The sequence below is a fragment of the Umezawaea beigongshangensis genome (assembly GCF_016464305.1).
Classification (GTDB): domain Bacteria; phylum Actinomycetota; class Actinomycetes; order Mycobacteriales; family Pseudonocardiaceae; genus Umezawaea_A; species Umezawaea_A beigongshangensis.
In genome coordinates this window covers 345701-395460 of sequence record NZ_JAEIOJ010000006.1, presented here as the reverse complement: position 1 = coordinate 395460, position 49760 = coordinate 345701, and the positions used below count along the sequence as shown (strand labels likewise).

Here is a 49760-nt window from a genome sequence, read left to right as displayed (position 1 = left end):
ACGTGCTCCATCAAGAACGCCGCCGCCGACGACATCAACGTCCCGAACGGATCGATCGCCATGCTCGCCGCATCCGCCGCCAGACCCACCAGACCGAGACCACCCTCGACCCAGCTGCCCTCCTTGAACCCGTTCCACGTGTCCATCGCCGACTCGGCGATCGAGATCCCCGACGCCCACCCGTTGTCCCCCGTACCGGCGTTCACCAGACCACCCGGCTCACCCGGCGCCTGCGCCACCAACGGATTGGCCTCAGTCACGATTCGCCCCCTCATGTGTCAGTCGGAAGAATGACACCGCCCAGGATGGTAGGTCCCCAGCTCACTCTCCGTTAGCTCTTTCGGCGTAGTCGCCCCACCTGCTCACCGAGAGCCAGGCCGGAAGCACGGTGACGCGGGTCACGATTCGCCATTGACACGGGTCAAGCGGGTGCACAAGCTTATGGAAGCGCTCTCACGGCGGTGTCCGGTCCTGCAACCGGCCCCCGCGAGCGTGCTCCCGCCGGGTGACGGCGTCAGCTGGCGGGGAAGTCGCCCTCCACCCTGTCCGAGGAGTCTTCGCATGCACAGACGAACCAGGTGGTCGAGCGCGATCACCGCACTGGCGGTGGCCGCGTCCGTCGCGGTCTCCGGTCCACCGGCTCAGGCGATCGGCCCCGACCTGCTGCCCCTCACGATCACCAACAACAGCGGCCGTTCGGAGCCGGTGCACCTCTACGTCCTGGGCACCGACATCCGGCCCGGTGGACGGCTCGGGTACGTCAACCAGGGAGGCGGCTTCACCCCCTGGTCCCCCGGTTCGAACCCGCCGGTGCCCGCTCCCGACGTCTCCATCGCCGGTCCCGCGAACGGCGGCAGCGTCACGGTGCGGGTGCCGCGCTTCATCTCCGGGCGCGTCTACATGTCGTTCGGCGAGAAGCTGAAGTTCTTCCTCACCCCGGACGGCCTGGTGCAGCCCGCGCCGTGGGCCGCGGGCGACCCCAACCGGAACATCCTGTTCGACTGGAGCGAGTTCACCTACAACGACTCCGGCCTGTGGCTCAACAGCTCGCAGGTGGACCAGTTCGCCGTGCCGCACGCGGTGACGGTCACCGGGGCGAGCGGCGCGACGAAGAAGACCGGTGAGCTGGTCTCGAACGGCCGCGAGAACGTGATCAACGCCCTGCGCAACCAGCCCGGTTGGGCGAACTCGATCCTGACCAGGTCCGACGGCACGGTGCTGCGGGTCCTCGCGCCGGGCAAGGCGGCCGACGCCGGGCTGTTCAGCCCCACCTACCTGGACCCCTACATCGCCCAGGCGTGGAACGCGTACACGAGCAAGACCCTCACCGTCGTGCCGTTCACCGACCAGCCGAACACCAGGTACTTCGGGCGCACCTCCGGCAACGTCATGAACTTCACCAACACCGCCGGTCAGCACGTCGCCTCGTTCACCAGGCCGTCCACCGCCAACGTGTGGGGCTGCGACGGCGCGCTCGCAGCGCCCAACGACCAGGTCGTCGGCCCCATCGCCCGCACCCTGTGCGCGGCGCTGCACCGCTCCACCCTCGGCACGATCGACACCCAGCCCGGCGGCGGGCCGGCCGACTTCTACCGGGGCGCGATCACCAACCACTACTCGCGGGTCATCCACCAGAACATGGTGGACGGGAAGGCGTACGGCTTCGCCTTCGACGACGTGCAGGCCCAGGAGTCGCTGGTGCACGACGGTGATCCGCGTGCCGCGGGGATCGTCCTGACCCCGTTCGGCGCCGGCGGGCCGGGCACCCCGCAGCCGACGACCAGCAGCATCGTCAGCGACTGGCACGGCAAGTGCGTCGACGTGCCCAACGGCAACTACGCGGACGGCCAGCGGCTGATCGTGCGGAACTGCACCGGTGCCGCGAACCAGAGGTTCGAGTTCACCGGCGGCACGCTGCGGTCGCAGAACAACAAGTGCGTGGACGTCGCGTGGGGCTCGACCGCGAACGGCGCGGCGGTCCAGCTCGCCACGTGCAGCGGCAATGCCGCCCAGCAGTTCGTGCTGAGCGGCGCGGGTGACCTGGTCAACCCGCAGGCGAACAAGTGCGTGGACATCGCGGACTGGAACCCGAACGACGACGCGGTCCTCCAGCTGTGGGACTGCGGGGGCACCGCGAACCAGAAGTGGCACCGCGGCTGAGCGCTGATCGGACGGTCGCCGCCCCGGCCCGCGCCGGGGCGGCGGTCAGCCGGAGCGCAGGTCCTCCGCGACGCGGCGGCGGGCGATCTCCTCGAACGCCGCCGCCCCGGTGACGTGTCGCCCGCCCTGGCCAGCAGCCGGAGGGTCGACGTCCTCGACGTCCTCGACGTGCACGAACGCCACGCCGGAACCGTCCCGGTTGCCGGAGCGCGGCGTGGGGCGAGTCCTCCGGTGCCCACCTCGCGCCCCTGCTCGGGCTCACCGGTGACGGTGAGCTGGAGGGCGACGTCGGCGTGCGGACGGCCGACCTCCTCACCGACCGGCTGGTCGGAGCTGCCCGGCGGGGGCGACGGGGCGTCGGCGGAACCGCACCAACGACGCGAGCCGTCCGGGGTGACGCCACGAAGGTGTGGTTCCACGTGCTGGTCGGGTCGGGTGTCCCGCTTGCCCGTCCGCGCACGTGCCACTTCACTCGGACACCTGCCGCGTCCCGGACCGCTCTCCCGCAGACAGGAACCCGAACCATGTCCGTCACCGACGAGCTGATCGCGAACAACGCCGCCTACGCCGCGCAGTTCTCCGGTCCGCTGCCCCTCCCGCCGTCCAAGCAGGTCGCCGTCGTGGCGTGCATGGACGCCCGCATCGACGTCTACCGCGTCCTGGGCCTCGGCGAGGGCGAGGCCCACGTCATCCGCAACGCCGGTGGTGTGATCACCGAGGACGAGATCCGCTCCCTCGCCATCAGCCAGCGCCTGCTCGGCACGCGGGAGGTCGTCCTGATCCACCACACCGACTGCGGGATGCTGACCTTCACCGACGAGGAGTTCACCCGGACCATCCAGGACGAGGTGGGCGTGAAGCCGTCCTGGGCGGTGGAGTCCTTCACCGACGTGGAGGAGGACGTGCGCCAGTCGGTCGAGCGCATCCGCATCAGCCCGTTCGTGCCGGTGAAGGACTCGATCCGCGGGTTCGTGTTCGACGTGGCGACCGGGAAGCTCGACGAGGTGCACCCGATCGCGCAACGGTGATCCCGGACCACCGCGGCGGTCCGGGATCAGACGCCGAGCGCTGCCCGGACCCGCCCGACGACCGCCTGCTCCGCCTCGCCGACCCGGCCGTCCGCCGAGGCGACCTCCTGGCACACGGCGACCACCGCGGCGGGGAAGGCCAGCGCCTCGGCCGGCGCCTTCGCCGCGAGGATGCGGGTGGACAGGCGCAGGGCGGTCAGCACGCCGTTCTCCACGTCGGCCGCGGAACCCTCCGGCAGCTCGGGCCGGTCGGCGGCGAGGACGTCGCGCAACTCCGGCGACAGGTGCGTCATCGCCCTGATCCCCGCGCGGCTCTCCTGGTCGAGCGCGCCGGGCTCCGCCGTGGACACCAGGACCATCGCGCCGAAGACGGCCGTGCGCAGCGTCCGGCCCTCCTCCTCCGTGAACTCAGTCATGGGACACACCCTAGATCGACCTGTCGCACGTTCTCGCGCACCTCGGCCGTTCGGGCATCCGCGACCGGCCGTCCGCACCGGGGCTCACGGCGCGGTGGGCGCCGCGCCGTGAGCCACCCTTCCCTCAGCCCTTGACCGAACCGGTGAGCCCACCGACGATGCGGCGCTCGGCGAGCACGAAGAAGGCCAGCGCCGGAATCATCGACAGGGCCGTGAAGGCGAGCACCAGCGCGGTGTCCTGGGAGTACTGCGACTGGAACGTGGCGACGCCGAGCGGCAGCGTGAAGTTCGTCGCGTCGTTGAACACCAGCAGCGGCAGCAGGTAGGCGTTCCAGCTGGTGACGAACGCCAGCACGCTCACCGTGATCAGCGCGGGCACGGACAGCGGCAGCAGGATGCGCCAGAAGAAGCCGAGCCTGCTCGCGCCGTCGAGCACGGCGGCGTCCTCCATCTCGATCGGGATCGCCCGCATGAAGGGACGCAGGATCACGATCGTCACCGGCAGGGAGAAGGCGGCCTGCGGCAGGGCCACCCCGAGCGGGTTCTCCAGCAGCCCCAGCTGCCTGAGCCACTGGTACAGCGGCAGCGCCGCCAGACCGACCGGGAACAGCAGACCCAGGGTGAACAGCGTGTAGAACGCCTCGCGGCCCCGGAAGTCGTAGCGCGACAACGCGAATCCCGCCGTCGAACCGAGACCGACGGCCAGCACCGTCGCGATCACGGCGATCAGCGCGCTGTTGCCCAGGAACTGCCAGAACGTCTCCGAGACCAGGATCGCCCGGTAGTTGTCCCACACCCACGGTCCGGGCAACCCGGCGGGCGCGGCGTTGATCTGGGCGGTGGTGCGGAAACCGCCCAGGGCCACGAACAGCAGCGGCACCACCGTGACCCCGACGATCAGCGCCGCCGCGAGGTAACCGGCCGGTGTGCCGAACCTGGACCTGCTGGACACGTGCACGGCCATGATCAGCCCACCATCCTGGTCACTGCGCCCTCGGTGTCGCGGCGCAACACGTAGCGCTGGTAGAGCAGGGCGAACAGGAAGCAGACGACGAAGACGACCACCGCCACCGCGCTGCCGTAGCCGAACTCGTAGCGCTTGAAGCCGTGGTCGACGAGGTAGGTCGCCATCGTCGTCGACGCGTTCGCCGGACCGCCGAGGGTCATGATCCACACCAGGTCGAACAGCTGGAGCGAGCCGATGACCGACAGGAAGATCCAGATCCGGATCGTCGGGCCGAGCAGGGGCAGCACCACGAGCCTGGTGGTCTGCCACGGCGAGGCCCCGTCGAGCGCGGCGGCCTCGCGCACCTCCACCGGCACCGCCTGGAGCCCGGCCAGCAGCAGGACGACGCCGAAGCCGATGTACTTCCAGGTGATCACCGCGAACAGCGTGTAGAGCACGACGTCGGGGTCGGCGAGCCACTGCTGCACCAGGTCGCCCAGCCCGGCCGCGACGAGCACCCGGTCCACGAACCCGCCCGGTTGCAGCATCAGCAGCCAGATGACGGCGGTGACGGCCTCGGAGAGCACGTAGGGCGCGAACACGACGGCCCGCAGGACGGCCCGGCCGCGCAGCCTCTGGTTCAGCAGCAGCGCGAGCCCGATGCTCAGCGGCAGCTGCACCACCAGCGACAGCACGACGATGATCACGTTGTGCCAGAAGGCGCTCTGGAACACCGGTCCGGACAGCGCGTCGGTGTAGTTCGTCAGGCCGACGAAGTCCTGGAGCGGACCGAAGCCGTTCCACCGGTAGAGGCTGTAGAACGCCGCGATGCCGATGGGCGCCAGCACGAACAGCGCGAACAGCACCAGTGCCGGCCCCAGCAGCAGGACGAGCTCCAGCCGCGTGCGCGTGCTCGTGCGGCGGGTGCGGGGCCTCGGCGGAGCCGGTGGGGCGGGCGGCGCGACCGGCCGCCCCACCGTCGTGGTCGTCTCGGTCATCACTTGCTTCCGGCCGCGGCCTGGTTCACGGCCTCGACGATGCTCTCGGGCGATCCCTGCCCGGCGAAGAGGTTCGCGACGGCCTCGTTGAGCGCGGCGCCCACGTTCGTCGGGAGCGCGCGGTCGAAGTACATCTGCACGTGCGGCGCGTTCCGGCCGTGCTCGAAGACGGTCTTCAGCGCGTCGCTCTTGAGCGCGGTGGCCGCGGCGGGGTTGACCGGCAGACCCGTTCCGCTCGCCGCGAGGGAGTGCTGCACCTCGTCGCTCACCAGGTACTCCAGGAAGTCGGAGCACGCCTTCGCCGCCCTGGTCGTGCAGGAGAAGCCGTCGCCGCCGCCGAGCACGGCGTTCGGAGCTCCCTTCCCGCCCTCGACCGACGGGAACGGGAACCAGCCGATCTTCGACTCCAGGTCGGGGTCCTCGGTCAGCGACGACATCGTGCCCGGCTCCCAGTCGCCCTGGAGCTCCATCGCGGCCTTGCCGTTCGCGACGAGACCGGCGGAGCTGCCCGCGCCCTGCTGCGCGGGAGTGCCGTTGAAGCCGTCCTGGAACGGTTCGGTCGCCAGGAACGCCTGGAGGTCCTCACCCGCCTCGCGCCAGCACGGGTCCTTGAGCTCGACGGCCTTCACCGACTGCTCGACCACCTCCGGGGAGCACCTGCGCACGGCGAAGTAGTTCCAGTAGAAGGCGTCGGGCCAGCGGTCCTTGCCCCCCACCGCGATCGGTGCGACCCCGGCGGCCTTCAGCTTGCTCACGGCCTCGTTCAACTCGTCCACCGTGGTCGGGGTCGCGGTGATCCCGGCCTGCTCGAACAGGTCCTTGCGGTACCAGAAGCCGACGACGTGCTGCGCGAACGGAACGCCGTACTGCTTGCCGTCGACCTGCCAGCCCTGGGCGAAGTCGCCGATGGTGGAGATCCAGCCCCTGGTGTTCTCGGTGATGTCGGCGAGCTTTCCCGAGGTGAGCTGCGAGGCGAGGTCACCTCCTCCCCACTGCTGGTAGACGTCCGGCGGGGTCGTCGACTGGAGCGCCAGCGGGATCTTCGTGGAGAAGTCCTCGTTCTGGATGGGCTGAGCGCTGATCGTCGCGTCCGGGTGGGCTTCGTGGTAGTCCACGGCCACCTGTTCCCAGACCGACTTGATGGGGTCCGTGGTGCCGTTGTGCCACCAGGTCAGCGTGACCGGCCCACCGGCTTCGGTGGGCTCCGTGCCCCCGCAGGCGGCGAGCACCAGCGCGGAGGCGACGACGAGCGTGGGGATGGTGCGGATCGAGCGCATGGGAAGTCCACTCCTGACAACGTCGGCCGAGTTGGACGGGCAGAGCAACGCACAGGCTGCGGGGGCAGTCTGGCCCGAGTGAAAATCTCGTGTCAATCGTTATCGATAACGTTTTACAACGGCTAGGCTGACGCCGTGCCGCCCAGTTCCCGCATCACCATTCGAGACGTGGCCGTGCAGGCCGGCGTCTCGATAGCCACGGTTTCCAAGGTGCTCAACCAGCGCTACGGGGTCGCCGCAGAGACGTCGGCCCGCGTGCGGGCGGTGATCGACGAGCTCGGGTACGAGGCGAGCCTCGTGGCTCAGAGCCTGCGCAACCACCGCACGAACGTCATCGGCATCCTGGTCGCGGACCTCGAACCGTTCAGCACCGAACTGCTCAAGGGCGCGGCGGACTCGATCCGCGGCAGCGGTTTCGAACTGGTCGTCTACTCGGCCGGGGGACGCACGGGCGACCAGGCGGGCTGGGAGAAGCGGTACCTCTCCCGGCTGAGCGGCACCCTGGTGGACGGCGCGGTCCTGGTCACCCCGGCCGTGGTCCTGGAGGCGCTGCACGGGACGCCGGTGGTGGCCGTCGATCCGCACACCGGGCCGACGGCGCTGCCGACCATCGACTCCGACAACCTGCGCGGCGCCCAGCTCGCCACCGAGCACCTGCTCGCGCTGGGCCACCGCCGCATCGCGCTGCTCACCGGCAGACCGGACCTCCAGTCCGCGCAGCTGCGCGAGACCGGCTACCGGCGCGCTCTGGCCGCGGCGGGCGTACCCGTGGACGAGGACCTGATCAGGGTCGGCTCCTACGACCCCGACATCTCGCGGCGGTCGGCGCGGGAGCTGCTCACCGGGCCCGACCGGCCCACGGCCGTGTTCGCGGCCAACGACCTCTCGGCGATCGCGACCGTGGAGACCGCGTCCGCGCTCGGGCTGCGGGTGCCGGACGACCTGTCGGTGGTGGGGTTCGACAACATCCCCGACTCGATGCTGTGCACTCCCCCGCTGACCACGGTGGACCAGCCGATCCGCGAGATGGGACGGCGTGCGATCACGCTGCTGATCGAGCTGATCAACGGGGGCGAGCCGGCGCGGACGCACCTGACCCTGGACACCAAGCTGGTCGTGCGCCAGTCGACCAGGGCGGTCGCCGTCCCCTCCTGACGCACCCGTTCGACCAGCTGGCGCGCTTCGAGACCGAGCCGCGCGCGAGGCGGTCGACGCGCACCCGCGCGCCGATCGCGAGTTGACCGTTCAGGCAGTGCGAGTCGGCCGTCGGAGCACGGCGAGGTGGTCGTTCGCGACGCGAACGCTCACCTCGCCGTGCCCGGACGCGCGACTCGCGGTCAGAGGGTGCGTTCCAGGCGGGTGGCCAGGATGCGGTTGAAGCGGGCCGGATCGGCCAGCTCGCCGCCCTCCGCGAGCAGGGCCATGCCGTGCAGCAGCTCGGCCGTGTCCGCCAGGCCGGCGCGGTCCTCGGTCTCGGCCAGGGCGGTGCGCAGCCTGGTCACCAGCGCGTGCTCCGGGTTGAGCTCCAGGATGCGCTTGACCTGCGGCAGCTCCTGCCCCATCGCCCGGTACATCTTCTCCAGGGTCGGGCTGAGGTCGTGGGTGTCGCCGACCACGCACGCGGGCGAGGTGGTGAGCCGCGTCGACAGGCGCACCTCCTTGACGGCGTCGCCGAGCGTCTCGCCCATCCAGGTCAGCAGCTCGGCGAACTCCTCCCGCTGCGCCTCCGACGCCTCGGCGTCGGAGTTGAGGTCGACCTGCCCCTTGGCGATCGACTGGAACTGCTTGCCGTCGAAGCCGGGGACCGAGTCGACCCACATCTCGTCCACCGGGTCGGTGAGCAGCAGCACCTCCAGGCCCTTGGCCCGGAACGCCTCCATGTGCGGGGAGTTCTCGATGGTCGCCCTGGACTCGCCCGTCATGTAGTAGACGTGCTCCTGCCCCTCCTTCATCCGCTCCACGTACTGCCGCAGCGTGGTGGGCTTCTCCGCGTCGTGGGTCGAGTCGAAGGAGGCGATGTCGAGGATCGCGTCGCGGTTCTCGAAGTCGTCGAGCAGACCCTCCTTGACCGCGCGGCCGAACTCGCTCCAGAAGGTCGAGTAGGCGTCGGGACGCTCGGTCATCATGGTCTTGACCGTTGACAGCACCTTCTTGACCAGCCTGCGGCGCATGAGCTGGATCTGCCGGTCCTGCTGGAGGATCTCGCGGGACACGTTCAGCGACAGGTCCTGCGCGTCGACCACGCCCTTGACGAAGCGCAGGTACTCCGGCATCAGCTCTTCGCAGTCGTCCATGATGAAGACGCGCTTGACGTAGAGCTGCACGCCGCGCTTGCGCTCCCGCATGAACAGGTCCAGCGGGGCCTTGGACGGCAGGAACAGCAGCGCCTGGTACTCGAAGGTCCCCTCCGCCTGCATGCGGATGGTCTCCAGCGGGTCGTTCCAGTCGTGGCTGACGTGCTTGTAGAACTCGGTGTACTCCTCGTCGGTGACCTCGCTGCGCGGACGCGCCCACAGCGCCTTGCGCGAGTTGATCGTCGTCGGCTCGGCGTCGTCCTCGCCCTCCGGCGCCATCCGCACGGGCCAGGTGATGAAGTCGGAGTACCGCTTGACGATCTGGGTGATCGTCGCCGTCGAGGTGTAGTCGTGCAGGTTCTCCTCGGCGTCCGCCGGCTTGAGGTGCAGCGTGACGCTCGTGCCCTGCGGGGCGTCGGCGACCGGCTCGATCGTGTAAGTGCCCTCGCCGGTGGACTCCCAGCGAACGCCCTCGGCCGCGCCGGCGCGGCGGGTCACGAGGGTGACCTTGTCGGCGACCATGAAGCTGGAGTAGAAGCCGACTCCGAACTGGCCGATGAGGTCCTGGGAGGCGGCCGCGTCCCGCGTCTCCTTCATCGTGCGCAGGAACTCGGCGGTGCCCGACTTCGCGATCGTGCCGATCAGCTTGACCACCTCGTCGCGGGTCATGCCGATGCCGTTGTCGCGGACGGTCAGCGTGCGCTGCTCCCGATCGACGTCCAGGGCGACGTGCAGGTCGGAGGTGTCGACCTCCAGCTCCTTGTCGCGGAACGCCTCCAGGCGCAGCTTGTCCAGCGCGTCGGAGGCGTTGGAGACCAGTTCCCGCAGGAACGTGTCCTTGTTCGAGTAGATCGAGTGGATCATCAGCTGGAGCAGCTGACGAGCCTCTGACTGGAACTCGAGCGTCTCGACGTGCGCGGTCACGGGCTTCCCTTCACGAGGTCCTCTGGCAGCCCCGCATCGTACCCAGTCGGCTCTTCCCGCGGGGAAAGCCGGGCCGCTCAGCCCGTCGCGCCCACCCCGGGCGCGTCGAGCACCGGTCCACCGGCGAGCCGCTGCACCCGCGGACCGCCGGAGTCGCGGTCGTGCTCGTCGCAGTGGCGATGACCGGGTGGCGTGCCGTTCCGCCGTCCGGTGGGCCGGTCGGCGGCGTCGCCCCCGGCACGCTCCTCCGTTCGGCTCGCACGCCGACGGGTGAACGGTGACGGGGTGCGGGAGCGGAGGCACCGGGATTCGCTCGAACGGCGGTGCTCCGAACCGACGACCCGCTCGACCATGTCCGAGCGGGTACCGGTGACGGCGGCGAGAGGACGCGGTTGTCACGAACTCGTTCAGCTCCCCCGGCCACCGGTACCCGCTCCACCGTCGAAGACCGCCCACCGCACCGGACTCGTGGCCGGAGGTGGGACCAGCCGCACACCGCGACGGCGGGCGATCCGTTCCTCGTCCACGAGGTGCTGACCCGCGGCGACCGCGCAGCGCTTCCGGAGAGCGCGGCGGGCCTGCTCCCGGCTCACCCGCGCCTCCCCGCACGCCGCCGGGCCGGGCGAGCAGCGTCGACGGCGGCCGGGCCGGTCAGACCGGACTGGTCCCGACCACGACCGTGGCGTCCAGCTCCTCGGAGGTGACCAGCCGCGGCACGAGACCGCCGCGGGCGAACGCCTCGGCGGTGCGCGGCGCCTGGCTCGCGCTCGTCTCGATCAGCAGGTGCCCGCCGGGCGCGAGCCAGTGCGGCGCGGCCGCGGTCACCCGGCGCTGGACGTCGAGCCCGTCCGCGCCGCCGTCGAGCGCGACCCGCGGCTCGTGCACCCGCGCCTCCGGCGGCATCAGCCCGATGGCGGCGGTGGGCACGTAGGGCGCGTTGGCCACCAGGACGTCGACCCGGCCCGCCAGTTCGACCGGCAGCGGCGCGCAGAGGTCGCCCTCGTGCACCCGGCCGCCGACGGCCTCGACGTTGCGCCGCGCGCACGCCACGGCGACCGGGTCGACGTCGGCGGCGTGCAGGTCGATCTCCGGCAGGAGCGTCGCGAGCGCGGTGCCCACCGCGCCCGAGCCGCAGCACAGGTCGACCACGACGGGACGCGGCGCGGCACCGGACGCGCTGAGCAGCGCGACGGCCTCCCGGACGAGGAGCTCCGTGCGGCGCCGGGGGACGAAGACACCGGGGTCCACGGCGATCCGCAGACCGCAGAAGCCGGCCCAGCCGAGCACGTGCTCCAGGGGGAGGCCCGCCACCCGGCGGTCGACCAGGACGGCGAGGTCGGCCGGTGTCCGGGCCGCGGCGACGAGCAGTTCGGCCTCGTCCTCGGCGAAGACGCAACCGGCGGCGCGGAGGGTGGAGACGACGGAAGAGGGTGACACGGGCATCGAGAAGCCTTTCGGGGGAACGCCGAGGGGCGCTCTCCCGGTCACCTACGGCGTGCGGACCGCAGGGCCGCGAGACGAGAGCACCCGACCTGGACGAGCGGTCACGAGTTCCCACCTCCCCGGGCGTGCGCGTCCGACGCTGTCGGCGGTCACGGTATCCGATCTCGCCGCACGGCCGTCCGGCGGCATCTCCGCACCTGATCGCACACTTTCCGGAACGATCGCGTCCACGAACGGAGGCGGAGAACGGGTGAGGACCGTCACTGCGAGGTGACCGTTGCTGACAGAATGCGTGCTGTGAGTTCTCACCCGTCGCTGTCCGAGGTCGTCCGCGCGCTCGACGACGTCGATCCGCACGACACGGCGGAGGTGCTGGCACTGCTGTGGGACGGGCTGTGCCGCTCGCGGCTGATCGGGCTGTTCCTGGCCGCGCAGGACCAGCGGCGCGCTCGTCTCCAGGCCAACGCGGAGGCGGTGGAGCACGCGATCGCGGTGGCCCTGCGCGGTTCCTCCGCGCTGGCGGGACGAGCGCTGGAGCTGCCCGGCCCCGGTTCCGGCGGAGAACCGCGGGAGCGGGGCGACGCCGCGGACGCGCTGCTCGCGCTGTTCGCCGACACCGCGCAGCGCGTGGCGCTGTCGGCCAGCGCGCACGCCGAGCAGTGGACCGACCACCGGGCCTGCGCCAACGCCTCGACGCTGGCCACCGAACTGCGCGAGGCGTGGTCGGGCAACCGCCCCTCCTACCGGCACGTGCCCGCGCGGAAGCGCTGAACCGGGGCCTCAGGAGGCGTCGATCAGCGGGCGCCGCGCGTGCAGCACGTCGGAGAACCCGTCGACCACCTCGTACAGCGGCCGCCGCGCCCCCTCGGCCAGCTCGACGGCGTCCCCCACCGCGACGATGTGCGAGTCGAGCACGAACCAGCCCTGCACGACGTGGTGCGCGCCGAGGGCGGACAGCACCGGCCGCAGGGCGTAGTCGACCGCCAGCACGTGGGCCGGGCTGCCGCCGGTCACGACGGGCAGCACGGCCTTGCCCGCCAGGGCGAACTGCGGCAGCAGGTCGAGCAGGCTCTTGAGCAGGCCGCTGTAGGCGGCCTTGTAGACCGGGGACGCCACGACCACGCCGTCCGCGGCGGCGACTGCCTCCACGACCTCCGCGACGGCCGGGTCGCGGGTGTCGCCGGACAGCAGCGCCGCCGGGGGGAGCTCCCTGACCCGGATCGTGCGCACCCGGTGGTCGCGCTCCCGCAGGCGCAGGGCCAGGTGCTCGGCGAGGGCGGCCGTGCGGGACGTCGCAGACGGGCTTCCGGACAGGACGAGGATCGAGGGCACGGGGCCACCTCCGGCGGATCGGGTCGTGCCGCGACGAGCGGTGCGGAGCACCGCTCCATCCACTGTGGACCGTGGAGGCGCACGACGCGGTCTGGTCACCCCATCTGAGCAGCGCGGTGAACACCCGTCAACACCGGCGGCGCGCGACCGGGGGTGGTTTCACACCTCGGGACCAACTCGGAGGTGCCGTACCCCGGCACGAATCCACGATCCGAGACGGGCGGACCGACCGTTGACTTCTTCTCGAGGCGCACCAAGACTCGGTGCCGTGAGGGACGACGAACTCCTGGTCGCTCGCCTGCACGTCGATCTGCGGCGCCAGGCGAGCGCGATCTGTCGCATCCGCTGAGCCGTTTCCCCCTCGTGCGCCCTCCGGGCGTCGCGACGGCCGTTTCCCCCTTCTCGTGACCGTTGGAGAAATCGTGTCGATTTCCACCACGGGGGTTCTCGCGCGTCCGCGGACAGCCGACGCGCGCCCCGATCCCCCCGCCAAGAAGCGCCGACCGCCCGACCTCCGCCGCTGGATCTCCCCCGTCGCGCTCGTCCTGCTGTGGCAGGCGGCGAGCAGCACCGGGGTGCTGCCGCCGGACGAGCTCGCCTCACCGGTCACCGTGGCCCGCGCGGCCGTGGACCTCGCCGTCGACGGCGAGCTCGGCAGCGCTTTCGCGGTGTCGCTGCGCCGGGTGGCCGTCGGCTTCGTCCTCGGCGCGGCCGCCGGCCTCGCGCTGGGCCTGCTCGCCGGGCTGTCGAGGTGGAGCGAGACGCTGGTCGACCCACCGGTGCAGATGCTGCGCACGCTGCCGCACCTCGGGCTGATCCCGCTGTTCATCCTGTGGTTCGGCATCGGCGAGGAGCCGAAGATCGCGCTCATCGCCTGCGGGGTGGCGTTCCCGCTGTACCTCAACCTGCACTCCGGCATCCGGCAGACCGACCCCGACCTCCTGGAGGCGGCGCGGGTGCTCGGCTACACCCGTGCCGAGCGCGTGCGGCACGTGGTGCTGCCGTCCGCGGTCCCCCAGACCCTGGTGGGCCTGCGGATCGCGCTGGGCACGGCGTGGCTGTCGCTGATCGTGGCCGAGCAGGTCAACGCCGACGCGGGGATCGGCCACCTGATCAACAACGCCCGCGAGTTCCTGCGCACGGACGTCGTCGTGGTGGGTCTGCTGGTGTACGCGCTGCTGGGGCTCACGACCGACGCCCTGGTCCGCGGACTGGAGAGGAGGGTGCTGCGGTGGCAGACCCGGTGATCACCAGCGCGGTGCGGGTCCGCGGCCTGACCAGGACGTTCGGCACGAGACGCGTCCTGCGCGACGTGGACCTGGACATCGCCGGCGGCGAGTTCGTCGCCCTGCTGGGCCGCAGCGGCTCCGGCAAGTCCACCCTGCTGCGGGTGCTCGCGGGCCTGGACCGCGAGGTGCGGGGGGAGGTCGACGTTCCCGGCACGGTGTCCGTGGCGTTCCAGCAGCCGCGGCTGCTGCCGTGGCGTCGGGTGTGGCGCAACGTCTCGCTGGGGCTGCGCGGCGTCGACGGCCGAGCGGTGGCCGTGAAGGCGCTGGCCGAGGTGCAGCTGGCCGGCCACGCCGAGGCGTGGCCGCTCACCCTGTCCGGCGGTGAGGCGCAACGGGTGTCGCTGGCGCGAGCCCTGGTGCGGGAGCCGGACGTGCTGCTGCTGGACGAGCCGTTCGGCGCGCTGGACGCGCTGACCAGGCTCGCGATGCACGCGCTGGTGGAGCGGCTGTGGAACACCCACCGGCCGGCCGTGCTGCTGGTGACGCACGACGTGGACGAGGCGCTGCTGCTCGCCGACCGCGTGCTCGTCCTCGACGACGGGCACGTCATCACCGAGCACCGGGTCGACCTGGCCCGTCCTCGTGACCGCGGGTCGCTGGTCGACCTGCGCGCCGAGGTGCTCGCGGACCTGGGAGTCGACCGTGAGACGACCTAGAGCGCTCCTCGCCCTGATCACCGCGTCGGTGGCCGCCCTGAGCGCGCTGACCGCCTGCACCGGCGACCCGGCGGCGTCCGGGGAGGTGCCCGCCCCGGTGAGCGCGGACCAGCTCGCGGACGTGGTGCTGAAGGTGGGCGACCAGAAGGGCGGCTCGAAGTCGCTGCTCGCCGCCGCCGGGCTCCTCGGCGACGTGCCCTACGAGATCGAGTGGGCCACGTTCACCTCCGGGCCGCCGCTGCTGGAGGCCGCGTCCGCCGGGGCGATCGACGTCGGCGGCGTCGGCAACACGCCGCCCCTCTTCGCCGCGGCCGCGGGAGCGAAGATCTCCGTGGTCCACGCGGTGAAGGGCAACGTGACCAGCGACGCGCTGCTCGTGCCGCGGGACTCGCCGCTGCGCGGCGTGGCCGACCTGCGGGACAAGAACATCGCCGTGGCGAAGGGGAGTTCGGCCCACGGGCAGATCCTGCTGAACCTGCGCAGGGCCGGACTGTCCACGAAGGACGTGAAGCTGAACTTCCTGCAACCGTCGGACGCCTACGCCGCGTTCAGCCAGGGCCAGGTGGACGCGTGGGCGACCTGGGACCCGTACACCTCGCAGGCCCTGCTCGACACGGGCGCGCGGGTCCTGGTGGACGGCCGGGAGACCGCGAACGGCTACGGCTTCCAGGTGGCGGGCACGGCGGCACTGGCCGACGCGGGCAAGAACACCGCGATCCAGGACTACCTGCTGCGCCTGGCGAAGGCGCAGAAGTGGGCCGGCGACCACCTCGACGAGTGGGCCACCACGTGGGCGGGCGAGACCGGTCTGAAGATCGAGGTCGCCAGGGCCTCGGTGAACCGCGGTCCCGACCTGCCCGTCGCGCTGGACGACGAGGTGGTCGCGTCGGAGCAGGCCCTGGCCGACGCGTTCACCGAGGACGGCACCCTTCCCGGCTCGCTGGACTTCGCGAAGTTCGTCGACCGCCGGTACCAGGAAGCGCTGAAGGAGGAGCAGACGTCGTGAGCATCACCCTGCACTGGTTCCTGCCCACGTCGGGCGACGGCCGCACGATCGTGGAACGCTTCCACGCCAACCGGTCCCAGGGCGCGGCGGCTCAGCGCCAGCCCGACATCGACTACCTCGCCCAGATCGCCCGCGCCGCCGAGCACAACGGCTTCACCGGTGTCCTCACGCCGACCGGCACGTGGTGCGAGGACGCGTGGCTGACGACGGCCGCGCTGATCGCGCGGACCGAGCGGCTGAAGTTCCTCGTGGCGTTCCGGCCCGGTGTGGTGTCCCCGACGCTCGCGGCGCAGATGGCCGCCACCTACCAGCGCATCTCGCGCGGGCGGCTGCTGCTCAACGTCGTCACCGGCGGGGACGCGGTCGAGCAGCAGCGGTTCGGCGACTGGGCCGATCACGACCAGCGCTACGCCCGCACGGACGAGTTCCTCCAGATCGTGCGCGGCGTGTGGTCGGGTGCGCCGTTCGACTTCGACGGCACCCACTACCGCGTCGCGGGGGCCACCGTGCTGGCGGTGCCGGACCCCGTTCCGGAGATCTACTTCGGCGGGTCGTCGGCCGCGGCGCTGCCGGTGGCGGCCGCGCGCGCCGACGTCTACCTCACCTGGGGCGAGCCGCCCGCGCAGGTGGCGGAGAAGATCGGGCGGGTGCGGGAGCTGGCCGAGGCGCGGGGGCGCGTCGTGCGCTTCGGCGTCCGCCTGCACACGATCAGCCGCGACACCTCCGCCGAGGCGTGGGCGGAGGCGCAGAAGCTGCTCGACGCGCTGGACCCGGCTCAGGTGCGGCGGTCGCAGGCGGTGCTGCGGGAGAGCGAGTCCGAGGGGCAGCAGCGGATGCTCGCCCTGCACGGCGGCGACCCCGGCCGGGGCGTGCGCGGCCTGGAGGTCCACCCCGGCCTGTGGGCGGGCGTGGGACTGGTGCGCGGTGGTGCGGGCACGGCCCTGGTCGGCAGTCACGCCGAGGTGGCCGACCTGATCGAGGAGTACCACGCGCTGGGGATCGAGGAGTTCGTGCTGTCGGGCTACCCGCACCTGGAGGAGGCGTACTGGTTCGGCGAGGGCGTCCGGCCGGAGCTGGCCCGTCGCGGCCTGCTGGCCGGGCGGGAGGAGCTGGACCTCCCGGCGGTGTGCGAGAACTCCGCCGTGTCGTCAGACTCCGGGGCGACGGCCCCTGGCGTCACCCTGGACGTCGGTGTCGATGCGCTCCTCGCGGACCTCGCCGCTCACCGTCTCGTTGCCGGTGACGCGCTCCTTGCTCAGGCGCACGCGCTCCACCGGAACGGCCTCCGTCTCCACGACCGGACGCTCCTCGTGCAGCGTCACCTCGTGCTCCTCCTCGGAGATCGCCGGGCCGTCCAGCGCCGCACCGCGGTTGGCGTCGGTGATGGGCTCGCGCTCCACCCGCACCTCTTCCCGGCTCACCGGGACCTCGACCTGCTCGGTGCTGGTCACCACGTACTTGCGCAGCCGGGCACGGCCCGCCTCGCGCTCCTCGGTGCCGACCTTCAGGCGCTCCTCGGAGCGGGTCATGGCGTCGTCGGTGTTCGGGCCCGACGTGTCGTGGCCGACGGCCGCGCGGTGCCCAGCGGAGGTGCGGTCCGCGGAGGTGAGGTCGGTGTCGGTGAGGTCGGTGTCGGTGCGACCAGTGCGACCGGTGGCGGCGCGGCCGGTGGTGGCGCTCCGCTCGCCGACGGTGTCGGTCCCGCCGCCGGTCAGGCCGTAGTGGCGGTACAGCCGCGTCTCCTCGTCGCGGTCGATGTGCCCGCTCGACGGGTCGAAGTTCGGCGCGTCCTTCACCTGCTCCTTGGTGTGGGGCGTGGTGACGTCGTCACCGCTGGACCGCAGTCCCTCCACGGGCAGGAAGGTCTCGTTCATGCCGAACAGGCCGGTGTGGACGGTCACCCAGGTGGGCTGGCCGCTGTTCTCGTCCGTCCACAGCTCACCGAGCTTGCCGATCTTGTCGCCCGAGCTGTCGTACACGGTCCGGCCGGTCAGCGAGGTGAGTTCCTGCCGGTTCAACGTGGTCATGTCGTGCTTCTCCTTCCCCCGCCGTCGCTGGGCGCAGGCGTGCGGGAGGTTCGTCGGTCGTGTGGCGTGCCGCGTCCGTCGTCGACGGTGCGGCCCGCGGGATCGGGAGCGGGCGTTCGCGTGACGCCCCGGCCGGGGTTCGAGGCCGGGGCGGCGCCATCGCGTTCGACGGCGGCCGTGCTCGACGCTCTCGTTCCCGTCCGTACCAGTTCCCCACCACCTGGGCGAGGTAGGACTCGGATACCTCGTTCGCGAGAAGTCACACCTCATCCGGCGAATTTTCTCCGTACCGGGTGAAAAATGGCGCCGCTTCTACTCCGCGTGTCCCCCGGCAGAGCGACAATGCTGTTCGCCCGCGCCCTACCCGCGCGCCACCAGGACAAACGTGAAACTACTACCACTCCGCGTAGAGGAGTCCGGCCGTGCGAACCGATTTCCGCCACCGGTGGCACGCCCCGTGCGACGACGGTCCGGGGCGAGAGCGAAGAACCACTGCGAATTCAGCAGGAGCGGGTTACCGCGCCGGGGTCGTGCCGCGAATTCCCTTCGGCCGTCGCACACGGCGACGCCCCGGTTCCTCCCCGCCGTCGCGGGGGAACCGGGGCGTCGCCGGTGGCGCCGGATCAGCCGAGGAGGACCTCGGCCAGTTCCCGGAACGAGTCGGCCACGTCGGCGTCGGGAGCGGTGAGGAGCTGGACCGCGACGTGGTCGGCGCCCGCGTCCAGGTGCTCGGTGACGCGGCGCTTCACCGTCGCGGCGTCGCCGTGGACGACCAGCGCGTCGATCAGGCGGTCGCTGCCCCCGTCGGCGAGGTCGTCGTCGCCGAAGCCCAGCCGACGCCAGTTGTTGGTGTAGTTGCTCAGTCCCAGGTAGACCTCCACGGTCTCGCGGGCCAGCGCCCTGGCCCGCGCCGGGTCCGTGTCCAGCACGACCTTCTGCTCGGGCGCCAGCAGCACCTGCGGGCCCAGGACCTCGCGCGCCGCCGCGGTGTGCTCGGGAGTGGTCAGGTAGGGGTGCGCACCCGCCGTGCGCTCCGCGGACAGCCGCAGCACCTTCGGGCCGAGCGCGGCCAGCACCCGCCGCTCGACCGGGACACCGGCGGTGTCCAGGGCGTCGAGGTAGTCCTGCAACGCCTGGAGGGGCTTGGTGTACCGGGTGTTGGCCTCGGGGTGGCTGACGCCGAGGCCGAGCAGGAACCGGCCTGGGTGCTCGCGCTCGATCCGGTGGAACGACGCGCCGGCGGTGGCCGCGTCGTCGCTCCACACGTTGACGATGCCCGTGGCCACCGAGAGCGTCGAGGTGGCGTCGAGCAGCTCCTGCACGAGCGCCAGGTCGCCGCTGGGCGAACCGCCGACCCACACGGCGCCGAAACCCAGCTCCTCCAGGTGGGCCGCCAGCGGCGCGTCGAGCAGCTGACCCAGCCGCCACACGCCGATGGTTCCCAGTTCGGACCTCGTCATCGTGCCGTCCTTCCCGTGGAGCGGATCGTGTACCGACAACGGCCCCCACCCAGTTCTACAAGGTGTCGCCGTCCCGCGCACGGAGCACGGCGACGATCACCCCGGTGCCACGTCCAGGCGGGCGAGGACCTCACGCAGGGTGTGGCGTCCAGGACGGCCGCGACCCGGTCCCGACCGGCTGACGCCGGTCGGCCGGTGCACGCCGGGTGATCGTCGGCGAGACTGGTCGCGTGGAAACGCACGAGGTGCTCGACGCGGCCTACCGCGCGCTGCTGGAGCCGCTGTCCGGCCTGGACGAGACGACCGCGTGGCGTCCCACGCGCTGCACCGGCTGGGTGGTGCGCGACCTCGTCCTGCACCTGCTCGGCGACGCGCGGCGGGCCCTGGTGGCGCTGCACACCCCGGCGGACGGCCCGGCCGACGTCGACGCCGTGAGCTACTGGAACGCCTGGCGGCCCGGCACTGCGGACGCCGACGACGAGCGCCGCCACGTGCGGCTCGCGGCCAGCGCCTGGCCGAGCACGGCACCGCTGGTGGAGCAGTACGCCGAGACCGCGCACGCCGTGCTGGACGCCGCGCGCGGCCGGTCCCCGCACGAGCACGTGCGGACTCAGGGGCACGTGCTGACCACCGGTTCGCTGCTCAGCACGCTCGTGGTCGAGGCGACCGTGCACCAGCTGGACCTGGGCCTCGGGGAGGTGTCGGCGGCCGGGTCGGCCGAGGTGCGCCGCGTCCTGGACGGCCTGCTCGGTCACCCGGCGCCGTTCGCCGACACCGTCCGCTACGCCCTCGTCGGCACCGGTCGCGAACCGCTGCGCGACGACGAGCGGGCCCTGCTGGGAGCGAGCGCCGACCGGCTGCCCCTGTTCGGCTGATCCCGTCTCACCCCTCCGTGTTCGGCGAGCCCGCTCGGGCGTCGTCGTGCACAGTGGGCGGCGGTCCGGGCCCGCCCGGCCCGGCGGGAGGAGGAGGCGTGGGCAGGCACAACGACGACCGGAGCGGCTGCGTCTCCGTGCGTGAGCTGGTGGCGCGGGCGATCTCGGCCGGTGACGTGCTGTACCTGGCGTGGCCCGAGACGGACCACGACGAGGTCGAGGTGCCCGACCAGCGCGACGGCGGATTCCCCACCGGCGTCCTGCCGAGGCTCACGAACGGGTGAACTCCGGCTCGACGGGCTCGGCTCGGCGCAGCGCGGCCACCTCGTCCGTCGCGATCTTGTGCCGGCCCTCGTCCGCCCGGTCCCGCGCGGAGCCGATCAGCCGGTCGCACTCGACGAGCACCGGAACCCTCTCGGGACCCGGCCCCGTCGACGTCCACGCCCTCCGCGCTGGCCGTCCGGCGGCAGGTAGCGCACCTCGTCACCGGAACACGGCCCGGTCACGTCACCAGCAGCGCCGCCTCTCCCGTTGCGGACCTGCTCCGGCGTGCGGTGCTCCGCCGGCCCCGGCGCACCTCCGACCAGTGCCTCCGCCCAGGGCAGCAGGACGCGGGCGTGCGCGTCCACGACGGCCGGGACGCTCAGGCGGGCTCTCCGATCAGCGCGGAGATCCGTCCCACCAGCCCCGGCACGTCACCGCCCCCGCCGTCGAGCAGCCACCGTCCCATCTGGACGGACGCGGCAACCACGGCGGAGGCCCTCTCGTGGCGGCGGTCGCCGAACGCGGTCCACAGGCCGTCGTCCAGCACGTCGGCGGCCAGCAGGAGTTCGGCCAGGACGGCGGCGTCCTCCAGCGCTTGAGCTGCGCCCTGCGCCAGGGTGGGCGGGCAGGAGTGCGCGGCGTCGCCGATCAGCACGACCCGTCCCCGGTTCCACGGACGGTCCAGCACGTGCGCCTCGAACCACGTGTAGTTGACCAGCGACGGGTCGGAGAGGCTCGCGCCGATGTCGTCCCAGTGCCCGCGGTAGCCCCGCGCCAGCGCCCGCACGACCTCGACCCGCTGCTCCGGGGTGAGTCCGGAGCGGTCCTGCGCGTCCTCCACCAGGTAGGCGTAGAGGCTGTTCTCGCCCGTGGGGCAGTACCCGGCGATGTGGCAGGGGCCGCCGTAGACGATCTCGGTCCGCACGACCCCGGCGGGCCGGGGCGCGAACACCCGCCAGATGCCCATGCCGGTGGGGGTCGGCTCCAGGTCGACGCCCACCGCGGCGCGGGTGGCCGAGCGGACGCCGTCCGCGCCGATCACCAGGTCGTAGCGCGCGGACGAGCCGTCGGTGAACGTCACGTCCACCCCGTCCGCGTCCTGGGCGAGACCGGTGAAGGTCACGCCCGTGCGCACCGACGCTCCCCGTTCGCGGGCGCGTTCCACCAGCAGCCGCGCCAGGTCCGGCCGGTACATCCCGAGCGCCGCCGGCAGGTCGGCACCGCCGGTGCGGGCGTCGGCGATCTCGGCGATCAGCGTCGCCTCCGGGTCGGGGGCCCGCAGCCCCACGGTGTCGAAGGGGTAGCCCAGCTCCGCCACCCGGTCCCACACGCCGAGCCGCCGCAGCACGCGCAGCGCGTTGCCCTGCAACGTGATCCCGGAGCCCAGGGCCCCGACGTCGGGCTTGCGCTCGACCACGTCGACCCGCACGCCTCCCTCGGCGAGCAGGATCGCCGACGCGGTTCCGGCCGCCCCGGCACCCACCACCAGAACGTTCCGCACACTCGTCACAACGGGCTCCTCACTTCACGACAACGGGGTGCAGGGGCGCCCGCGGTGCCGGTCACCGGCAGAGGGGCGGCGGTCAGCCAGAACTCGGGGTCCCACGTCTCGTCGAACTCGCCGAACTCGTCGCGGCGCACCGCGAAGCTCCACGTGCCCGTGCCGGACGGTCGATGCTACCGATCACGGGAGCGCGGACGGGTGCCGGTCTCGACCCGGCCCCGCTGGACGCGCTGCTCCACGAGCGCCGCAGTGCGCCGCGACGTCGACGGGACCCGACGACGTCGTGAGGGCAGCGGGAGCTGCCCCCGCACCGCCCCCGCGCACCTTGCCGCAGCTCGGCGCGAGCACCGACGCCGGACCGGCAGGACGGCGACGCGTGGCGGTGGCGGTGGCGGTGGCGGTGGCGGTGCGAGCGTTCGGCCGGGAACGACCGGAACCGGTGGTGCGGCACAGCCGTCCCGTGCGGCACGCCCCCTCCCGCAGGGGCAGAGGGCAGCGCGGCCCGCGCCGATCGCCGACATCACCAGGAGGACGTGGCTCGAACAGCTCACCAAGAACGTGGACCTGTTGTCCAGGGCCGGGTACGAGCAGGTGATCGGCGGCGCTGCCGCCGACGAGTTCGAGTCCACGGGTGAGACGGGGAACCGGACGGAGGAGGTCGGCGCGAACGTCGCCGCGCCGACCCTGGTGCCGCGCCGCACGAGGGGCGGCCTCCCGCACACCTCGACGCGGCTCCCCGACCGGTCAGCCCCTGCGGAAGAACTCGACCTCGCCGATCGCGACGTGCCGGCCGGGGTCCTGACCGGCCGCCGCCCGCACGACCAGGCGGATTCCCACCACGTCGCTGATCCCCGAGTCCACCGTCTGCGGGCCCGGCCGGTCGGCCAGGGCGACGGTCCGCGTCGTCGCCGAACCGTCGGAGGCGGTGACCACGAGGTCCACCGACGTCGCGCGCCCCTGCGCGGCGAACTCCTCCGGCTCGGTCGACGCGCCGGTGTGCACGACCAGTGCCACGAGACGGAACGGCGCGGCGAAGCCGAAGTCCACCGAGTCGCCCACCGCCGCCGCACCCCAGTAGCGGTTGGTGAGCCCGTCGGAGGCGGACGCGGCGGGGTGGCCGTCGACCTGAGCGCTCGCGGTGACGCGCTCGGGCACCACCGCCACGGCGTCGCCCAGCTTGTCGCGCACGTCCTCGACCAGCGTTCGCGCGACGGGCAGGAACACCACCCCGGCCACCACCAGCGCGGCGACGAGGAGCAGCGCGAACAGGCGGCGGGCGATCCGGCCGCCGCTGCCGCCGATCCTCCTGCGCCTGCGGAACGGCCAGCGGGTGCGCCACCCCGTCGGGGCCGCGACGGCGGCGGCGCGGTTCAGGGGCGCGGCGCAGTGGCGGCAGAAGCGGCGCTCCGGCGGGTTCGGCGTACCGCACACCGGACACGGCGGGCCGTCCACCACGACCGCGCCGGACGGCGGGGTGGGCACCGGGCGCGGGGCCACCGGTCGAGCGGGCCGCACCGCGCCCGGCTGGGCCTCCCGCGGTGCCACCGCCGGAGCCGGGGGCGCGGCACCGGGTCGCACCGGGCCCACCTCCTCGGCGGGCGTCTCCTCCGCCGCGCTGGACCAGCCGAGGTAGGTCCCGCAGTTGCCGCAGAAGTCGTCGGTCTCGCCGTTCGGCGAGCCGCACACCGGGCAGGCACGCACTCCCATCAGCTCCCTCGCGCGTCCGGCGGGCCGGGCAGCACCTCGACCTCGGTGGTGACGTGCGCCGGGCACGACGCGGCGACCACGGCGACGACCTGGTCCCGGTCGACCGCGCCGGTGCGGCCCGGCCACACCCGCACGCGCACGAGCGGGTCGGCTGAGCCGGGCAGCGGGGAGCGGGTCTCCCGCGACCAGGCCGCGCCACCGCCGTCCACGACCTGCGCGTGCACGCCGAGACTCAGCCACAACCGCTGCACCAGGCCCCGCGCGGTGCCGCGCCAGCGGTGCAGCTCCAGGGTCCTGGCGACCACCGCGCGACGCAGTTCCAGCGGCCACACCGGGTCCAGCTCGGCGCCCACCCAGGTCGCCAGCCACATCAGGAAGTGCTCCGGCGCGAGGCGGCTGTCGAAGTGCGCGGCGAGGTTGTCCAGTGTGGACAGGACGGGCGCGATCACCGCGTCGAGCCCGGCGGTGAAGCGCTGCGCGAAGTCGTCGTCGGCGTACATCGCGGGCAGCATCCCGCCGATCGGGTACCGGCTGATCAGCTCCGCCGTCACGGCCCACCGCCCGAGCCGGTGACGACGACCTGGTGCTGGTGGGAGAACACCAGCGCGTCGGGGGCGACGTCGACCCGCTCCACGGCCGCGCCGCGCCGCCCGGTGATCGGGTCGGCGGGGAAGAGCCGCACCTCGTCCACCAGCTCCACCCCGGTGATCCGCTGGAGCACCGCGAACACCTCGCCGTACTGGACCGGCTTGCCGAACGGCCACCCGGAGCCGTCCGCGCCACCGCGCAGCGGGTTCAGGTGGGCGTACAGGGCGGCCACCGCGTCCTCCCTGACCCGGTCGGCCACCGCGCCGGGCGCCACGAGCCTCGCCACGACGGTCACCCCCTGGTAGGCGGGCGGCTCCACCAGCACGCGGGTGCCGACGAGGCGGCGCTCGTCGAGCGCGGTGGCGATCGAGGTGAGCACCTGCTCGGAGGGGACGAGCTGCTCGAACCGCAGCCGGTCGCCCTCGTCGGCGACGGCGTGCGGCACGACGAGCACGCGCACCGCGCCGCCGTTCCCGCCGTCGGCGGGCAGGCAGCGCACCCGCGCCACCGACGGCGCCGCCCCGCGCGCGATCTGCTCGTGGTCGGCCGCGGTGACGGCCCGCTCCTGCACCCGCAGCACGTTCGGCGCGCGGAGCTTCGCGTTGGCCACGGTCTCGCCGTCCACCCCGCCACCGGCGGCCTCCCGGTTGACGACCGACGCCACGTACGGCACGGAGCTGCGCAGCACGGAGACGGAACCGCGCGCGACGTTGCCCGCCGCGCCGCCGCCCGTGCGGTAGCTCAGGACCCGGACCCGCTCGCCCCGCGCGGGCACCTCGCCGTACAGGCGCAGGGTGCCGTCGGACTCGCGCACCGCGGGCGGGAACGCGAACTCGCCCCTGGTCGCGTCGACCACGACGTGCCGGTCCGCGACTCCGGAGGCCCCGAAGTGCTCCACCACCGTCCAGTCCTGCCAGCCGTCGGGTGAGGACACCTGCACCACCGGTGGTCCGCCGTCGAGCAGGACGGGCGTGGCGGGCACGGTGAAGACCTGTCCCGGCACGCCCTCCGAGGTGCCCAGCGGCACGTCGCGCACCGTCTCGGCGTGCTCGGCGGTCGCGGTGCCGCCGACGGTGAAGACCTCGGCCTCGCGGATCGTGGGGGACTCCGAGTAGAACGGCTGACCGGGCTGCGGCGTCGTCACCACGCAGCGCAACCACCCGGCCCGGAAGCCGCCGACGACGGACTGCGTGTGACCGGCCGGGACGTGCACGACGACCTCGCCGGGACGGTTGAGCCCGCCCGTGGTGTCCTCGCCGACCTCGCACTCCGCCCACCGCGCGCCGTCCCACGCCTCCCAGACCAGCGGCGGCTGCCGGGGGTCGACGCCGACACCCTCGACCCGGCTGTCCAGCCGCACCGCGACGATGCACCGCGGCACGGCCAGCGGCAGTCCCAGCAGCACGGCGTCGCCGGGGGCCGGACTCGCCTGGAAGCACGGCACGTCCGCACCGGCGCGCAGGTCGTTCGTGCGGTCGGTCTGCTCGCCGTCGACCGCGGCGGTCACCAGGCGTTCCAGCGAACTGGGCACGATCGGCAGGTCGGCGGTCGTCGTGAACACCACGGCCTCCTCGGTGTCCGAGCGGGGCGTGGCGACCTCGGTGCCCGCGCGCAGCAGCACGACGTCCGGCTGCGGGGCGGACAGCAGGAAGTCGACCTCGGCGGTGGCCGCCGACGGCGGGAACAGCCGGATGCCCAGCAGGTCCAGGAACGCCAGGTGGTTCTTCTCCGGCACCCGGTTCAACCGGTAGAGGAGCTGGTCGACCAGGTGGGCGAACGTCTCGATGAGCGTGACGCCGGGGTCGGAGACGTTGTGGTCCGTCCACTCCGGAGCCCGCCGCTGCACGTGGGCCTTGGCCTCGTCGACGAGCTGCTGGAAGCGGCGGTCGTCCAGGTTGGGCGAGGGCAGGGCCATCAGCCGGCACCTCCCTCGTCGGACGGGATGGTGTAGAAGGGGAAGACGAGGTTGCGGCGGTCGTTGGTGGAGCGGACCGTGTAGTGCACGTCCACGTAGAGCGTGCCGGCCTCCACCGCGTCGAAGGCGATCACGACGTCGTCGACGGCGATCCGCGGCTCCCACCGCTCCAGCGCGGCGCGCACCTCCGCGGCGATGCGCCCGGCCGTCGCGCCGTCGGCCGGGGCGAAGACGAAGTCGTGGATGCCGCAGCCGAACTCCGGCCGCATGGGCCGCTCTCCCGGCGCGGTGCCCAGGACCAGCGCGATGGCCTCCTCGATCTCGCGCTCCCGCTCGACCATGCCGATGCCGCCGGTTCCGCTGACCCGCAGCGGGAACGCCCAGCCGCGCCCGATGAACTTCTCGCTCACACCGGCCCCCCGATCAGCACGTTCGGGGCGCCGATCACGATCGTGGCCCCGCAGGCCGTCCGGTCGTTCATCCGCGCGGCGGGCAGCCCGCCGACGAGCACGATCCCGGAGCGGGCCGCCAGCGGGTTCGGCAGGATCACGTTGGCCGGCCCGGTCGCGGCGTGCGGCGGGATCGGGCAGACGTGCAGGCTGCCGACGACGGCGGCGGGCTTGCCGCCGATCAGCACGCTCGCCACGGCGACCGCCGCAGTCGGCGGGGGCGTGCCGATCACGCCGCCGTGCGCGGTGGCGTCGCCCGTCCTGGCTGCGGGGGGCATGGTGGACCTCCTGGGGATCGCGGGCGCTGTCAGTTGATGCGGATCAGGCGGGCCTTGAGCACGGCCAGCAGGCCGCCGTCCACCTGCACGTCCGCCCTGCCGTTGATGGTCACCGAGCGCCCGGACAGCTCCAGCGTGCCGGTGCCCGCGTCGAGGGTGATGCCGCGGTCGGTGAGGGTCAGCGAACTCGCCGTGCGCCTGCCCGTGCGGTCGCGGACCGTGATCTCGGCACTGGTGCCGCGCTCGTTCAGCAGGACCTCCAGGCGCCCGTTGCCCGTGGCCAGCCGCACACCGGTCACGCCGCGCGGCGTGTCGAGCAGTTCGACGCGGTTGCCGGAGCGGGAGACCAGGGAGCGGCGGTTGACCCGGCCGCTGGTGCGGTCCACCAGCGGCACGTCGTGCGGCGAGGGCGCGTCGACGCCGTTGTAGAGCCCTCCCAGCACGTAGGGGTGGTCCAGCGAGCCCTGCTCGAAGCCCACCAGGACCTCGTCGTTGACCTCGGGGACGAGCACCCCTCCCCCGCCCCGGCCGCCGAACTGCACGGTGCGGACCCAGTCGGTCACGTAGTCGTCGGACAGCCACGGGAAGCGCAGCTTCACCGACCCCCTCCCCTCCCGGCCCGGTTCGCGCACGTCGGTGACGACGCCGATCGCGAGGCCGGGCATCCGCGGACTGCGCGCCGGGGCGCTGGCCCCGGTGATCAACCCGGTGAGCGAGCGGTCGGTGGACGCGCTGATCACGACGGTGGTGCGGTAGCCGCCCTGCGGTTCCAGGACGTGCCGCACGGCCGTCGCGGTGTAGCGGCCGGAGAACGCGGCGCCGACGTTGCCCAGCGCGACCGGCACTCCGGCGCGCAGGGCCGGGTCGCCGGCCACGACCGCTTCGACCTCGCCCAGCGAGGCGCTGATCGACGCCGCGACGGAGCGCGCGGCGGCCGTCGTCTCGGCCTGCGTCCGGTAGGGGGTGTCGGTGACGAGGAAGCGGGAGGACGTGCCGAACGGCGCACCGGCCTCCACACCGGTCAGCCCCGGCTGGACGGTGTTGCTGCGCACGGCGGGTTCCCGCGCCACCAGCGGCTTCTTGGTGGTGGGGTTCCAGCCCCGCACCTCGACGGTGCCGACGCCGTCGGCGGCCGTCAGGGCGGCGCGCAGCGACAGCAGGTTCCGCCCGTACTCCAGGACGAACGGGCTGCTGGTGGCCGGGGTGCTCGGTGCGGGCGCTCCGGCGGCCGAGCGCGGCTCGACCAGTTCCAGCCTGCCCCGGTCGTCCATGCTCAGCACCACGCCGTTCTCGCTCGCGAGGTGCTGGAGGAAGTCCCAGTCGGAGACGCCCGCCTGGCTGATCTGCGCGTGGGTGACGCCGGTCGCGTCGATCCGCCCGCACGTCAGACCGGCGCCCTTCGCGACCTTGCGGACGATCGCGGCCACGGTCATGTTCCGGAACGCCACGACCTTGCGGCCCCGGAACAGCCGGTGCGCCTTGCTCAGCGCCCGCACGACGGTGAACGAGCCGGTCGAGTCCATGTCCAGTTCGACGGCGGTCACCTCGCCGGTGAACAGCTTCACCCCGGCCTGCCCGCGCGCGGTCACCACCGAGACCACCACCGGTGAGCCGATGGTGAGCTCGGTGGCGCTGAGCAGTTCGTGGTCCGGATCGCGGTAGACCAGCTCGGCGCTGTCGGGGAGTCCCGCGTTCTCGTCGACCACGCAGCTGACGAGCTGCTTCTGCCAGGCCGGTGGCAGTTCGGTCGGCACCTCGACCACCGGGTCGGCCGCGAACGTCCGGCCCGCTGGACCGCTCACCGGGACACCCCGCTCTCCAGCTCGTCCAGGCCGGGCACGACGAGTTCCCTGCCCGGCGCGAGGACCATCGGGTCGTCGATGTCGTTGGCCTCGGCGATCACCCGCCACGCCGTGGCGTCCCCGTACTCCCGCCACGCCAGCAGCGGAAGGCTGTCGCCCGCCACCACCCGGTGCGTGCTGCGCGCGTCCAGCGACCCCGACGTCGGGTTCTGTCCCGGTGTGCCGACCCCCGCCTCCTCGATCGCGAGCGAGCAGGTGGCGCGCAGCGGCGTCCCGTCGACGTCGAACAGCGAGTAGGCGACGGAGAACGTCGTGAGCACGCCGTCGAACGCGGTCGTGGTGGCGGTGCCCCAGTCGAACCGGACCCACGGGCTCGCCGGTTTCTTCGCCGCCAGGCTCTTGGGGGTGGGCACGCACGCCAGCATCAGCTGCTCCACCTTCTTCTCCACCGACTTGTCGTGGGTGGAGGTGGCGTCGAGGAACACCTCCAGCGACAGCGAGCGCGGCCCGCTGCCCACGAACTCCGGCAGCGACGCCTGCTCCGCCATCCGGGCCGGTTCGCGCCGCCACTCGGTCGACTTGCTCAGCGAGAGCTTGTCCGGGTTGAACTGGAGCTGGACCCGCGCGATCGTGCCGCCGGGCTTGGCGCCGACCTTGGCGGGCGGTTCCATCACGGTGAGCTGGGCGCGGGCCCTGCTGGTGCGCCTGGACGGCATGGTGCTCCTCCTGCGTTGCCGGGGTGGGGTGCGGTGCTCAGGTGGGGCGCAGGCCCTCGTGGGCGATCTCCAGCGTCTCGACGGCGGCCTGCGAGCTGGTCGGGTCGAAGGAGGGGCCCTGCCAGCGGACCGGGACGATCCCGAGCACCTGCCAGCTCACGATCGGGCTCAGGTCGGGTTTGAGGGCGACGATCTCGCCGTCCTTGGGCTCGACCCGCTGGATCACCTGGTCGAGCCACCGCGCGACCTTGGTCGTGTCGGCGGTGACGGGCCTGGTGAGCGTGATGTTGGTCCAGGTGATCCGCCCGGGGAGCTGCCAGGCGAAGCCGTTGTTGCCCCCCTCCGCGAACTGCTCGATCTGCACCTCGGCGCCGAGACCGGTGCACGTGTGGAACGCGCCGAGGTCGTTGCCCCCGATGGCGAGCGTGAAGAACACGCTCGTCGCGAAGATGTCGTCCGTCATCGCACTCTCCTCGTGACCGCTCAGCGGCGGCCGTCGTGCGGCCGCCCGATGCGTTCCCGCCCCCGGCGCAGCTCGGCCCGCACCTGGCCGAGCACCGGCCCGATGAGCCGCCGGGCCAGGTCGTCGAGGTCGGGTGCCGCCGGCCGGTTCGCCGGGCGTGGCTCGTCCCCGGCGGTCGGGGGAGACGACCTCGGCGCGACCGAGACCGACACCGGCACCCCCGGCGGGACCCCCGCCACGCCCTCGCGCTGCACGACACCGTTCGGGCGGGGAACGGACGTGCTCGGCGCGGGACGGCTCGGAACCGGAGGCAGGACCGGAGGTGGTGGGACCGACGGCGCGGACGCGGCCACCGGGAGCGGGTTCGGTGTCCCACGGGACGACCGCGCGGGTTCCGGCCGCACGGCACGCCGCTGGACGACCTCGCTCCGGGGGTCCTCCCGCCGGGTCGAGCCGGGTCCGCTCCGCACCTGTTCCGGCCGCACGACCGCGCTGCCGGGCGTCGTCGCCTCGCGGACGGCCGGACGCCGACCGGCCGCCCGCTGGACGGCCGGCTCGGCGAGGGCCGCGGTCCGCACGACCGGCACCACCGGAAGCCCGGTGGTGCCGGTCCGCACGCCGGTTCTCCCCCGGTCGGCGGACGCCGGATCGGCCGACCTCCGCACGACCGGTGCCCCGGCGGGCTCTCCGGCGACCGATGCCCGCGCAGCCGGTGTCCCGACCGTTTCCCGAGGAGCCGATCCCCGCACGACCGGCGCTCCAGCCGATCCCCGCACGACCGGCCCTCCGGCCGACTGCTCGGCGGTCGATCCCCGCACAACCGGTGTCCCCACCGTCTTCCCGGCGACCGATCCCCGCACGACCGACGCTTCAGCCGATCTCTGCACGACCGGTGTCCCGGCCGACTGCTCGGCGGTCGATCCCCGCACGACCGGTGCTCCAGCCGATCTCCGCACCACCGGTGCCCCAGCGGTTTCCCCGGCGACCGATCCCCGCACGACCGGTGCTCCGGCCGATCTCCGCACGACCGGCCCTCCGGCCGACTGCTCGGCGGTGGATCTCCGCGCGGCCGGTGTCCGGGCGGGCGACTCGCCGGGGGGCGCTTCCCGCCCGGCCGGTGTCCCGGCAGCCGATGCCCGCACGGCTGTTCTCCCGACGGGCTCCCCGGAGGTCTCCTCCCGCACCGCCGGTCGTCCCACCGGTTCCGCGGGTACCGATTTCCGCGCGACCGGTGTCCCGGTCGACTTCCCGGAGGGCGACCTCGGCACGGCCCGCGTCCTGGCGGGCGGCTCTCCAGCGGCCGTCGTCCGCTCGGCCGGTTCCCCGGCGGCGGATCTCCGCGCGGTCGGCTGCGGCACGGCGGGGGCCGCGTGGTCACGCGCGGCCGGAGACCCCGCGACCGGGTTGCGGCGCACGGCCCTGCGGAGCAGCGACGCCGCGGTCGGCGGCGACGGGCTCCGCGACGCGGCACCGCCGGCCGTCACCGCGCTGCGCAGCACGGGAGTTCCCGGCGCCGGCCCCGGCGAGCGGCTGTCCGACGGCGAGGCGGGAGTTCCGCTCGTCGCGCCCCGCGGTTCGGGCTCTCGTCTCGGCGACCTCCACCGCGCCAGCGGGCTCCGCGCGGCCCGCTGGAGGACCGGCTCCGCGCTCCGGGCCGTCCCCTCCCCACCGTCGCGCGGTTCGGTGCGCCACCAGGAGATCCGCGCGGCGGAGGTTCCCGTGCGCTGAACGGCGGGGCGTGCGCCGTCGCGGGGTGGTCGCGGCGCGACCGCCTCCCGCCGCCCACCGCCGGAACCGTCCGGTGTGGACGGACCGCCGCCAGCCGCCAGCGGCCAGTTCGGGCGGACCACCGGACCTCGTCCGCCGGTGGTCCGGCCGGGAGCGCTGGACCCCTCCGCCGCTGCGGTGCCCGCGCTCAGCGGTCGTCCGGCGAGCAGCGGTCGCGACCGCTGGACCGGCGCAGCGGCCGGTCGCGCCGCGACGGCCACCCTGGGCAGCACGACCGGGGTTCCGGTGGACCCGGCGACGGGCCGGGGCCGCGTCCTGGTGGGCGGTTGCACCTCGCGCCGCCCACCGGGAACCACGGCGGTGACCGGCAGCCCCGGCAGGGGCGAACCGATCCCGGCCCGGTTCCCGGCGGCGGGCGGGCGCCGGGGCGCGCCACCGAGCACGGGGGCCGTCGTGTCGTCGTTCCCCGCGGCGGCGCGCTGCACCGGCGGAGCGGTCACCCCAGCACCCACCGCCGGCAGCGGTCTGCGCGCCACGACCGGTGTCCGCGCCGCCGCGAGCGGGGGCCGCGTGCGCGTGGGCCGCACGGCCGCGGCACGCCGCGCCGCGTCGGCCGGGTCCGCCGCGCGCTCCACCGGGGCGGGCGCAGCACCGGGCACGGCCAGCAGCAACCGGCTCCCTCCCGGACGCTCCGCGCGCTGGACGGGACGCAGCACGCCGTGCACGAGTCCCGCCGGTGCCGAGGACAGGACGGCGTGCCCCGGTTCCGAGGCCAGGACCGGGTTCTGCCAGGAGGCCAGGCGCGAGCGGAAGCGCAGGCCGTCGGAGACGCCGACCGCGTCGAGCTGCACGGTGGTCGGCGACGGCGGCACCGCGCGCCACCCGCCGTCCGGGGGAGGAACCCCGGCGGCGGCCGACGGGACCGGCGCCCGTTCCGCCGCCGGGGCGCCGGGCCGGGGTCGGAACCTGTCCCAGATGCTCACCGGCTCATCCGCCCTCGTTGATCCGCGTGTTGATCCGCGCGATCTCCCGCACCCAGCGCTGCCGCTCGTGGTGGGTGAGGTCGAGGATCGCGTCCCTCGGCCAGTGGAAGTGGTAGGCCACGTACGCGACCTCCTCGTGCAGCCGGTCGACCGCGTACGTCACGATTCCCCCAGGCGGCCACCGGCCAGGTCGACCTCGAACGAGCCGCTGCACAGCGGGCACGTGACGGCCGCGAGGGTGTGCCCCTCGCTGTTGATCCGCCGGTAGAAGTCCTGGAGGAACGCGATGTCGGTGGCGTACATCTGCTCGACGACGCCCGCGTGCACGTCGGTGACCGAGCCGATGGAGGTGATCACCTGGGCGAGCAGCACGACGCTCAGGTACGCCGGGTTCTCCTTGACCCGCAGGTCGATCTGCGGCCGCAGCTCGTCCCGCGCGGTCGCCAGGCGCATCGTGCCGTGCCGGTGGAGCACGCCGTCCGGGTCGAGGTAGCCGCGCGGCAGCTCGAACGCGAACTCGGTGCGCGGGTCGGGCCCGGACCGCTGCTCCGGCCGCTCCGCGGTCTCCAGCAGTTCGTCGAGGCCACCCGCGGTGACGGAGCGCCGTCTCATTCGACCACGATCTCCTCGAACGTGATGGTCACCGTCTCGGTCGCGGCGCTGGACTCGCCCGCCTTGAGCGACGGGCCCTCCCACTTGCTCGCCCACCCCTGCATGAGCTGGATGCGGCGCACGGTCTGCGACTCCGAGTCCTTGATCTCGATGGTGAGGTTCTGGCGGGCGGCGTTCACGGCCCCCTTGTTGAGGGTCTCCTTGATCCAGTCGGTGAACGAGCTGCTCTTGTCCAGTCCGCGCACGATGGTGATCTCGCCGCTCTGCCGCGCGCCGGGCTGCTTGCGGATGATCTGCTTGCCGTCGGAGGTCACCTGCCTGACCTCCACGACCTCCTCCTCCACCGTCAGCCCGCTGATCTCCTGGACCGACTCGACCAGGTAGCCGCCGAGCTGGACGCCGAACACGTGCGTGGAGAGTGCGTCGCCCTCTGCCATCTCTTCTCCTCATCGCCTTGCCGTGCGGTCTCTGGCCGTGCTCTCACTCGTCGACGAGGCTGGTGCTGTCGGAGAACTGGGAGAGCCGGAAGATCACGAACTCCGCCGGTTTCACCGGTGCGACACCGATCTCGCACACCACCTGGCCGAGGTCGATCGACTCCTGCGGGTTGTTGTCCCGGTCGCACTTGACGTAGAACGCCTCGGCGGCGGTGCGGCCGAACAGCGCTCCCCTGCGCCACTCCTCGGTCAGGAACGCGGTGACGTTGCGCCGGATGCTCGACCACAGCCGGTCGTCGTTCGGCTCGAACACGACCCACTGGGTGCCCAGCAGGATCGACTCCTCGAAGTAGTTGAACAGCCTGCGCACGTTGAGGTAGCGCCACGCCGGGTCGGAGGACAGGGTGCGCGCGCCCCACACCCGGACGCCGCGGCCGGGGAACGGCCGCACGCAGTTCACCCCGATCGGGTTGAGCAGGTCCTGCTCGTTCTTGCTGAGCCGCACGTCGAGGTCCACCGCACCGCGGATCACCTCGTTGGCCGGGGCCTTGTGGACGCCGCGCTCGGCGTCGCTGCGCGCCCACACACCGGCGACGTGGCCGCTCGGCGGGACCGTGGTGTTGCGGCCGGTGGCCGGGTCGAACACCGTGATCCACGGGTAGTAGAGGGTCGCGTAGCGCGAGTCGTACCCGGCGCCGTCCAGCCGCCACGACCGCACCTGCTGGGCGTTGAGGCCGGGTGGCGGGTCGAGCACCGCGACCCGGTCGCCCATCTGCTCGCAGTGCGCGATGATCGCGAGCTGCGCGGTCTTCACGCCCTCGGCGTCGATCGCGCCCTGCTGGTGGGCGCTCATCAGGTCGGGCGCGGCGACGATCGTGATCTCGTCGATCGCTTCGAGCCCGGCGAACCCGGTCCTGGCCTCGGCGTCACCGACGTACTCACCGGCGTCGAGCTTCGCCAGGCCGCCGTCGCGCGGCGGCGCGGCTGGCACGGTGACGGTCTGCTTGTCCGGGCGTCCCTGCACCGCGCCCTGCGGTTCGACGACCTCGACGAGCTTCGAGCGCTCGCGGACCTGGGTGACGACGTTGCCCTTGACGTTGCGTCGCGTGGACACGTCGAACGTCTCGACCACCTTGCCGTTCTGCCGGACCAGCAGCTTGAAGCGGTCCTCCGGCGGGTTCTCGCCGTCCGCGTCGGCGACCTCCACGGTCACCTCGGCGTTCGTCCCCGGCAGCGCGCGGACCTGGAAGCCGCCGAGCGCCACCGGATCGGCCTCCGGCACCTCGGCGCGCGCCGGGCCGCCGACGCGGACCACGTAGGCCGTGCCGCCGCCGTTGGCGAAGTAGCCGTACACGGCGTGGGCGAGGTAGGTGCCCTCGGTGAACCCGCCGAACCGCTGCTGGTACTGGTCCCAGCTGGTGACCAGCAGCGGTTCGTGGAACGGCCCGGACTCGGCGAAGCCGACGAAGGCGGCGACGGCCGTGCCGACCCCCTCGATGGGCCTGGCCCCGGTCTGGACCTCCTCCACGTACACGCCCGGGGAGAGGTACGACGGCATGTTCGCTCCTTCGGCAGATCGCTTCGGTCTGCTCAGATGCTCGTCCGTCGCCGTTGCCCGCCAACAGGTTCGGCGAGCCCTCGCCGGGGGCAACGCGGCTGCCTCCGCCGGGCACCGGCGCGAACGCGGCGGCCACTCAGGTGCCGTCGAGCCACGGACCGAACTCGCTCTCCAGCAGCAGCCGCCCGAGCTTGCGGTACTCCTGCACGACCGCCGTCATCACCTGCGCCATGCCGACCGGGCGGCCGGTGTCGGCGGCGAGGTAGGCGGCGGTGATCGCGCACGCGCGGATGGAGCCGCCGGCCAGCTCGAAGCGCCGCGCGCAGAACTCCAGGTCGAGGTCGTCGCCGCGCGGCAGCGCGGTGCCCAGGCAGCGGTCCCACAGCGCCAGCCGTCCCGCGGCGTCCGGCACGGGGAAGTCGGCCACCACGTCCAGGCGGCGGGTGAACGCCTCGTCCAGGTTGGCGCGCAGGTTCGTGGTGAGCACGGCGATGCCGTCGAAGGACTCCATGCGCTGCAACAGGTAGGCCGACTCGACGTTGGCGTGCCGGTCGTGCGCGTCCTTGACCTGCGACCGCTTCCCGAACACGGCGTCGGCCTCGTCGAACAGCAGCACGCCGTTGACGTGGGCGGCCTCGGTGAAGATCCGCTCCAGGTTCTTCTCGGTCTCCCCCACGTACTTGTCCACGACGGCGGAGAGGTCCACGACGTACAGCTCCACGCCCAGTTCGGCGGCCACCACCTCGGCGGACATGGTCTTGCCGGTGCCCGACTCCCCCGCGAACAGCGCCAGCACCCCGCGTCCCCTGCCTCCTCCCGGCCGCATCCCCCACCGGCCGAGCACCTGGTCGCGGTGCCGCGCGCGGGTGATCAGCTCGGCGAGCTGCGTCCGGGTCCGCGGCGGCAGCACCAGGTCGTCCCGCCGCACGGCCGGGGTGATGCGTCGCGCGAGCCGCTCCAGTCCCGCGCCGTTCTGCGCCCGCACGGCCGCGCGCACGTCGTCGGCCGCGACGGGACGCTCCTCCAGCGACGCCAGGGCCACCGCGACGGCCGCCGCGCGGCGCACCTGCTCCGCGGTCAGCCGCAGGGGCGCCACGACCTCGGCCAGCTCGGCGCCACCCAGCTCGGGCTCGCGACCGGCGGCGTCGGTGAGCGCGCGCCGCCAGCGCTCGGCGCGCTGCCGCGTGCCGGGGCGCGGCACACCGATCACCAGCGGACCGCGCGCCGCCCACAGCGGGTCCCAGCCGTGCGCGCCGTGCACCACCAGCGGCACGCCGGTGGCGCGCGCGATCAGCGCGCGCAGCAGCGCCAGGCGTTCCGGGCGGCGCGGGTCGAGCGACTCGACCGGGCCGAGCACGACGCCGCCGCCGCGCAGCCGCGCCTCCCGCACCAGGGCGGGCAGCACGGTCGCGGACGCCGTCGCGGTCAGCTCGGCGAGAGCGGTCACGTCCAGCACGACCGCGCCGCGGCCGGTGCGGGCGAGTCCGGCGACGGCGATCTCGGCGGCGTCGCCGTCGGTGCCGCTCAGGTGCACCAGGCCGGTGCCGATCGCCGCCGCGACCCGCTCCACCACCGGGTCCTCGGTCTGCGCCGGGCCGGTCCGCACCACGGCGAGGCCGCGCAGCGCGACGTCGGGCTCGTCGTCGCCGAGCAGGTGGGCCACCACGCGGTCCGGCACCCGCAGGGTGCGCGACAGCGCGGGCCGGTCGTCGTCGTGGACCTCCACGAGGCCGCCCGCGACCAGCGGCGCGGTCGGCGAGAGGAGGAACCGGCCCGGTCCGGCCGCCGGCAGGCCGCACAGCTCCAGGGCGAGCCCGGCGGTGGGGCGGCGGCGGGTCACATCGTCGTTGAGGTAGCCGTAGAGGCGCTCGAACCTCGCGTCGAGCTCCGGCGCGACGGCGACGAGGAGGAGCTCGACGTCCAGCGCGCCGAGCCCGAACCGCTCGGCGAGCCGGTGCAGCCGGGTGCCGGGGGCGGTCGGCGTCGGGATCACCGGCTGCGCCGGGGTGCTCGGGGCGTCGAGGATGCGATCCACGGACTCGGGGGTGAGGTAGAGGCCGCGGTAGGGGTCGTCGGGGGCGGGATCGGTGGCGCGCCGCGCCGCCACCGCCCGCCGGACCCGCTGCTCGACGAGGTGCACGTGCGCGAGCAGGTGGCGCAGGTCGTCCGGCGACCGCACCAGCTCCCGCGTCACCGGGTCGTGCTCCCGCGGCGGCGGCGTCTGCTGGCGGGCTCGCGCCGGGCGCGGGCGGCGGCGAAGCCGTCGCGGGTCTCGGCGCCCTCGTAGCGCAGCCTGCGGACGTCCTCCGGTTCCGCGCCGGGCGTGGCCGACGGGGCCGAGCGGACCACCAGCCCGTCGGTGACGGGCGGCCCGGCGGGGGTGTGCTCCCCGCGCAGGGGGGCCGTGACGCGGACGTCCACGGCGGGCCGCAGCTCACCGCCGAGGGCCGACCACACGTCCGAGGCCGACGGCCCGCCGCTGCCCGGCCCTGACACGTCCAGCCCGACGGCGAGCCCCAGCTCGGCGAGCGACCCGGTGAGCAGGCGCGGTGCCAGCACGTCCGTGCGGACCAGGCAGCGCAGCACGTCGGACAGCAGGCGGTGCTCGTCCTGCGGCCGGTTGGTCCACGCGGTCACCAGGTAGGTGAGCTGGAACCAGCGCGGTGGTCCGCGCCAGCCGACGACCACGCCGTCGCCGTCGTGCTCCTCGGCGGAGCCGGTGCGCCGCCGGGCGACGTCCTCGCGGATGTCGTAGAGGAACACGCTGACCGCGGGCGCGTTGCGCTTGGCGCTCCACTCCCTCGTGGGCGCGTCGAAGACCAGTTCGACGCCGGACTCCTGCACGCCGCCCTCGACCAGCAACCGGCGCAGGCCCTCGTCGACCTCGTGGATCATCGCCGCGCCACCAGGTCGGGCGGCCCGAACGTGCCGCTCACGACGAGGAAGGGCGTGGTGACGGGACTGAAGCCGGGGCCGCGCGCGGTGATCGTGCGCGGGCCGGTCTGGTCCTTGGTCAGCACCAGGAGCTGGGCGGTGAACCGCCCGTCCGCCGCGGGCCGCGCGGGCGCGGCGGACGCGGTGATGCCCGGCGTCCAGGTCAGCGCCACCGGCGCTCCCGGCGGGAAGTCCACGCCCCGCACGGAGGTCACGAAGCCGGGCTTCCCGATCGGCGGCACGGCGACGATCCTCGGCTGCCGCACGCGCAGCGGGGTCGTGGCGCGGTTGTCCGCCGCGTTCGCGTCGGTGCCCGTGGTGCGCAGCTCGCCGATGACGGTGCTGTCCAGCACGGCGTTCGGCGCCAGGACGATCCGCAGCACCGCGGTGGAGCCGGGCGCGAGGTCCGGCAGCGCGCACTCCGCGGCGGAGCAGCCCGGCGGCACGGACACCACGGGCACGCCGCGCGGCAGCCCGAACGTCAGGCGCAGACCGGTGGCGAGCGCGTTCGCGCCGTTGCGGGCCGTGTAGGTGACCGTGATCCGGCCGCCGACGTGGCCGGGCTGCGGCTGCGCGCCCACGGTCAGCGCCGGACCGGCGAGCGGTGGTGACGGCGGCGGTGACGGTGACGGTGACGGAGGTGGGGGTGGTGGGGGCGCGGGCGGCTCGGGCGGAACCGGTGTCGGCGGTGTGGTCTCGGGCGGCTGGGCGTCCACCACGGGCACGACGGTCGTCGCGGCGTTGTCGGCGGGTGCGGGGTCGACGACGGTGCCGGCCACCGACCAGCCGACCTCCTGCCGGCCCGCCGCCGCGCCGGTGACCGCGGCGGTGACCACGACGACGGCGCCCGGTTCCAGCACGCCCAGGTCGCAGCGCAGGACCGCCGCGTCGCAGGTGCCGCGTCCGGTGCTCAGCCCGTCCAGCGCGAGCCCCGCCGGGACGGACACGGTGACCGCCGTGCCGGGGGACGCGGACGGACCGCGGTTGGTGACGTCCACCGCCACCGAGGTCGCGGTGCCGACCTCCAGCGCGGGCGTGCCGGGCGGCGCGGCGGCGGCCAGGTCCACGGACTGCTGCGTCGCCGGTTCCTTCTGCCTGCCCGGCAGGTCCGCGCCGAAGGGGGTCAGCGCGCCGCTGACGAGGTCGAGGGCGAACAGGCGCTCCGGGGTGTTGCGCGCGAGCCCGCGCCTGGCCGTGAGGACCACGCGCGTCGCGTCGGCGCTCCACGCCACGTCGCGGGGCTGGTACGGGCCGGTGCCGGAGGTGTCGGGCAGCTCCCGGCCGCACGCCCCCGGATCGTCGCGCAGCCCGACCGGCAGCACGACCTCGCAGCCGGGTCCGGCCGAGGAGGCGATCAAGACGCCGGTGCGCTCGTCGTCCCTGCCGCCGCCGCTCTTGCGGTTGAACGCGATCCGCGTGCCGTCGGGCGAGAACGCCGGGCTGTCGTCGATGACGTCGCAGTCGCCGGGGCAGTGCCGGGCGCTGAGGTCGTCCTGCTCCTCCAGCGCGTCCGCCGCCGCGGTCCACACGTGCTTGTTGCCGACGCTGCCGTTGATCACCATCTCCCTGGTGAACGCGACGGTGGTGCCGTCGGCGGACCACGTCGGCTGCGCGTCGGAGGTCTCCGCGTCTCCCGGCACCGCGCCGACGACGGCTCCCGTGACGGCGTCGGCGACGACGATCCGGCTGGTGCCTCCCGCCGGGCCGGCCCCGCCGGGCGACTGCCTGGTGAACGCCAGGAACCGCCCGTCCGGGGAGAACGCCGGGTCGGTGTCCCAGTCCGCCGGTCCCCTGCCCTGCGACGGCAGCGGGCGCGGGTCAGAGCCGTCCGCCTCGACCAGCCAGATGCGCTGGATCCGCCCGGCCGGGGAGTCCTCGAACCGCGTCACGACGATGCGCCGCCCGTCGGGCGTGTAGCTCTGCCGCTCGGTCCACGGGTCGAAACCGGGGGCCGGGTCGAACAGCGGGTCGCCCGCGGGGTCGGTGCTCGGGTCCTCGCGCAGCACCGTCACGCCCAGGTCGCGCGGGTCCCCGCCGTCCGGGCGCACGTCCTGGAGCGTCGCGGTGAGCCGGTCGGGGGCGTTGGTCCTGGTGACGACGACCCGGCCGCCGTCGAGCGGGCCGAGCCAGGTGGGCGTGTCGAGCGCGCGGTCCTCGGTGAGCACCGGCACCGCGGGCTCCGCCGAGCGGGCGACGGCGCGGTACACGCGAGGCGGGCCGTCCAGCGGGCCGGGACTGGTGACCAGCACGCCCTCGCCGTCGGGCAGCCACGCCGGGGAGCCGCTCCGCCAGGACGCCTGCTCGCCGCCCAGCAGCGGCCCGCAGTCGCACACACCGTCGATCATCTTCGCCAGGACGCCGGTCTCCGGGTGGTCGAGCACGTAGGCGATGCGGTTGCGGTGCACGTCGTCGTCCACCGGGTTCCAGTCCGGGTCCAGCGCGGACCCGCTCGGCTCGTCGGTCTCGCGGGTCGTCGTGCCGTCGGCGAGCGACATCCGGTAGATCTCGCGGCCCCGCTCGGGGTCCTGGTCGCTGGAGAACGCGAGGAACGCGCCGTCCGGCGACACGTCGGGCGAGGTCTCGTCCGACGGCGTGTCCGTGAGGCGCAGCAGGCCCGTGCCGTCGGTGCCCACGCGCCACAGGTCGCGCTGGACGGCGTCGCCCGTCCCCGACGGCTCCGCGGAGTCGAACACGACGAACGTGCCGTCCGGCGACAGCCGGGGCCGTCCGGCGTCCCGGTCCGAGGTCAGCCGCCGCACCGCGCCGCCGGCACCGCGCAGGTAGACCTGCTGGCGCGGCCCGTCGCGCAGGCTCGTGAACACCAGCAGGTCCCCGCGCGCCGAGCCGGACCGGTCGAAGTGGGCCGGGCCGGGACCGAACAGCGGATCGCTGACGCCCCCGTTCGTCGCGACGCCCAGGCCGAGGTGCTCGGTGCCCGCGTAGACGATCCGTCCTCCGGCGGGATCGTCCGCCTGCGCGGCGGCCGGTGGGGCGGCGAGCCGCCCGACGACCACCGGAAGGGCGCACAGCAGCACGCCCACCGCGCCCAGTGCGCCCACCCTGCGCCGTGCCGCCGTGCCGCCCACCGCTCACCCCGTGATTCCGCGCCGCCGGTCCTCGTGGTTCCACGCTCGTCCGCGCCGCGCCGCGCGAACAGGCCCGCGGGACCACGACCGGGGGCATCCCGGCGGTGCCCCGCGGGCAACGCCCGACCGTCAGATGAGGCCGTGGCGCATCGCGTAGCCCACGGCGTGCGCCCGGTTGCGCAGGTTGAGCCGGGTCGTCACCTCGTGCAGGACGTTCTTCACCGTGCGCTCGGAGTACGACGTCTTCTGCGCGATCTCCACCGTGTCGAACCCCTCCGACACCAGGCGCAGCATGTCCACCTCCCTGCTGCTCAGGGTGGACAGGCCCGGTCCTCTCGGGTCCAGCGCGGCCCGCTGGAGGCTGCCGACGTGGTCGAGCAGCCGGCTCACCAGGTCGCCGGGCAGCACGCCCTCGCCCTTCTCCACCGCCAGGACCGTGCGCACCAGCCGGTCCCCCGTCGTGTCGGAGCGGCGCATCACCGCGGCCACCCCGCAGTCGACCACCGTCTGGAGCGCGTTCGGCTCGAACCTCCCGACCACCAGGCAGGTCCGCGTCGCCGTGCCGCGCTGCAACGTCCGCAGCACGCGCACGACCGCGTCGTCCACCCGGTCCACCACCACCAGGGCCGCCCTGGCGCGCGACACCTCCTCCGGCGGCAGCAGTTCCACCTCTGGCCGCTGCCGCAACTGGTGGAACACCCCCGACCTCAGGATGTCGTCCTCCGCGAACACCGCCACCGGAACCCGCCCCGCTCCGGCGGACGTCCCGCCCGATGCGCCGCCGATCGTCACGTCCCCTGCACCGCTCATCCCCGCTGCTCCGTTCACCTGGATCTCGACCCCGTGATCGGCGACCCCCACCGCCGCGATGCTCCGCTCCCCACGCCGGGCAGCCGGTCGGTGGCCCGCGGGCACTCGCGGTGCCCGCGCTCTGCCCCCGCATCCCTGCCGCGGCCTCCCCCGCGCGCCTAGCGTCCGCACGGTGACCACATCTGCTGAGATCGAACTCGACACCGTCGTGGTGACGCCGGGCGGTGAGGCGAGCACGACCGTGACCATCCGCAACGACGGCGACATCGTCGAGGGCTACGAGCTGGAGGTGGTCGGCGAGTGCGCCGCGTGGAGCACCGTGCAGCCCGCGCGCGTGTCGCTCTACCCCGGCACCTCGCAGGAGGTGACCGTGCGCCTCGCGCCGCCCCGCTCGCCCGAGGTGCGCGCGGGCCGGGTTCCGCTGGGTGTGCGGGTGCTCCCCGTCGAACGGCCCGACGCGGTGGTGGTGCCCGAGACGACCGTGCTCGTCGAGCCGTTCGGTCAGCTCCAGGCGCAGCTGGTGCCGCAGCGCCGCCGCGGGTGGCTGGGCGCCCGCTACCGCGTCTCGGTGCGCAACCTGGGAAACGCGTCGACCGACGTCCTGCTGAGCAGTTCCCAGGCGGGTGAGGACCTGCGCTTCGCCGTGACGCCGGACCGGTCGCGGCTCGAACCGGGCACCGAGCTGGACGGGCGGCTGCGCGTGCGGGTGGGCACGCGGATCTGGTTCGGCACACCGGTCACGTGGCCGTTCGAGGTGCACGCGGTCGGCGCGGAGGAGAGCGCCGAGGACGACCCGGCCGCCAGGACGGCACCGCTGCCCGGCGAGCTGGTGCAGCTCCCGATCCTGCCGCGCTGGCTGCTCGCGCTGCTGGCACTGCTGCTGGCACTGCTGCTCGCGTGGTTCACCCTGGTGCGCCCGGCCGTGCGGAGCACCGCCGAGCAGGCCGCGGAGGACAAGGCGGTGGAGGTCGCCGACGAGCGCGAGGCGCAGGCCGGTGCCGAGCCGGACACGGGCAGCACCACCGGGCCCGGCGGCGGGAACGGCACGGGCAGCGGCGACGGCACCGGCGAGCAGGGCACCGGGGACGGCAGCGGGAACGGCACCGGAAGCGGGAACGGGAACGGGACGGGCGACGGCACGGCGGGCGGGCTGGGGGAGCAGAGCTCGGCGACCATCGAGGTCCGCACCGGCGGGGGCACCCGCAACGTGGGCACCTACGCCGTGCCCTCGGGGAAGATCTTCCTGATCACCGACGTCGTGGTGGCGAACTTCCAGGGCGACGAGGGGGTCATGACGATCACCTTCGGGGACCGCACCATCACCACGATCGCGCTGGAGACCTTCCGCAACCAGGACTACCACTGGGTCACGCCGATCGAGGTGCCGGAGAACGCCCTCGTCACCGCCGACGTGACGTGCGCGCGCCCCGGCACCCCCGCGTCCGGGCAGCAGGCCTCGGGGTGCGCCCAGCTGCTCAACGTCAGCGGCGCGCTGCGGGACGTCCGGCGGTGAGCCGCGCAACCCAGCACCTCCCCCCGGTCCGGGACCGGCCCCGAACCGGTTCGTCCCCCTCCACCACAGCAGCGGCGCGGAGGGCTGTCCACGAAGTTCTGCCAGCAGAACGATCTGCCGGTCGTCCGCCGGCGACGCGGACACGGGAATAGCGGAGTGTGCCGACGCTCGTCACCGTGGACAATCAGTCGGTCGCTCTCCGGCGCCGGTCCGGCCACCGCGGTTCACCGGTACGGCGGCGGCACCCGTCACGCACGACACGGATGGTGACCACAGTGGACAGTGACCTTCCGAGCGGTGTTCCGACCAGGGCGTTCGTCGCACGCCTGGTGGCCGAGCACCGCAGGCTCGCCGGACTCACCCAGGAGGAGCTGTCCGAGCGGTCCGGTCTCAGCACGCGCGCGATCAGCGACCTGGAGCGGGGACGGGTGGACCGGCCGAGACGCAGCACGGTCGAGGCCCTCGCGTCCGCGCTGGCTCCGGGAGGCGTGGCGCTGCTGCGACTGCTGGCGCCGGGACGGGCGGGCGCGGCCACCCCGGTCCTTCCGGGATGGCCGGCCGGGCGACCGCACCCGCTGCCGAGAGCGGTGGCCGACCTGACCGGGCGCCAGGAGCAGCTCGCCCGGATCACCGCGGTCGCCGACGACCACGCGCACACGACCGCCGTGGTCGCGCTGCTCGGCGAGCCGGGCGTCGGCAAGACCGCGCTGGCCGTCTCAGCGGGACACCGGCTCGCCGACCGGTTCCCCGACGGCACCGTCTTCCTCGGACTCCGCGGCACGCAGCCGGACCCGCTGTCGCCCGGCGCAGCGGCGGAGCACCTGCTGCGCGCCATCGGCGTGCACGACGGCGACGTGCCGCCGGCCGACGACGACCGGCTGGCGCTGTTCCAGTGGCTCGTGCGGGACCTGCGGCTGCTGGTCGTGGCCGACGACGCGGCCGACGAGGCGCAGGTGCGTCCCCTGCTGCCGAACAGTCCCGGCTCGCTGGTGCTGATCACGAGCAGGCGGACGCTGTCCGGATTGGAGTCCGTGGTGCGCCTGGCGCTGGAGGTGCTCTCCCCCGCCGAGTCCGTGGAGCTGCTCGGGGCGATCGCCGGGCACGACCGCGTCGCGGCCGAGGCCGGCGCGGCACTGCGCATCGCCGAGCTGTGCGACCACCTGCCCCTCGCGCTGCGCATCGCGGGCAACCGGCTGGCCGATCGTCCCGACTGGCCGATCAGCCGACTCGAACGGCGGCTGCGCGACCCCGCTCGGCGGCTCAGCGCGCTCACCGCGGGTGATCTGGACGTGCGCAGCGCGCTGGCGCACTCCTACGACCGGCTCGCACCGGCGGCCAGGAAGGTCTTCCGCGGACTCGGCCTCCTGCCGGGACCGGCCGTGGCCGTCGGGACCGTCGCCGTGGTGTCCGGGCTGGCGCTGGACGCCGCCGAGGAGCAGCTGGAGGCGCTCGTCGACGCGCGGGTGCTGCACGCCGCCGCCGACGGCGACTACCTGGTGAGCGGCCTGGTGCGCCTGTTCGCGCGCGAGCTGCTGACCGGCGAGCACGGCCGCGCCCCGACAGCGCGGCAGGAGTGCGCGCGCGCGACCGTCGTCGCGCGCGATCCGCTGACCCGGCGCATCCCCGGCCAGCGCCGGGAGGACCGGGCGGCGGAGCGCACCGCGCGCGAGGGCACCGCCGCGGCGCGGACTCGCCCGATCAGGTGAGCGGCGCGGACCACCGCCGGACACCGGGAACAACCGGCGGCGCGAGGCGTTGTACCGGGTGCCGCACCGGTGCAGGACCCCCGGGCCTCACCACTTCGCCGCTACGAGCGGCCACTCGCCGAGAGGCGTCTGCCGGTGCGGTGCACGACACCGGAGCGGGCGGTGGGGAGCGGCGACTCCCCACCGCCCGTTCCGCCGTCGCGGACCCCCTCGGCGCTCACACCACGACGCCGGCGCGGGCGCGGTGGGCGGCCACGGCGAGCCGGGTGTCCTCGGCGACGAGGTCGGCGTTGAGGTCGGCCGCCGCCGTCAGTCCCGAGGCCGCGGCGCTGATCACCTGGGCGCGCAGGTCCGCGACGTTGCCCGCCACCCACACGCCGGGAACGGCCGTGGCGCCGGTGGGACCGGCCGGCACGAAGGTGCCGAGCACCTGGTCCCCGACGCGCTGCTCCGCCAGCTCCAGCCCGAGCTGGACGAGCACGTCGGCGCGGGCGGTGAAGCGCGGGGCGACCACGAGCGCCTGGAGCGGGACGACCTCGCCCGAGCGCAGCCGGACGCCGGTGAGCCGGTCGTCGGCGACCTCCAGCGCGGCCACCTCGCCCTCCACGAGCGCCACTCCCCTGGCCTCCAGCTGCTCGCGGTCGTCGGCGCCCAGCGGCGGGCCGTCGTGCAGGAAGACGGTCACGTCCGCGCTCCACTGCCGGAACAGCAGGGCCTGGTGCCCGGTCATCGGGCCGGTGGACAGCACGCCGATGCGCTGGTCGCGGACCTCCCACCCGTGGCAGTACGGGCAGTGCAGGACGTCGTCGCCCCACCGCTCGGCCAGTCCCGGCACGTCGGGAAGCTCGTCGACCAGGCCGGTGGCCACCAGCAGCCGCCGCGCCCGCACCGACCGGTCGCCGTCGAGCTGCACGCGGAAACCGCCGTCGTCGAGGGCTTCGGCCGCGGTGACCCCACCGGTGACGATCTCGCCGCCGTAGCCGGCCACCTCGGCCCGCCCGGCCGCCAGCAGCTCGGCGGGCGGCGTCCCCTCGCGGGTCAGGTAGTTGTGCACGTGCCCGGCGGGCGCGTTGCGCGGCGCTCCCGCGTCGACCACCAGCACCGACCGGCGGGCCCGCACCAGGGCCAGCGCTCCCGCGAGTCCGGCCGCGCCGCCGCCGACCACCACCACGTCGTACTTCTCGTCCACCACGTCTTCTCCTCCGCTCGTCCACCGCGTCGTCCGCGGCCGTGCCACCACTGTGGTCGGTGAACAACGGAAATGACAATCATAATTGCCAGAACGGCAACGAGCGGACGGGTTCGTGCGACACCGCCTCGGACTGCTCTACCGTGGAGGCCCGGTCCACCTGTTCCGGGGATCTCGGAGGCCGGGAGATGACGCACGAGGAGGCGGTCGCCCGGGCCAGCGCCGAGCCGGTCGACGAGTCCGCGCCGACCACCGCGCCCGCGTCGCGCGAGGACGTCCGCGCACCGCTGTTCCGCTGCGAGCGGTGCGACGGCGGTCTCGGGTTCGACCTGGACGCGCTGGTGTGCACCGACCCGGAGTGCCCGGCGGCGGGGACCGGCGTCGAGCTGTGGCGTGCGCAGGAGCGCCGGGTCGACCTGGGACTGGACGTGCCCGCTCCGGGACCGGGCTTCCCCCGGCCGCTGCTGCGCGGTCTGCCGCACCCCTACGTCACGCCGGTCACCGCGGGGCGGCCGTGGTGGAGCCGGGTCGACGCCCGGCGGCTCCAGCACTGCCAGCTCACCTGGTCCTGCCAGGTGTGCGGGCTGCCGCTGCCCACCCGCGCGAAGGTCCTGGCCGAGGGCAACGGGGACGTGCGCAACGACAGCGCGCTGCACGGGCGGTGCCTGCGGGTGGCCGCCGGGCGGTGCCCGAACCTCACCGGAGCCGGACTGCGGGTCGTGGACGTCACGGCGGACGACCTGCTGGCCGACGGCCGTCCCCTCGTCGTCGACCGCGGGGCGACGGCCACCGGCGACCGGGTCAGCTCCTGGGTGCTGCACCCGGCGCGGCCCGGCACGTGACGGGGGCGCTCGGCCGGGAGGCGCGCCGGCGACCCCGGTCGGGTGCCGCTCCAGCCGGTCGAGCACGCGCGGCTCGGCGGCCCGCTCGACGGCGGCGGTCCCGGTCGTGGTGGCCGAGGGCGGCCGTCCGGCCTCGGGGTTCGTGCCGGCCACGGCCCCTCCGACCCCCGTCCGGTCGGCGATTCCGCCGACCGCAGCAAGTTCACCCTCTCGGGAAGCATCTCACCGGTTTGCTGTTCGGACAGGTGTTCCGACGGGAGGAACTGATCATGAGCATGTCGTACCTGGCGCAGCCGGCGCAGCAGCAGAAGCTGGAGTGGCTCGGCGGCAACACCTTCTCGATCCTGCTCGACGGCGTCGCCACCGACGGCCAGCTCACCGTGGGCAGGTTCGACGTCGGCAGGGGCCAGGCACCGCCGATGCACGTGCACACCCGCGAGGACGAGGTCTTCCTGCTGATCAGCGGAACCGCCCTGGTGTGGTCGGGCGAGCAGGAGAGCGAACTGGAGGAGGGGGGCATCGTCTTCCTGCCGAAGAACGTCCCCCACGGCTACCGCATCACCTCCGAGCGGGCCGACCTGCTGATGATCGCCACCCCGAGCGGCATCGAGGGCATGTTCCGCCAGGCGGGCCGGGACCTGTCGACGCCGAGGCCCGACGGCTTCGCCCTCGCCCCCGCGCTCCTCGCCGCGGCGGCCGAGGCCCACGGCTCGATCGTCGTCGGCCCGCCGCGCTGATCGCCGATCACCCGCGCACCTCCGGCCAAGCCGCCCACCGGGCCAGCCCCTCCTGCGGGGAGCGCCGGCCGAGGTGGAAGCGGTCGGCGGACGTCGGGGTCAGCTCCGAGCGGACGGTGCTCGCGGGCAGCAGCAGCACGCCCCGTTCCTGCACGAGGTCCACGCACATCGCGCCTCCGCCGCGCCCGCGAAGCACAGGACGTCCTCGGGGGCCACCTCGTCGCAGGTGCTCGCGACGGCCTCGCGCAGGGCGGGCAGACCGCAGGTCTCGGTGTGGCCGAGGTGCAGCGACTTCGGTACGGCCCGAAGACGTCCTGCCCGGCCGCCGCGCGGAGCCCGGCGAGCTCTCCCAGCAGCCGGGGGGTCGCCGGGGACGCGACCGGACAGCGCGTTCCAGATCGCCACGACCCGGTCGGTGCGCGGGTCGTGCAGGACCACGTCGGCGTGCGGCGACAGCAGCCGGGCCACCGCCTCGCACACCGGAGCCAGCCGCTCGGCCACCGGACGTTCGCTCACGGACCCGGACACCACATCCAGGTCGGACACGACGTCCACGTCACATCACCCGGACCGGCGGTGCCCGTCACCCGGAGGGTGCTGCCGGGTTCACGTCCGCCCGCGCCACCGGTGCGGGCGTTCTACCGTGAGACCGTCCGCCAGTGCGAGGAGTGCCCGCCCTGTCCACGTCCCGCGCCTCCGAACCGCCGCCCGGCCTGCGCGTGCGGCACGGGCGGCACGGGCGGGCCGTCGTGGTCGGGCTCGCCGGCGAGATCGACCTGCACAGCACGCCCACGCTCGTGCGGGCGCTGGCGGAGGCCCTCGACCGGGCGCGACCACCGGCCCCCGTGGTGGTCGACATGGCGGGTGTGGGGTTCCTGGCGTGCTGCGGGGCCGCGGGGCTGGTGCGGGCGCACCACCGCGCCCTGGCCCTCGGCACGGAGCTGCGCCTGGCCGCGGTCACCCCCGAGGTCGGCCGGGCGCTGGAGGTGCTCGGCGCGGACCGGCGGCTGCTCCTGAGGCGCAGCGTGGCCGTGGCCCTGGCCGCGCCGGGCACCACCGGCGAACGGTGACGGGTCAGACCGCTCGCAGACGGCGCCACGCACGGGTCACCTCGGGCGGGGCGAGGAGGTCGGGGTGGGTCAGTCCCAGCACCCGTTGCACGATCGAGTTCGCGTTCACCACGAGCAGGCGCCCGCCGCGGGCCCGCACCTCCGCGGCGGCGACCGCGAGCGTCGCCGCTCCGTAGGCCGACATGAACGTGAGTCCGGAGAGGTCGACCGCCACCTCCCGGTGGTGCCGCACCAGCTCCAGCCGCTCGGCCAGGTCGTGCGCCGTGTCGACCTCCAACTCTCCGGACAGCAGCACCAGCAGACCGGCGACCTGACGGTCGATCCGGACCGCGGGCATGATCTGCACGATCAGCTCCGAGCTCACCCCGACCAGGTTCCACGCACGTCGACACCCAAACGAGTGGCAACGGGGCATCACCCGTCCGGACCACCACGTCGAACGCCGGTGCGACGGCCGGCGCGGAACCAGCGGCCAGCCGACGCCGGCAGCGGGGACCACGAACGGCCACGGTCGGGCGGACCGGACCCCGCCGAGCTACCGGTGGGGAACCGGTCGCTGCCCGCTGACGGCGGTGACGACCTCCACGGCGATGTCGCGGAGCTTGACGTTGCGGTTCTGCGACGCGGTGCGCAGCACCCGGAACGCCTCGTCGGCGGAGCACCGCTTCTGCGCCATGATCACGCCGAGCGCCTGGTCGATGGTGGACCGGGAGGCCAGCGCCACCGTGAGGTCGTCCG

At 74.0% G+C, this 49760-nt stretch carries 51 protein-coding genes and 1 pseudogene (1 of these 52 cut by a window edge); 17 read left to right on the top strand and 35 right to left on the bottom strand.

Features of this window, described 5'->3' with window-relative positions:
- Positions 1-260, bottom strand: a 260-nt coding sequence (locus IMZ35_RS17920) for a hypothetical protein (RefSeq protein WP_199442232.1), incomplete at its 3' end; no start/stop codon positions are given.
- A gap of 301 nt (positions 261-561) precedes the next feature.
- On the opposite strand from IMZ35_RS17920, the gene IMZ35_RS17915 reads away from it, so the two are divergent.
- Positions 562-2160, top strand: a complete 1599-nt coding sequence (locus tag IMZ35_RS17915) for a glycoside hydrolase family 64 protein (protein WP_199442231.1) — start codon at positions 562-564, stop codon at positions 2158-2160.
- Between the two features lie 45 nt (positions 2161-2205).
- Here the strand turns inward: IMZ35_RS17915 and IMZ35_RS17910 are convergent, their stop codons facing one another.
- Positions 2206-2343 carry a hypothetical protein gene (locus tag IMZ35_RS17910; protein WP_199442230.1) on the bottom strand — a complete coding sequence of 46 codons (138 nt, stop codon included), beginning with the start codon at positions 2341-2343 and terminating at the stop codon, positions 2206-2208.
- A 341-nt stretch (positions 2344-2684) separates the two neighbouring features.
- Here IMZ35_RS17910 and IMZ35_RS17905 point away from each other — a divergent pair, with 341 nt between their 5' ends.
- Positions 2685-3188: a beta-class carbonic anhydrase gene (locus IMZ35_RS17905; RefSeq protein ID WP_199442229.1), complete on the top strand. Its 504-nt coding sequence runs from the start codon at positions 2685-2687 to the stop codon at positions 3186-3188.
- A gap of 26 nt (positions 3189-3214) precedes the next feature.
- Here the strand turns inward: IMZ35_RS17905 and IMZ35_RS17900 are convergent, their stop codons facing one another.
- From IMZ35_RS17900 to IMZ35_RS17885, 4 genes are all read right to left on the bottom strand, one after another.
- Positions 3215-3604, bottom strand: coding sequence for a tellurite resistance TerB family protein (locus IMZ35_RS17900; protein WP_199442228.1), 390 nt, complete (start codon positions 3602-3604; stop codon positions 3215-3217).
- Between the two features lie 124 nt (positions 3605-3728).
- Entirely contained in the window at positions 3729-4568 is an 840-nt protein-coding gene (locus tag IMZ35_RS17895; RefSeq protein WP_199442227.1) for a carbohydrate ABC transporter permease, read from the bottom strand.
- Between the two features lie 2 nt (positions 4569-4570).
- Positions 4571-5548: a carbohydrate ABC transporter permease gene (locus IMZ35_RS17890; RefSeq protein ID WP_199442226.1), complete on the bottom strand. Its 978-nt coding sequence runs from the start codon at positions 5546-5548 to the stop codon at positions 4571-4573.
- A complete protein-coding gene (locus IMZ35_RS17885) occupies positions 5548-6825 on the bottom strand; it encodes an ABC transporter substrate-binding protein (RefSeq protein ID WP_199442225.1) in 1278 nt (425 codons plus the stop codon). The genes IMZ35_RS17890 and IMZ35_RS17885 overlap by 1 nt, the downstream gene beginning before the upstream one ends.
- A 135-nt stretch (positions 6826-6960) precedes the next feature.
- Between IMZ35_RS17885 and IMZ35_RS17880 the strand changes: the two genes are divergently transcribed.
- Positions 6961-7980: a LacI family DNA-binding transcriptional regulator gene (locus tag IMZ35_RS17880; protein ID WP_307868310.1), complete on the top strand. Its 1020-nt coding sequence runs from the start codon at positions 6961-6963 to the stop codon at positions 7978-7980.
- A 182-nt stretch (positions 7981-8162) separates the two neighbouring features.
- Here the strand turns inward: IMZ35_RS17880 and htpG are convergent, their stop codons facing one another.
- The 3 genes from htpG to IMZ35_RS17865 all read right to left on the bottom strand — a co-directional run bounded on the left by htpG (position 8163) and on the right by IMZ35_RS17865 (position 11486).
- Positions 8163-10043, bottom strand: a complete 1881-nt coding sequence (htpG, locus tag IMZ35_RS17875) for a molecular chaperone HtpG (RefSeq protein ID WP_199442224.1) — start codon at positions 10041-10043, stop codon at positions 8163-8165.
- Positions 10044-10450: 407 nt separating this feature from the next.
- Positions 10451-10636 (bottom strand): hypothetical protein, encoded by a 186-nt coding sequence (locus tag IMZ35_RS17870; RefSeq protein WP_199442223.1) that lies wholly within the window; start codon positions 10634-10636, stop codon positions 10451-10453.
- Between the two features lie 58 nt (positions 10637-10694).
- The gene (locus IMZ35_RS17865; protein WP_199442222.1) at positions 10695-11486 is read right to left on the bottom strand and encodes a putative protein N(5)-glutamine methyltransferase; all 792 of its coding nucleotides are present in this window, start codon (positions 11484-11486) and stop codon (positions 10695-10697) included.
- Between the two features lie 297 nt (positions 11487-11783).
- On the opposite strand from IMZ35_RS17865, the gene IMZ35_RS17860 reads away from it, so the two are divergent.
- Entirely contained in the window at positions 11784-12257 is a 474-nt protein-coding gene (locus IMZ35_RS17860) for a hypothetical protein (protein ID WP_199442221.1), read from the top strand.
- Between the two features lie 9 nt (positions 12258-12266).
- On the opposite strand, the gene ssuE is transcribed toward IMZ35_RS17860, so the two are convergent.
- Positions 12267-12818, bottom strand: a complete 552-nt coding sequence (ssuE, locus tag IMZ35_RS17855; protein WP_199442220.1) for an NADPH-dependent FMN reductase — start codon at positions 12816-12818, stop codon at positions 12267-12269.
- Between ssuE and IMZ35_RS32100 the strand changes: the two genes are divergently transcribed.
- The 5 genes and pseudogenes from IMZ35_RS32100 to IMZ35_RS17835 all read left to right on the top strand — a co-directional run.
- On the top strand, positions 12709-13167 hold the full coding sequence (locus tag IMZ35_RS32100) for a putative leader peptide (RefSeq protein ID WP_368857016.1): 459 nt from the start codon (positions 12709-12711) through the stop codon (positions 13165-13167). The two genes, ssuE and IMZ35_RS32100, sit on opposite strands and share 110 nt — an antisense overlap.
- Before the next feature lie 73 nt (positions 13168-13240).
- Positions 13241-14065 carry an ABC transporter permease gene (locus tag IMZ35_RS17850; protein WP_199442219.1) on the top strand — a complete coding sequence of 275 codons (825 nt, stop codon included), beginning with the start codon at positions 13241-13243 and terminating at the stop codon, positions 14063-14065.
- On the top strand, positions 14050-14763 hold the full coding sequence (locus tag IMZ35_RS17845; protein WP_307868308.1) for an ABC transporter ATP-binding protein: 714 nt from the start codon (positions 14050-14052) through the stop codon (positions 14761-14763). The genes IMZ35_RS17850 and IMZ35_RS17845 overlap by 16 nt, the downstream gene beginning before the upstream one ends.
- A complete protein-coding gene (locus IMZ35_RS17840) occupies positions 14750-15769 on the top strand; it encodes an ABC transporter substrate-binding protein (protein WP_307868307.1) in 1020 nt (339 codons plus the stop codon). Before IMZ35_RS17845 ends, IMZ35_RS17840 begins: the two co-directional genes overlap by 14 nt.
- A pseudogene (locus IMZ35_RS17835) lies at positions 15766-16866 on the top strand (LLM class flavin-dependent oxidoreductase); the annotation flags it as partial. The gene IMZ35_RS17840 and the pseudogene IMZ35_RS17835, both read left to right, overlap by 4 nt.
- A gap of 51 nt (positions 16867-16917) precedes the next feature.
- On the opposite strand, the gene IMZ35_RS17830 reads toward IMZ35_RS17835, so the two are convergent.
- Both IMZ35_RS17830 and IMZ35_RS17825 read right to left on the bottom strand, forming a co-directional pair.
- A complete protein-coding gene (locus IMZ35_RS17830) occupies positions 16918-17796 on the bottom strand; it encodes a DUF2382 domain-containing protein (protein WP_199442218.1) in 879 nt (292 codons plus the stop codon).
- A 623-nt stretch (positions 17797-18419) separates the two neighbouring features.
- Complete coding sequence (locus IMZ35_RS17825) at positions 18420-19256, bottom strand: LLM class F420-dependent oxidoreductase (RefSeq protein WP_199442217.1); 837 nt, start codon at positions 19254-19256, stop codon at positions 18420-18422.
- Positions 19257-19486: 230 nt separating this feature from the next.
- On the opposite strand from IMZ35_RS17825, the gene IMZ35_RS17820 reads away from it, so the two are divergent.
- Both IMZ35_RS17820 and IMZ35_RS17815 read left to right on the top strand, forming a co-directional pair.
- Positions 19487-20131 (top strand): maleylpyruvate isomerase N-terminal domain-containing protein, encoded by a 645-nt coding sequence (locus tag IMZ35_RS17820; RefSeq protein WP_199442216.1) that lies wholly within the window; start codon positions 19487-19489, stop codon positions 20129-20131.
- A 98-nt stretch (positions 20132-20229) separates the two neighbouring features.
- The gene (locus tag IMZ35_RS17815; protein ID WP_199442215.1) at positions 20230-20415 is read left to right on the top strand and encodes a hypothetical protein; all 186 of its coding nucleotides are present in this window, start codon (positions 20230-20232) and stop codon (positions 20413-20415) included.
- On the opposite strand, the gene IMZ35_RS31445 is transcribed toward IMZ35_RS17815, so the two are convergent.
- The 11 genes from IMZ35_RS31445 to IMZ35_RS17765 form a co-directional block, all read right to left on the bottom strand.
- Positions 20402-20536 carry a hypothetical protein gene (locus tag IMZ35_RS31445; RefSeq protein ID WP_267877160.1) on the bottom strand — a complete coding sequence of 45 codons (135 nt, stop codon included), beginning with the start codon at positions 20534-20536 and terminating at the stop codon, positions 20402-20404. The genes IMZ35_RS17815 and IMZ35_RS31445 overlap by 14 nt on opposite strands.
- Before the next feature lie 238 nt (positions 20537-20774).
- On the bottom strand, positions 20775-21905 hold the full coding sequence (locus IMZ35_RS17810; protein ID WP_199442214.1) for an FAD-dependent monooxygenase: 1131 nt from the start codon (positions 21903-21905) through the stop codon (positions 20775-20777).
- 738 nt (positions 21906-22643) lie between these two features.
- On the bottom strand, positions 22644-23606 hold the full coding sequence (locus IMZ35_RS17805) for an NADase-type glycan-binding domain-containing protein (protein WP_199442213.1): 963 nt from the start codon (positions 23604-23606) through the stop codon (positions 22644-22646).
- Positions 23606-24157, bottom strand: a complete 552-nt coding sequence (locus IMZ35_RS17800; RefSeq protein WP_307868305.1) for a phage tail protein — start codon at positions 24155-24157, stop codon at positions 23606-23608. The genes IMZ35_RS17805 and IMZ35_RS17800 overlap by 1 nt, the downstream gene beginning before the upstream one ends.
- Positions 24154-26109, bottom strand: a complete 1956-nt coding sequence (locus IMZ35_RS17795; protein WP_199442212.1) for a putative baseplate assembly protein — start codon at positions 26107-26109, stop codon at positions 24154-24156. Before IMZ35_RS17795 ends, IMZ35_RS17800 begins: the two co-directional genes overlap by 4 nt.
- The gene (locus tag IMZ35_RS17790) at positions 26109-26519 is read right to left on the bottom strand and encodes a GPW/gp25 family protein (protein ID WP_199442211.1); all 411 of its coding nucleotides are present in this window, start codon (positions 26517-26519) and stop codon (positions 26109-26111) included. The genes IMZ35_RS17795 and IMZ35_RS17790 overlap by 1 nt, the downstream gene beginning before the upstream one ends.
- On the bottom strand, positions 26516-26836 hold the full coding sequence (locus IMZ35_RS17785) for a PAAR domain-containing protein (RefSeq protein ID WP_199442210.1): 321 nt from the start codon (positions 26834-26836) through the stop codon (positions 26516-26518). The genes IMZ35_RS17790 and IMZ35_RS17785 overlap by 4 nt, the downstream gene beginning before the upstream one ends.
- Positions 26837-26865: 29 nt before the next feature.
- Positions 26866-28638, bottom strand: a complete 1773-nt coding sequence (locus IMZ35_RS17780; RefSeq protein ID WP_199442209.1) for a VgrG-related protein — start codon at positions 28636-28638, stop codon at positions 26866-26868.
- The gene (locus tag IMZ35_RS17775; RefSeq protein WP_199442208.1) at positions 28635-29354 is read right to left on the bottom strand and encodes a CIS tube protein; all 720 of its coding nucleotides are present in this window, start codon (positions 29352-29354) and stop codon (positions 28635-28637) included. The genes IMZ35_RS17780 and IMZ35_RS17775 overlap by 4 nt, the downstream gene beginning before the upstream one ends.
- A 37-nt stretch (positions 29355-29391) precedes the next feature.
- Positions 29392-29817 carry a phage tail protein gene (locus IMZ35_RS17770; protein ID WP_199442207.1) on the bottom strand — a complete coding sequence of 142 codons (426 nt, stop codon included), beginning with the start codon at positions 29815-29817 and terminating at the stop codon, positions 29392-29394.
- Between the two features lie 20 nt (positions 29818-29837).
- Complete coding sequence (locus IMZ35_RS17765; RefSeq protein WP_199442206.1) at positions 29838-30434, bottom strand: hypothetical protein; 597 nt, start codon at positions 30432-30434, stop codon at positions 29838-29840.
- A 436-nt stretch (positions 30435-30870) separates the two neighbouring features.
- Here IMZ35_RS17765 and IMZ35_RS17760 point away from each other — a divergent pair, with 436 nt between their 5' ends.
- Positions 30871-31545, top strand: coding sequence for a hypothetical protein (locus tag IMZ35_RS17760; RefSeq protein WP_199442205.1), 675 nt, complete (start codon positions 30871-30873; stop codon positions 31543-31545).
- A gap of 987 nt (positions 31546-32532) precedes the next feature.
- Here the strand turns inward: IMZ35_RS17760 and IMZ35_RS17755 are convergent.
- From IMZ35_RS17755 to IMZ35_RS17720, 8 genes are all read right to left on the bottom strand, one after another.
- Positions 32533-32691, bottom strand: coding sequence for a DUF6760 family protein (locus tag IMZ35_RS17755; RefSeq protein ID WP_199442204.1), 159 nt, complete (start codon positions 32689-32691; stop codon positions 32533-32535).
- On the bottom strand, positions 32688-33140 hold the full coding sequence (locus IMZ35_RS17750; protein ID WP_199442203.1) for a hypothetical protein: 453 nt from the start codon (positions 33138-33140) through the stop codon (positions 32688-32690). Before IMZ35_RS17750 ends, IMZ35_RS17755 begins: the two co-directional genes overlap by 4 nt.
- Positions 33137-33577, bottom strand: a complete 441-nt coding sequence (locus IMZ35_RS17745; RefSeq protein WP_199442202.1) for a phage tail protein — start codon at positions 33575-33577, stop codon at positions 33137-33139. The genes IMZ35_RS17750 and IMZ35_RS17745 overlap by 4 nt, the downstream gene beginning before the upstream one ends.
- Before the next feature lie 43 nt (positions 33578-33620).
- Positions 33621-35135 (bottom strand): phage tail sheath family protein, encoded by a 1515-nt coding sequence (locus IMZ35_RS17740; protein WP_199442201.1) that lies wholly within the window; start codon positions 35133-35135, stop codon positions 33621-33623.
- A 136-nt stretch (positions 35136-35271) separates the two neighbouring features.
- Entirely contained in the window at positions 35272-37329 is a 2058-nt protein-coding gene (locus IMZ35_RS17735; RefSeq protein ID WP_438816879.1) for an ATP-binding protein, read from the bottom strand.
- Positions 37326-38030 carry a Pvc16 family protein gene (locus IMZ35_RS17730; protein WP_199442200.1) on the bottom strand — a complete coding sequence of 235 codons (705 nt, stop codon included), beginning with the start codon at positions 38028-38030 and terminating at the stop codon, positions 37326-37328. The genes IMZ35_RS17735 and IMZ35_RS17730 overlap by 4 nt, the downstream gene beginning before the upstream one ends.
- Entirely contained in the window at positions 38027-41155 is a 3129-nt protein-coding gene (locus IMZ35_RS17725; protein WP_199442199.1) for a DUF11 domain-containing protein, read from the bottom strand. The genes IMZ35_RS17730 and IMZ35_RS17725 overlap by 4 nt, the downstream gene beginning before the upstream one ends.
- A gap of 129 nt (positions 41156-41284) precedes the next feature.
- A complete protein-coding gene (locus tag IMZ35_RS17720; RefSeq protein WP_199442198.1) occupies positions 41285-41965 on the bottom strand; it encodes a helix-turn-helix transcriptional regulator in 681 nt (226 codons plus the stop codon).
- 172 nt (positions 41966-42137) lie between these two features.
- Between IMZ35_RS17720 and IMZ35_RS17715 the strand changes: the two genes are divergently transcribed.
- Positions 42138-43478 carry a COG1470 family protein gene (locus IMZ35_RS17715; RefSeq protein WP_199442197.1) on the top strand — a complete coding sequence of 447 codons (1341 nt, stop codon included), beginning with the start codon at positions 42138-42140 and terminating at the stop codon, positions 43476-43478.
- Positions 43479-43753: 275 nt separating this feature from the next.
- A complete protein-coding gene (locus tag IMZ35_RS17710) occupies positions 43754-45184 on the top strand; it encodes a helix-turn-helix domain-containing protein (RefSeq protein WP_199442196.1) in 1431 nt (476 codons plus the stop codon).
- A 217-nt stretch (positions 45185-45401) separates the two neighbouring features.
- Here IMZ35_RS17710 and IMZ35_RS17705 read toward each other — a convergent pair whose 3' ends face one another.
- Positions 45402-46373 carry an NAD(P)/FAD-dependent oxidoreductase gene (locus tag IMZ35_RS17705; RefSeq protein WP_199442266.1) on the bottom strand — a complete coding sequence of 324 codons (972 nt, stop codon included), beginning with the start codon at positions 46371-46373 and terminating at the stop codon, positions 45402-45404.
- A gap of 188 nt (positions 46374-46561) precedes the next feature.
- Between IMZ35_RS17705 and IMZ35_RS17700 the strand changes: the two genes are divergently transcribed.
- Both IMZ35_RS17700 and IMZ35_RS17695 read left to right on the top strand, forming a co-directional pair.
- Entirely contained in the window at positions 46562-47215 is a 654-nt protein-coding gene (locus tag IMZ35_RS17700; RefSeq protein WP_199442195.1) for a hypothetical protein, read from the top strand.
- 269 nt (positions 47216-47484) lie between these two features.
- Positions 47485-47952 carry a cupin domain-containing protein gene (locus IMZ35_RS17695; protein WP_199442194.1) on the top strand — a complete coding sequence of 156 codons (468 nt, stop codon included), beginning with the start codon at positions 47485-47487 and terminating at the stop codon, positions 47950-47952.
- A 99-nt stretch (positions 47953-48051) separates the two neighbouring features.
- On the opposite strand, the gene IMZ35_RS17690 is transcribed toward IMZ35_RS17695, so the two are convergent.
- Positions 48052-48468 (bottom strand): PAS domain-containing protein, encoded by a 417-nt coding sequence (locus tag IMZ35_RS17690; protein WP_199442193.1) that lies wholly within the window; start codon positions 48466-48468, stop codon positions 48052-48054.
- A gap of 143 nt (positions 48469-48611) precedes the next feature.
- Here IMZ35_RS17690 and IMZ35_RS17685 point away from each other — a divergent pair, with 143 nt between their 5' ends.
- Positions 48612-49022: an STAS domain-containing protein gene (locus IMZ35_RS17685; RefSeq protein ID WP_199442192.1), complete on the top strand. Its 411-nt coding sequence runs from the start codon at positions 48612-48614 to the stop codon at positions 49020-49022.
- A 4-nt stretch (positions 49023-49026) separates the two neighbouring features.
- Here the strand turns inward: IMZ35_RS17685 and IMZ35_RS17680 are convergent, their stop codons facing one another.
- Positions 49027-49386, bottom strand: coding sequence for an STAS domain-containing protein (locus IMZ35_RS17680; protein ID WP_199442191.1), 360 nt, complete (start codon positions 49384-49386; stop codon positions 49027-49029).
- A gap of 171 nt (positions 49387-49557) precedes the next feature.
- Positions 49558-49760 carry the 3' portion of a GAF and ANTAR domain-containing protein gene (locus IMZ35_RS17675; protein WP_199442190.1) on the bottom strand. The gene runs 523 nt beyond the window's last position, so the window shows 203 of its 726 coding nt (coding positions 524-726); the start codon falls outside the window, past its right edge; the stop codon is at positions 49558-49560.

What these genes read in the sequence shown, in the direction of transcription:
- IMZ35_RS17775 (WP_199442208.1), bottom strand. Translation starts at nt 29,354, where the DNA reads ATGCCGTCCAGGCGCACCAGCAGGGCCCGCGCCCAGCTCACCGTGATG.
- IMZ35_RS17905 (WP_199442229.1), top strand. Translation starts at nt 2,685, where the DNA reads ATGTCCGTCACCGACGAGCTGATCGCGAACAACGCCGCCTACGCCGCG.
- IMZ35_RS17720 (WP_199442198.1), bottom strand. Translation starts at nt 41,965, where the DNA reads ATGAGCGGTGCAGGGGACGTGACGATCGGCGGCGCATCGGGCGGGACG.
- IMZ35_RS17825 (WP_199442217.1), bottom strand. Translation starts at nt 19,256, where the DNA reads ATGACGAGGTCCGAACTGGGAACCATCGGCGTGTGGCGGCTGGGTCAG.
- IMZ35_RS17730 (WP_199442200.1), bottom strand. Translation starts at nt 38,030, where the DNA reads ATGATCCACGAGGTCGACGAGGGCCTGCGCCGGTTGCTGGTCGAGGGC.
- IMZ35_RS17745 (WP_199442202.1), bottom strand. Translation starts at nt 33,577, where the DNA reads ATGGCAGAGGGCGACGCACTCTCCACGCACGTGTTCGGCGTCCAGCTC.
- IMZ35_RS17830 (WP_199442218.1), bottom strand. Translation starts at nt 17,796, where the DNA reads ATGACCACGTTGAACCGGCAGGAACTCACCTCGCTGACCGGCCGGACC.
- IMZ35_RS17785 (WP_199442210.1), bottom strand. Translation starts at nt 26,836, where the DNA reads ATGCCCCCCGCAGCCAGGACGGGCGACGCCACCGCGCACGGCGGCGTG.
- IMZ35_RS17770 (WP_199442207.1), bottom strand. Translation starts at nt 29,817, where the DNA reads ATGACGGACGACATCTTCGCGACGAGCGTGTTCTTCACGCTCGCCATC.
- IMZ35_RS17805 (WP_199442213.1), bottom strand. Translation starts at nt 23,606, where the DNA reads ATGGGAGTGCGTGCCTGCCCGGTGTGCGGCTCGCCGAACGGCGAGACC.
- IMZ35_RS17750 (WP_199442203.1), bottom strand. Translation starts at nt 33,140, where the DNA reads ATGAGACGGCGCTCCGTCACCGCGGGTGGCCTCGACGAACTGCTGGAG.
- IMZ35_RS17890 (WP_199442226.1), bottom strand. Translation starts at nt 5,548, where the DNA reads ATGACCGAGACGACCACGACGGTGGGGCGGCCGGTCGCGCCGCCCGCC.
- IMZ35_RS17865 (WP_199442222.1), bottom strand. Translation starts at nt 11,486, where the DNA reads ATGCCCGTGTCACCCTCTTCCGTCGTCTCCACCCTCCGCGCCGCCGGT.
- IMZ35_RS17795 (WP_199442212.1), bottom strand. Translation starts at nt 26,109, where the DNA reads ATGGCCCTGCCCTCGCCCAACCTGGACGACCGCCGCTTCCAGCAGCTC.
- IMZ35_RS17740 (WP_199442201.1), bottom strand. Translation starts at nt 35,135, where the DNA reads ATGCCGTCGTACCTCTCCCCGGGCGTGTACGTGGAGGAGGTCCAGACC.
- IMZ35_RS17700 (WP_199442195.1), top strand. Translation starts at nt 46,562, where the DNA reads ATGACGCACGAGGAGGCGGTCGCCCGGGCCAGCGCCGAGCCGGTCGAC.
- IMZ35_RS17695 (WP_199442194.1), top strand. Translation starts at nt 47,485, where the DNA reads ATGAGCATGTCGTACCTGGCGCAGCCGGCGCAGCAGCAGAAGCTGGAG.
- IMZ35_RS17895 (WP_199442227.1), bottom strand. Translation starts at nt 4,568, where the DNA reads ATGGCCGTGCACGTGTCCAGCAGGTCCAGGTTCGGCACACCGGCCGGT.
- IMZ35_RS17885 (WP_199442225.1), bottom strand. Translation starts at nt 6,825, where the DNA reads ATGCGCTCGATCCGCACCATCCCCACGCTCGTCGTCGCCTCCGCGCTG.
- IMZ35_RS17900 (WP_199442228.1), bottom strand. Translation starts at nt 3,604, where the DNA reads ATGACTGAGTTCACGGAGGAGGAGGGCCGGACGCTGCGCACGGCCGTC.
- IMZ35_RS17915 (WP_199442231.1), top strand. Translation starts at nt 562, where the DNA reads ATGCACAGACGAACCAGGTGGTCGAGCGCGATCACCGCACTGGCGGTG.